The sequence below is a fragment of the Shewanella aquimarina genome (assembly GCF_023349185.1).
Taxonomy (GTDB): Bacteria; Pseudomonadota; Gammaproteobacteria; order Enterobacterales; family Shewanellaceae; genus Shewanella; species Shewanella aquimarina.
Map to the genome: position 1 here is coordinate 1 of NZ_JAKIKY010000019.1, position 56,427 is coordinate 56,427.

Annotated in this window: 53 protein-coding genes and 1 rRNA gene (1 of these 54 only partly in view); 33 read left to right on the top strand and 21 right to left on the bottom strand. The window is 55.4% G+C overall.

All coding sequences use genetic code 11. The features are described from left to right. Window positions 1-157 precede the first annotated feature (157 nt). The 3 genes from rrf (at window position 158) to L2731_RS18425 (ending at window position 1,551) form a co-directional block, all read left to right on the top strand. Window positions 158-273, top strand: a 5S ribosomal RNA gene (rrf, locus tag L2731_RS18415). Between the two features lie 560 nt (window positions 274-833). Then, the gene (locus L2731_RS18420; protein WP_249254790.1) at window positions 834-1,088 is read left to right on the top strand and encodes a YkgJ family cysteine cluster protein; all 255 of its coding nucleotides are present in this window, start codon (window positions 834-836) and stop codon (window positions 1,086-1,088) included. 10 nt (window positions 1,089-1,098) lie between these two features. After that, complete coding sequence (locus L2731_RS18425; RefSeq protein WP_041509744.1) at window positions 1,099-1,551, top strand: Rrf2 family transcriptional regulator; 453 nt, start codon at window positions 1,099-1,101, stop codon at window positions 1,549-1,551. A gap of 7 nt (window positions 1,552-1,558) precedes the next feature. Here the strand turns inward: L2731_RS18425 and L2731_RS18430 are convergent, their stop codons facing one another. Genes L2731_RS18430 through gpmM form a run of 4 tightly spaced genes read right to left on the bottom strand, consistent with a single transcriptional unit; the run spans window position 1,559 to window position 6,259 of the window. After that, window positions 1,559-2,314, bottom strand: coding sequence for a divergent polysaccharide deacetylase family protein (locus tag L2731_RS18430; protein WP_249254791.1), 756 nt, complete (start codon window positions 2,312-2,314; stop codon window positions 1,559-1,561). 15 nt (window positions 2,315-2,329) lie between these two features. Next, a complete protein-coding gene (locus L2731_RS18435; protein ID WP_249254792.1) occupies window positions 2,330-3,535 on the bottom strand; it encodes a S41 family peptidase in 1,206 nt (401 codons plus the stop codon). 35 nt (window positions 3,536-3,570) lie between these two features. After that, window positions 3,571-4,656 carry a murein hydrolase activator EnvC family protein gene (locus L2731_RS18440; RefSeq protein WP_249254823.1) on the bottom strand — a complete coding sequence of 362 codons (1,086 nt, stop codon included), beginning with the start codon at window positions 4,654-4,656 and terminating at the stop codon, window positions 3,571-3,573. A gap of 58 nt (window positions 4,657-4,714) precedes the next feature. After that, a complete protein-coding gene (gpmM, locus tag L2731_RS18445; protein ID WP_249254793.1) occupies window positions 4,715-6,259 on the bottom strand; it encodes a 2,3-bisphosphoglycerate-independent phosphoglycerate mutase in 1,545 nt (514 codons plus the stop codon). Window positions 6,260-6,500: 241 nt separating this feature from the next. On the opposite strand from gpmM, the gene L2731_RS18450 reads away from it, so the two are divergent. The 8 genes from L2731_RS18450 (at window position 6,501) to mog (ending at window position 16,266) form a co-directional block, all read left to right on the top strand. Next, window positions 6,501-6,935 (top strand): rhodanese-like domain-containing protein, encoded by a 435-nt coding sequence (locus L2731_RS18450; protein WP_041509749.1) that lies wholly within the window; start codon window positions 6,501-6,503, stop codon window positions 6,933-6,935. 207 nt (window positions 6,936-7,142) lie between these two features. Further along, complete coding sequence (gene secB, locus L2731_RS18455) at window positions 7,143-7,631, top strand: protein-export chaperone SecB (RefSeq protein WP_041509750.1); 489 nt, start codon at window positions 7,143-7,145, stop codon at window positions 7,629-7,631. A 6-nt stretch (window positions 7,632-7,637) separates the two neighbouring features. Continuing rightward, window positions 7,638-8,657: an NAD(P)H-dependent glycerol-3-phosphate dehydrogenase gene (gpsA, locus tag L2731_RS18460; RefSeq protein WP_249254794.1), complete on the top strand. Its 1,020-nt coding sequence runs from the start codon at window positions 7,638-7,640 to the stop codon at window positions 8,655-8,657. 435 nt (window positions 8,658-9,092) lie between these two features. Then, a complete protein-coding gene (locus L2731_RS18465) occupies window positions 9,093-10,277 on the top strand; it encodes a BaiN/RdsA family NAD(P)/FAD-dependent oxidoreductase (protein WP_249254795.1) in 1,185 nt (394 codons plus the stop codon). A 283-nt stretch (window positions 10,278-10,560) separates the two neighbouring features. Further along, the gene (locus L2731_RS18470) at window positions 10,561-11,463 is read left to right on the top strand and encodes a diguanylate cyclase (RefSeq protein ID WP_041509753.1); all 903 of its coding nucleotides are present in this window, start codon (window positions 10,561-10,563) and stop codon (window positions 11,461-11,463) included. Window positions 11,464-11,476: 13 nt separating this feature from the next. After that, a complete protein-coding gene (locus tag L2731_RS18475; RefSeq protein WP_249254796.1) occupies window positions 11,477-12,439 on the top strand; it encodes an ABC transporter substrate-binding protein in 963 nt (320 codons plus the stop codon). A gap of 3 nt (window positions 12,440-12,442) precedes the next feature. Beyond that, window positions 12,443-15,559, top strand: coding sequence for a hybrid sensor histidine kinase/response regulator (locus tag L2731_RS18480; RefSeq protein WP_249254797.1), 3,117 nt, complete (start codon window positions 12,443-12,445; stop codon window positions 15,557-15,559). 173 nt (window positions 15,560-15,732) lie between these two features. Continuing rightward, window positions 15,733-16,266 carry a molybdopterin adenylyltransferase gene (gene mog, locus L2731_RS18485; RefSeq protein ID WP_041509755.1) on the top strand — a complete coding sequence of 178 codons (534 nt, stop codon included), beginning with the start codon at window positions 15,733-15,735 and terminating at the stop codon, window positions 16,264-16,266. A 93-nt stretch (window positions 16,267-16,359) separates the two neighbouring features. On the opposite strand, the gene L2731_RS18490 is transcribed toward mog, so the two are convergent. Further along, window positions 16,360-16,539, bottom strand: a complete 180-nt coding sequence (locus L2731_RS18490; protein ID WP_239854121.1) for a hypothetical protein — start codon at window positions 16,537-16,539, stop codon at window positions 16,360-16,362. Window positions 16,540-16,653: 114 nt separating this feature from the next. Here L2731_RS18490 and L2731_RS18495 point away from each other — a divergent pair, with 114 nt between their 5' ends. Further along, window positions 16,654-17,661, top strand: a complete 1,008-nt coding sequence (locus L2731_RS18495) for a GlxA family transcriptional regulator (RefSeq protein WP_239854119.1) — start codon at window positions 16,654-16,656, stop codon at window positions 17,659-17,661. A 77-nt stretch (window positions 17,662-17,738) separates the two neighbouring features. Here the strand turns inward: L2731_RS18495 and L2731_RS18500 are convergent, their stop codons facing one another. The 5 genes from L2731_RS18500 to L2731_RS18520 form a co-directional block, all read right to left on the bottom strand. Further along, window positions 17,739-17,999 (bottom strand): hypothetical protein, encoded by a 261-nt coding sequence (locus L2731_RS18500; RefSeq protein ID WP_249254798.1) that lies wholly within the window; start codon window positions 17,997-17,999, stop codon window positions 17,739-17,741. A 149-nt stretch (window positions 18,000-18,148) separates the two neighbouring features. Next, window positions 18,149-18,397, bottom strand: coding sequence for a hypothetical protein (locus tag L2731_RS18505; RefSeq protein ID WP_249254799.1), 249 nt, complete (start codon window positions 18,395-18,397; stop codon window positions 18,149-18,151). Window positions 18,398-18,456: 59 nt separating this feature from the next. Beyond that, window positions 18,457-19,590, bottom strand: coding sequence for an ABC transporter permease (locus L2731_RS18510; protein WP_249254824.1), 1,134 nt, complete (start codon window positions 19,588-19,590; stop codon window positions 18,457-18,459). After that, on the bottom strand, window positions 19,590-20,324 hold the full coding sequence (locus L2731_RS18515) for an ABC transporter ATP-binding protein (protein ID WP_249254800.1): 735 nt from the start codon (window positions 20,322-20,324) through the stop codon (window positions 19,590-19,592). The genes L2731_RS18510 and L2731_RS18515 overlap by 1 nt, the downstream gene beginning before the upstream one ends. Then, window positions 20,317-21,900, bottom strand: coding sequence for an alpha/beta hydrolase (locus L2731_RS18520; RefSeq protein ID WP_415837084.1), 1,584 nt, complete (start codon window positions 21,898-21,900; stop codon window positions 20,317-20,319). The genes L2731_RS18515 and L2731_RS18520 overlap by 8 nt, the downstream gene beginning before the upstream one ends. Before the next feature lie 115 nt (window positions 21,901-22,015). On the opposite strand from L2731_RS18520, the gene L2731_RS18525 reads away from it, so the two are divergent. The 5 genes from L2731_RS18525 (at window position 22,016) to L2731_RS18545 (ending at window position 26,970) form a co-directional block, all read left to right on the top strand. Beyond that, complete coding sequence (locus tag L2731_RS18525) at window positions 22,016-22,396, top strand: GntR family transcriptional regulator (protein ID WP_239854111.1); 381 nt, start codon at window positions 22,016-22,018, stop codon at window positions 22,394-22,396. A 14-nt stretch (window positions 22,397-22,410) separates the two neighbouring features. Further along, a complete protein-coding gene (locus tag L2731_RS18530; protein WP_249254802.1) occupies window positions 22,411-23,256 on the top strand; it encodes an ABC transporter ATP-binding protein in 846 nt (281 codons plus the stop codon). Then, window positions 23,253-24,515: a hypothetical protein gene (locus tag L2731_RS18535; protein ID WP_239854108.1), complete on the top strand. Its 1,263-nt coding sequence runs from the start codon at window positions 23,253-23,255 to the stop codon at window positions 24,513-24,515. The genes L2731_RS18530 and L2731_RS18535 overlap by 4 nt, the downstream gene beginning before the upstream one ends. Window positions 24,516-24,642: 127 nt before the next feature. Further along, window positions 24,643-26,445 (top strand): AMP-dependent synthetase/ligase, encoded by a 1,803-nt coding sequence (locus L2731_RS18540; protein ID WP_249254803.1) that lies wholly within the window; start codon window positions 24,643-24,645, stop codon window positions 26,443-26,445. Window positions 26,446-26,565: 120 nt separating this feature from the next. Beyond that, the gene (locus L2731_RS18545; RefSeq protein ID WP_041509764.1) at window positions 26,566-26,970 is read left to right on the top strand and encodes an acyl-CoA thioesterase; all 405 of its coding nucleotides are present in this window, start codon (window positions 26,566-26,568) and stop codon (window positions 26,968-26,970) included. Window positions 26,971-26,975: 5 nt separating this feature from the next. Here the strand turns inward: L2731_RS18545 and L2731_RS18550 are convergent, their stop codons facing one another. Continuing rightward, window positions 26,976-27,221, bottom strand: a complete 246-nt coding sequence (locus tag L2731_RS18550; protein ID WP_160798213.1) for a GNAT family N-acetyltransferase — start codon at window positions 27,219-27,221, stop codon at window positions 26,976-26,978. Window positions 27,222-27,318: 97 nt separating this feature from the next. Between L2731_RS18550 and L2731_RS18555 the strand changes: the two genes are divergently transcribed. Beyond that, window positions 27,319-28,344 carry a Solitary outer membrane autotransporter beta-barrel domain gene (locus L2731_RS18555; protein WP_249254804.1) on the top strand — a complete coding sequence of 342 codons (1,026 nt, stop codon included), beginning with the start codon at window positions 27,319-27,321 and terminating at the stop codon, window positions 28,342-28,344. Window positions 28,345-28,361: 17 nt separating this feature from the next. Here the strand turns inward: L2731_RS18555 and L2731_RS18560 are convergent, their stop codons facing one another. Beyond that, window positions 28,362-28,790, bottom strand: a complete 429-nt coding sequence (locus L2731_RS18560; protein WP_249254805.1) for an acyl-CoA thioesterase — start codon at window positions 28,788-28,790, stop codon at window positions 28,362-28,364. A gap of 193 nt (window positions 28,791-28,983) precedes the next feature. Beyond that, window positions 28,984-29,661, bottom strand: coding sequence for an acireductone synthase (gene mtnC / locus L2731_RS18565; protein WP_220059459.1), 678 nt, complete (start codon window positions 29,659-29,661; stop codon window positions 28,984-28,986). 240 nt (window positions 29,662-29,901) lie between these two features. On the opposite strand from mtnC, the gene L2731_RS18570 reads away from it, so the two are divergent. The 4 genes from L2731_RS18570 to L2731_RS18585 all read left to right on the top strand — a co-directional run bounded on the left by L2731_RS18570 (window position 29,902) and on the right by L2731_RS18585 (window position 33,597). Continuing rightward, entirely contained in the window at window positions 29,902-30,708 is an 807-nt protein-coding gene (locus tag L2731_RS18570; RefSeq protein ID WP_249254806.1) for a tetratricopeptide repeat protein, read from the top strand. Between the two features lie 43 nt (window positions 30,709-30,751). Then, entirely contained in the window at window positions 30,752-31,906 is a 1,155-nt protein-coding gene (locus L2731_RS18575) for an alpha/beta hydrolase-fold protein (RefSeq protein WP_249254807.1), read from the top strand. 271 nt (window positions 31,907-32,177) lie between these two features. Beyond that, window positions 32,178-33,125 (top strand): PDC sensor domain-containing protein, encoded by a 948-nt coding sequence (locus L2731_RS18580; protein WP_011867562.1) that lies wholly within the window; start codon window positions 32,178-32,180, stop codon window positions 33,123-33,125. Between the two features lie 247 nt (window positions 33,126-33,372). Further along, window positions 33,373-33,597: a GDCCVxC domain-containing (seleno)protein gene (locus tag L2731_RS18585; protein WP_249254808.1), complete on the top strand. Its 225-nt coding sequence runs from the start codon at window positions 33,373-33,375 to the stop codon at window positions 33,595-33,597. A gap of 906 nt (window positions 33,598-34,503) precedes the next feature. Here the strand turns inward: L2731_RS18585 and hutI are convergent. Beyond that, the gene (gene hutI / locus L2731_RS18590; RefSeq protein WP_249254809.1) at window positions 34,504-35,730 is read right to left on the bottom strand and encodes an imidazolonepropionase; all 1,227 of its coding nucleotides are present in this window, start codon (window positions 35,728-35,730) and stop codon (window positions 34,504-34,506) included. 184 nt (window positions 35,731-35,914) lie between these two features. Here hutI and hutC point away from each other — a divergent pair, with 184 nt between their 5' ends. From hutC to L2731_RS18610, 4 genes are all read left to right on the top strand, one after another. After that, window positions 35,915-36,622 carry a histidine utilization transcriptional repressor HutC gene (gene hutC, locus L2731_RS18595; RefSeq protein ID WP_220079468.1) on the top strand — a complete coding sequence of 236 codons (708 nt, stop codon included), beginning with the start codon at window positions 35,915-35,917 and terminating at the stop codon, window positions 36,620-36,622. 123 nt (window positions 36,623-36,745) lie between these two features. Then, a complete protein-coding gene (gene hutU, locus L2731_RS18600; protein ID WP_249254810.1) occupies window positions 36,746-38,416 on the top strand; it encodes a urocanate hydratase in 1,671 nt (556 codons plus the stop codon). A 29-nt stretch (window positions 38,417-38,445) separates the two neighbouring features. Then, window positions 38,446-39,978, top strand: coding sequence for a histidine ammonia-lyase (hutH, locus tag L2731_RS18605; protein WP_249254811.1), 1,533 nt, complete (start codon window positions 38,446-38,448; stop codon window positions 39,976-39,978). Between the two features lie 148 nt (window positions 39,979-40,126). Then, window positions 40,127-40,606: a PaaI family thioesterase gene (locus L2731_RS18610; RefSeq protein ID WP_249254812.1), complete on the top strand. Its 480-nt coding sequence runs from the start codon at window positions 40,127-40,129 to the stop codon at window positions 40,604-40,606. Window positions 40,607-40,660: 54 nt separating this feature from the next. On the opposite strand, the gene L2731_RS18615 is transcribed toward L2731_RS18610, so the two are convergent. Both L2731_RS18615 and L2731_RS18620 read right to left on the bottom strand, forming a co-directional pair. Continuing rightward, window positions 40,661-41,365 carry a DUF3157 family protein gene (locus L2731_RS18615; RefSeq protein ID WP_249254813.1) on the bottom strand — a complete coding sequence of 235 codons (705 nt, stop codon included), beginning with the start codon at window positions 41,363-41,365 and terminating at the stop codon, window positions 40,661-40,663. A gap of 93 nt (window positions 41,366-41,458) precedes the next feature. Next, on the bottom strand, window positions 41,459-41,983 hold the full coding sequence (locus L2731_RS18620; protein ID WP_239854087.1) for a TonB-dependent receptor: 525 nt from the start codon (window positions 41,981-41,983) through the stop codon (window positions 41,459-41,461). Between the two features lie 183 nt (window positions 41,984-42,166). Between L2731_RS18620 and L2731_RS18625 the strand changes: the two genes are divergently transcribed. Beyond that, on the top strand, window positions 42,167-43,417 hold the full coding sequence (locus L2731_RS18625; protein WP_144204136.1) for a mechanosensitive ion channel family protein: 1,251 nt from the start codon (window positions 42,167-42,169) through the stop codon (window positions 43,415-43,417). On the opposite strand, the gene L2731_RS18630 is transcribed toward L2731_RS18625, so the two are convergent. Beyond that, window positions 43,414-44,037 carry a LysE family translocator gene (locus tag L2731_RS18630; RefSeq protein WP_144204137.1) on the bottom strand — a complete coding sequence of 208 codons (624 nt, stop codon included), beginning with the start codon at window positions 44,035-44,037 and terminating at the stop codon, window positions 43,414-43,416. The genes L2731_RS18625 and L2731_RS18630 overlap by 4 nt on opposite strands. Window positions 44,038-44,112: 75 nt before the next feature. After that, complete coding sequence (locus L2731_RS18635) at window positions 44,113-44,664, bottom strand: lysophospholipid acyltransferase family protein (protein WP_249254814.1); 552 nt, start codon at window positions 44,662-44,664, stop codon at window positions 44,113-44,115. 105 nt (window positions 44,665-44,769) lie between these two features. Here L2731_RS18635 and L2731_RS18640 point away from each other — a divergent pair, with 105 nt between their 5' ends. After that, on the top strand, window positions 44,770-45,192 hold the full coding sequence (locus L2731_RS18640; RefSeq protein ID WP_249254815.1) for a YybH family protein: 423 nt from the start codon (window positions 44,770-44,772) through the stop codon (window positions 45,190-45,192). Here the strand turns inward: L2731_RS18640 and L2731_RS18645 are convergent. Both L2731_RS18645 and L2731_RS18650 read right to left on the bottom strand, forming a co-directional pair. Beyond that, window positions 45,189-45,995, bottom strand: a complete 807-nt coding sequence (locus L2731_RS18645) for an NRDE family protein (RefSeq protein ID WP_249254816.1) — start codon at window positions 45,993-45,995, stop codon at window positions 45,189-45,191. The two genes, L2731_RS18640 and L2731_RS18645, sit on opposite strands and share 4 nt — an antisense overlap. 65 nt (window positions 45,996-46,060) lie before the next feature. Continuing rightward, window positions 46,061-47,701, bottom strand: coding sequence for a metal transporter (locus tag L2731_RS18650; RefSeq protein ID WP_249254817.1), 1,641 nt, complete (start codon window positions 47,699-47,701; stop codon window positions 46,061-46,063). Window positions 47,702-47,929: 228 nt separating this feature from the next. Between L2731_RS18650 and L2731_RS18655 the strand changes: the two genes are divergently transcribed. From L2731_RS18655 to L2731_RS18665, 3 genes are all read left to right on the top strand, one after another. Next, window positions 47,930-48,523, top strand: coding sequence for a YhgN family NAAT transporter (locus L2731_RS18655; protein WP_239884149.1), 594 nt, complete (start codon window positions 47,930-47,932; stop codon window positions 48,521-48,523). A gap of 177 nt (window positions 48,524-48,700) precedes the next feature. After that, window positions 48,701-50,932: an MGH1-like glycoside hydrolase domain-containing protein gene (locus tag L2731_RS18660; protein WP_249254818.1), complete on the top strand. Its 2,232-nt coding sequence runs from the start codon at window positions 48,701-48,703 to the stop codon at window positions 50,930-50,932. Window positions 50,933-51,321: 389 nt separating this feature from the next. Next, the gene (locus L2731_RS18665; RefSeq protein ID WP_249254819.1) at window positions 51,322-54,183 is read left to right on the top strand and encodes an immune inhibitor A domain-containing protein; all 2,862 of its coding nucleotides are present in this window, start codon (window positions 51,322-51,324) and stop codon (window positions 54,181-54,183) included. Window positions 54,184-54,214: 31 nt separating this feature from the next. Here L2731_RS18665 and L2731_RS18670 read toward each other — a convergent pair whose 3' ends face one another. Then, window positions 54,215-54,781, bottom strand: coding sequence for a chorismate--pyruvate lyase family protein (locus L2731_RS18670; protein ID WP_249254820.1), 567 nt, complete (start codon window positions 54,779-54,781; stop codon window positions 54,215-54,217). Window positions 54,782-54,955: 174 nt separating this feature from the next. Here L2731_RS18670 and L2731_RS18675 point away from each other — a divergent pair, with 174 nt between their 5' ends. After that, window positions 54,956-55,363 (top strand): flagellar basal body-associated protein FliL, encoded by a 408-nt coding sequence (locus tag L2731_RS18675; RefSeq protein ID WP_249254821.1) that lies wholly within the window; start codon window positions 54,956-54,958, stop codon window positions 55,361-55,363. Between the two features lie 45 nt (window positions 55,364-55,408). Next, window positions 55,409-56,427 carry the 5' portion of a 23S rRNA (adenine(1618)-N(6))-methyltransferase RlmF gene (gene rlmF, locus L2731_RS18680; RefSeq protein ID WP_239854065.1) on the top strand. 157 nt of this gene lie beyond the right edge of the window, so 1,019 of the gene's 1,176 nt are visible here — the first part of the coding sequence; it begins with the start codon at window positions 55,409-55,411; its stop codon lies off the right edge, out of view.

Here is a 56,427-nt window from a genome sequence, read left to right on the forward strand (position 1 = left end):
AGCTAACCTGTACTAATGACTCGTGAGGCTTAACCATACAACCCAAAAGGGTTTCGTAAGATGGTTACTGAATCAAAAGAATACAAAGTACTTGATTGAAGTGCGAACTCAGATTGACTCTTAGCTAAGAGTACAGCTTTTCGAATTTCCAATTTTGTCTGGAAACCATAGCATTGTGGTCCCACCTGATCCCATCCCGAACTCAGAAGTGAAACGCAATCGCGCCGATGGTAGTGTGGGGTCTCCCCATGTGAGAGTAGGTCATTTCCAGGCGCCTAATAAAGCAAAAAGCCCTAGCCTAAAACGCTAGGGCTTTTTGCTTTCTACGCTCCGCGAAAGCATCTACTTCACCTGCAGTCCAAAGCTGCTTACGCAGTGTGGGCCCCTCAGCTCGCAGCTTAGCTGCTTCGCGCTACAGCCATCCATCAAGCTTAGCTTGATAAGCGGATGTCTTACGCCCCCATGTGAGGAGAGTGTTGTAGCAGTATCTGATATTTTCCTCGAAGCTGGTCATGACAGGCGCCTAATTAAACTCTACATGCAGCCAAAAGCTATTCATGCAGTGTGGCAGTTTATTGTTCCATTCATAGACTGCATTTCCGCTATCCTTGGCGGTTAGGTCACTCAGCTCGCAGCCTATCTGGTTAGCGCTGCAGACATCCGTGTGAGAGCTGATTGATTGCCGAATTTAACTACACCTGCACAAGATTCTCACAGTGAAACCGAGGTTTTTATCTCTTTTACTATTAGGTGGGGCTAATCTTTATGAGATCTCAGAATAATGCTGTGATCTTAATGGCTAACAAGCTACACAAATATAGGTATAATGCCGTATGAATTGTCGTCTAGGATGTGGTGCTTGCTGTATAGCGCCATCGATCACCAGCCCTATCCCTGGCATGCCTGAAGGCAAGCCTGCCGGCGTGCGTTGCATCCAGTTAGATGAGCAGAATCTTTGTAAGATATTCGGTCATCCTGAGCGCCCTGCGCTGTGTGATCGTTTTATTGCCGAACCAGAGGTTTGCGGTTCGACGGCAGAAGAGGCACTTTGGTTGATTACATCTTTAGAAGCGGCGACGCAGTCTTAGAAGGTAGGTTATGCAGTTAACTCGTTATACAGATTTTGGTATTCGTACGTTAATGTACTTGGCCTTATCGCCAGAGAGAGAAACCCTGTTTAGAATCGCAGAGGTCACCGAGGTGTTCGATCTGTCGGCTAACCATGTGTCTAAGATAGTGCATCATCTTGGTAAGGAGGGTTATTTGCAGACGGTGCGTGGTAAGGCCGGTGGTTTTAAGTTAGGTAAGCCGGCGGACCAGATCAACATTGGCGTCCTGGTGCGTACGCTAGAAAATTCGCTGTCGCCTATCGATTGTAGCAAGCCCTATTGCCGCTTCTCGCCTGCCTGTCAGCTTAAGGGCGTGCTCGCCGAAGCGGTCGATGCCTATCTTGCCGTGTTAGACAAATATTCATTGGCCGATGTCGTCAGTAATCGTGATGAGTTAAAGGCCTTACTACCGGATCTTTCTATTCCGGTTTTAGAGCTTTAATCTCGCCTTATCTTAAATGCACCTTGTCGCTGGCCGCGGGTTCCTTCTGCGCGAGGCGATAAGGCAGCAGCCTGGAAGTATTCACTAAGGTGATCCCCTCCTCTGTAAGACGAGGCAGATTCGCCTTTAAGAAGCTGATGGTCTCGGGATAGGGGTGGGCTATCACTATGAGTTGCCCTTCCTTATGCGCCTTCTGAATCAACTGATTAAATTGTCTCTCCAGAGCCTGGGCTGATACATCGTTATCTAAGAAGAGTTGTCTTTTCAATAAGGGAATGCCCTGCTTGTTGGCTGCGGCACTCGCCTTGCTGTACCTGGTGGTCATGCTATCGACAAAATAGTTATCTTGCTGCTTAAGGCTTTCCATTAACCAGGTCATGGGGTCGTCGAGCTGTGTCAGTAGGCTGCCCATATGGTTATTGACGCCTTTGGCGTAGGGAACACTCTTAAAGGCGTCATCGACCGCCTGCTTGAGAGACTGTTCGCTCATCTGATTGGTCAGTCCGCCGGGGCCCATCTCCTTGCCATTCAAAGCCTGCATAGGCAGGTGCAGCATGATCTCGTGGCCTTTGTCGTGGGCGATGGCGGCAAGCCTTTCTCCCAGAGGAGTATGGGGCAGTACTGAGAGGGTGATATTGCTAGGCAATGCCAGCACCGCCTCGTCGGTCTGACGATAGCCTATGTCGTCAATGATAATGGAGACCTGGGCGGCGAAGCTATGTGGCGTGGTAAATAAGACAGCTAATAAGAGTAATAAGCGCACTATTTTTGTTATTCACTAACTATTTGTTTTTATCCATGAGATCGCCGATTCGATAACCCTATCGTGGGCGCTATCATCATGGGGTGATTGCTCCTCGATTATAGGCATACTTTGTCCGGCAGTCATAGTCTCGCCAGGGATATTTATATCCGGCTTTATGCCGATGGCATGTATGTCTCTGCCTTTTGGTGTGGTGTAGTGGGCTATGGTGAGCTTGATGGCATTGCCCTCGATAAGCGTGGGGATCAGGCTCTGCACCGTGCCTTTACCGAAGCTCTTTTCGCCGATTAGCGTGGCACGCTGATTTTCCTGCAGCGCCGCGGCTAGCACTTCTGAGGCCGAGGCCGACCCCTTATTGATCAATACCGTGAGAGGCAGCTTGGAGAACATAGTCTGCGGCGAGGCGAAGTAGTCTGAGTTGGCATCGAAGAAACGCCCCCGCGTGGAGACGATGCGTCCCTTGGCGAGGAAGATGTCGGCTATCTTGATCGCCTGATCCAGCAGGCCGCCTGGATTGTTGCGTAGATCCAGTATCAGGCCTGTGACAGGCTCATTTTGCCACAGGGTCAGTAGCTTAATGAGATCTTCGGTGGAGTCATCCTGAAAGCTGGAGAGCTTGATATAGCCGATACCGTTGTTGAGCAGCTCACCCTCCACCGAGTTGACATCGATAAGGCTCGGGGTGAGTGTCACGTCGAACAGGGCTTCCGAGTTGGCGCGGCTCAGCGACAGGTTGATGGCCAGATTATGCTTGCTATGGAACTTGATCTCCTCCAGCACATTGTCGAGCTGCTTGGCTGTTACCGTTTCATTGTTGACTTTGACGATGCGATCCCCGGGTTGAATCCCGGCGTTGGCGGCTGGCGAGTGGGGAAAGGGGCTGATGATGGTGACCTGGTTCTGCTCTGTGGCTATCTCTATGCCGAAACCAAAGTATTCGCCCTTGTTGGCGTCTTTGATGTCGGAGAAGGCCTGACTGTCGAGGAAGTTTGAATAGGGATCCAGCTTGCTGAATACCCCTTCTATGGCCGCCTGGATCAGATCTTCCTGAGAGATCTTGTCTACGTAGTAGGTCTCTACCGTGCTGATGATGTCGATAAGGAGTGGGTAATTGACCTTGGGCTGGTATTCTTTAGCATTCTCATGGCCAAACAGTGTGATTGAGAGGCCTAGGGTCAGCCCTAGGGCGACACAGGTGAAATAGCGGATCATTTGAGACATGGACAGGCCCCCCATTACTCGGGGTCGTTGTCGCGTTATCGTCTACAGTATCTCGCAGGATCGACCGCTTGCCCCTTATGCCTTACCTCAAAGTATAGGCCAGGTTCTGTTTGTCCACCCGAGCGTCCGACCAGCGCTATGGTTTCCCCTTTCTTCACGCTGTCGCCGGCGTCTTTGAGAAGGGTTTGTGCGTGGCCATAGAGGCTCATATAGCCCTTACCGTGATCGACGACCATCACCATACCAAAGCCTCTGAGCCAGTCGGCGTAGATCACCTTGCCCGAGGCGATGGCGTCGATCGATTGTCCTTCGGGGGCGGCCATCATCACGCCCTTCCATTTTACTTCGCCTGAGCGTCGACTACCGAACCCGACGCGGATGCGTCCCTTGGTCGGCCAGTTAAGCTTCTGGCGGCTGGAGAGGCCTTCCATGCTGGGATTGTCTTTCATGGCTCTCAGCGCCTGTTCGACGACCCGCTTCAAGCTGGCTTCCTCTATCTGCAGCTGTTCCAGCTTGGCACCGTGTGAGTTGAGGGTGCGCTCTATCTGTTTAAGGGTCTGCTGACGCTGATGTTGTTCTTGGGTGAGGGTCTTGGCCTGCTGTTGCTGATTGAGGATCAGCTCGTTGAGCTTGGTCTGCTGGGCCTTCTGCTCCGATTCGATGGCCGTTAACTCGGTCATCGTCTGTTGCAGCTGTTTGATGGCGTCCATTCTCGCCTTGTTGAGAAACTGATAGTAGGCGAGCAGCCTCTCTATGGTGGCTGGACTCTGCTGATTGAGCAGCATCTTAGTGTAATCGTGGTTGCCCGCCAGGTAGGCGCTGGCTAGCTGATTGGACAGTGTCTTCTGTTGCTTCTGCTTGAGGGTATCAAGCTCCGCCTTGCGGCCGTCTAACTCGGCCAGTTTCCTGTCGGTTTGTGCCAGAGATGCCCTGGTATTGGTCACCTTCTTTGCCGCCGCGGCGATCGCCTGCTCATCTTTTTTCAGCAGAGAGATGAGTTTCTCATGTTGGCGACTGGTGTCTTTCAGGGCCGACTGTTGGTTGCTTATCTGTTTCTGGATCGCTTCGAGTTCGGATTGACGCTGCTTCAGGTCGGATGCCTGCGCAGTACAAGAGAGCATGATAAAGCCAGCAAGTATGCTGGCTTTATAGAAACCGGAACGTTTAAGCAAAGAGTCGTTACTCGCTTAGGGTAATGATTGAGTGCCCTGTCATCTCTGATGGCACAGTTTGTCCCATCAAGGTTAACATGGTTGGCGCTAAATCACTTAATCTTCCGTTTGGCGAGATTTCACCCTTGCTTCCTACATAGATGAGAGGCACGAGTTCGCTGGTGTGGGCGGTATGGGCCTGGCCAGTTTGCTCGTCGGTCATCTGCTCGGCGTTACCATGATCGGCGGTGATAAGACACTCGCCATCTACCTTGGCCAAAGCCTCGACCACACGGCCGATACAGGCATCGACTGCCTCACAGGCCTTGACGGCGGCGTCGAAGTTGCCGGTATGACCTACCATGTCACCGTTAGGGTAGTTACAGATGATCACGTCATACTTGGTCGACTCGATGGCTTCTACCAGCTTGTCGGTCAGCTCGGTCGAGCTCATCTCTGGCTGTAGATCATAGGTGGCGACCTTAGGTGACTGAATAAGGATTCTGTCTTCACCCTCAAACGGCTCCTCTTTACCACCGTTGAAGAAGAAGGTGACGTGAGCGTATTTCTCGGTTTCCGAGATACGCAGCTGTGTCTTGCCGCTGTTTTGCAGCACTTCGCCCAGGGTGTTGACCAGATCCACCGATGGATAGGCGATCGGCGCCTTAATGTCGGCGGCGTATTCGGTCAGCATGACGAAGTTGATCTTTGGGCTTACCGCACGCTCGAAGCCGTCGAATGCTGGATCGACGAAGCTGCGAGTGATCTGGCGGGCGCGGTCGGCGCGGAAATTCATGAAGATCAGCGCGTCGTTGTCATTGAGCGTGGCGACATTTCCGTCGGCATCTGTGATGGCCGAGCTGGCAACGAACTCGTCGTTTTCATCACGGCCATAGGCGGCGTCGAGTGCCGCAACGGCATCTTGATACTGGTGCAGTGCCTTGCCCTGGGTGATCAGTTCATAGGCTTGAGAGACGCGATCCCAACGGTTGTCTCTGTCCATGGCGTAGTAGCGGCCGATCAAGGAGGCTATACGACCTGTGCCTAGCTCGGCAAACAGTTCGTTGAAGGCTTCCAGGCTGCCCTTGGCGCTTCTTGGTGGTGTGTCACGACCGTCGAGGAAGGCGTGCAGATAGACCTGCTTGGCGCCGCGCTCAACCGCCATCTTACACATGGCCTGGATATGGCTTTCATGGCTGTGTACGCCACCGGGTGATAGCAGACCCATGATGTGTACTGCACCATTGGCAGCGATGGCCTTGTCGACGGCTTCGACAAAGGCGGGGTTGGTGTCAAACTCGCCGTCTTCAATCGACTTACCGATACGGGTCAGCTCCTGGTAGACCACGCGGCCTGAGCCTATGTTGATGTGACCAACTTCTGAGTTACCCATCTGACCGTCGGGCAAACCGACATCCAGACCCGAGCCTGAGATCAGGCTGTTAGGGTATTCTTTGTTGAGGCGATCGAGGACGGGAGTGTTGGCGTGATATACCGCATTCATGTGGGTATTTTCACGGTAACCCCAGCCATCGAGGATCAGCAGTGCCAATGGGCGTTTGCGTGTCGTCATGGTGGTACCTATTAACGTTAAAAAGAAAACTAGAATTCTGAAATTGGATAAATATTACTACGTACAGGGACGATCAAAAAGTGATTTACACCGATAGCCCTCATCGAGCCCGTCACAATTTAAGGGATCTCTCAATATCGCCCCTCTGTAGGGGGTGAACAACATGCTGCAATCTGCCGGAACAATCGGTTATACTCTCTGCCCAAACAGTCTCTCAAGCCACAGAAGTAGGCCGAAAACTATGCAAGAATATATCGAATTTTTTAAAGCCAACCCCATGTTGAGTCTCGCCTGGGTGGGCTTGTTTGCAGCGCTTATTGTGAGCGTTTTTAAGTCTAGTATCTCAAAAGTGAAAACAGTAGATCATCAGCAGGCGACCTTGTTAATTAACAAGCAAGACGCCAAGGTGGTCGATGTGCGCTCTAAGGAAGAGTTTAAGAAAGGTCATATCGTCGACGCGATCAACATGCCTTTGGCTGAAATTAAAAATAATAAGACATCTGCCCTTGAAAAGTTTAAAGCCAGTCCCATTATAATGGTATGCAATGCAGGGATGACCTCGTCGCAAGCGGCTCAGTTGATGGTGAAAGAAGGCTTTGAGTCTGTCTATAACCTCAAGGGTGGGATGAGCGAATGGCAACAAAATAACTTACCGGTTGCCAAAACCAAAAGATAACCCACACAAGGATTGCTTTTATTAAGCTTCTTTGATTAGAGTGTCATCTCTTATAAAAAATGGCTTAAATCGCCCATCTGGTGAGATTTAAGGAAATACTAAAATCGGGATGGTGGCTGAGATCTAGATTAGGACTCGAGTAACAAAGGCCCTGAAGATGATTCTCCTCACGGAATGAATCGAACAAAATTGATTAGGTAGGAAATTATGGCTGAAGCAGTAAATAACGAACAACAGGGTCCACAGTTCAACATTCAACGTGTTTACACCAAGGACATCTCTTTCGAAACGCCAAACAGCCCAGCTGTTTTCCAGAAAGAGTGGAACCCTGAAGTTAAGCTAGACCTAGACACTCGCAGCGCTAAGCTGGCCGACGATGTGTATGAAGTTGTACTGTCGCTTACTGTGACGGCTAAAAACGGTGAAGAAACTGCTTTCCTATGTGAAGTTCAGCAAGCGGGTATCTTCGCTATCTCTGGTCTGACAGAGCAGCAATTGGCTCACTCTCTAGGTGCATACTGCCCTAACGTACTGTTCCCGTACGCTCGTGAAGCTGTGGGTAGCCTGGTTGCGCGTGGTACTTTCCCACAACTGAACCTAGCGCCAGTTAACTTCGACGCCCTGTTCGCTCAATATGTGCAACAGCGTCAGGCGCAGGCAGAAGCTGCCGGTGAAGCAGCAGAAGCGAACGCTTAATTACGCATGAACAACACTGCCGATATTACGGTACTGGGGGCGGGCTCTTATGGCACCGCCCTTGCTATTTCTTTAGCCAGTAACGGACACAAAACCCTTATTTGGGGCCATGAGCCTGAACATATCGAGAACCTCAAGCGTGATCGATCCAATGAGGCGTTTCTGCCCGGTATTCCACTGCCGGATCTTCTTATCCCCGAAGCCGACCTTGCTACCGCGTTAGCCGCCTCCAAGAATGTGTTGGTCGTGGTGCCTAGCCATGTATTTGGCTTGGTGCTCAAGCAGGCTAAGCCGTTGCTGCGTAAAGATGCTCGCATCGTCTGGGCCACCAAGGGTCTGGAGCCGGAGACGGGTCGTCTGCTGCAGGAAGTGGCGCGAGAAATCTTAGGTGAAGAGTATCCGCTGGCGGTCTTGTCAGGCCCGACCTTCGCCAAAGAGCTGGCGGCAGGCTTGCCTACCGCTATCTCGGTTGCCGGTACCGATGAGACCTTCACCAATGATCTGGTGGAGTTGCTACACAGCCCGAAACGCCTGCGTGTCTACGCCAACGACGACTTTATTGGCCTGCAACTTGGCGGCGCGGTGAAGAACGTTATCGCTATCAGCGCGGGCATGTCGGATGGCATCGGCTTTGGTGCCAACGCCCGTACCGCACTGATCACCCGTGGCTTGGTGGAGCTGTCTCGCCTTGGCGAGGCTATCGGCGCTCAACCTTCTACCTTTATGGGCATGGCGGGTCTTGGCGACCTGGTGTTGACCTGTACCGATAACCAGTCCCGCAACCGTCGTTTCGGTTTGGCACTGGGTCAGGGTAAGGATGTCGATACCGCTCAGGCCGAGATTGGCCAGGTGGTCGAAGGTTACCGTAATACCAAAGAGGTCTATACCCTGGCTAAGCGTCTGGGTGTCGAGATGCCGATCACCGAGCAGGTGTATAAGGTGCTCTACCAGGGCGGCACGCCACACGAGGCGGCTAAAGCCTTGTTGGCGAGACAGAAAAAGTCGGAGACCACTGACAGCGAATAGTGGCCATCGGCGACTCATGCGAAAAATAACAAAGGGTGCTAAAATAGCGCCCTTTTTTATACACGGATGTATTTATCCCCGGTGGCCAGGCCTTTGATGTTCCCTGCATCAAATGGCATTTCCTTCATCCATGAAGGTCAGCGGTGAATGAGGGGATTTATACATGGCCAAAAAATGTTCCTGACATTTTTAGGCATTTCCCCCATCCATGGGGGTCAGAGTTTTATCCCCGGGGGCCACGGCCTTTGATGTTCCCGACATCAAATGGCATTTCCTTCATCCGTGAAGGTCAACGGTGAATGAGGGGATTTATACACGGCCAAAAAATGTTCCTGACATTTTTAACCATTTCCCCCTCCATGGGGGTCAGAGTTTTATCCCCTGTGTTTTGGGGCTGCGTTCGGTAGCTATTAACTTGTTTGAGGTGGTATTTAAGTGAAACATCATGACGTGATCATTATCGGTGCGGGCGCGGCGGGCCTCATGTGCGCGGCGACGGCGGGCTATCGCGGACGAGACGTTCTGGTGTTAGATAACGGCAAACAGGCGGGGCGCAAGATCTTAATCAGTGGCGGTGGCCGCTGTAACTTCACTAATCAGAAAGTCGAACCGGCTAACTTTATCTGTACCAATCCCCACTTCGTCAAGTCGGCGCTGGCTCGCTACTCGTCGCAGGATTTTATCGAGTTGGTCGAACGCCACGGCATCGAGTATCACCAGCGCGATCATGGTCAGCTGTTCTGTAACGACTCGGCCAAAGAGATAGTCACCATGCTGCTGACCGAGTGCGAATGGGCCGGGGCTCAGGTGCAGTTGCGCACCGATATTCTCTCTATCAATAAGCAAGATGATGGACGCTTCATGCTGGAGACCAGCAAGGGGGAGTACAGCTGTGAATCCCTGGTGGTGGCAACCGGTGGGCTGTCTATGCCTAAGCTGGGCGCCTCACCTTTTGGCTATCAGATCGCCGAGCAGTTTGGCCTCAAGGTGTTGCCGACTCACGCCGGCCTGGTGCCCTTTACCTGGCACAGCGATCAGAAGCAGAAATTTGAGCCGCTCTCTGGTATTGCGGTGCCCAGTACCATTACCGCCAAAGATGGTACCCAGTTTAGCGAGGCGCTGCTGTTTACTCACAGAGGCCTGTCGGGACCGGCTATCTTGCAGATCTCCAACTACTGGCAGCCGGGGGAGAGCATCTCGATTAACCTTCTGCCCCAGCTCGACGCCGCCCAGGCCTTGAGCGAGGCACTCGACAAACATCCTAAGCAGAGCCTGCGCAATACCCTGTCGCAGTGGCTGCCTAAACGCCTGGTAGAGGTGCTGTTTGACGAGGTGCTGTTGAATCTGGCACTCAACCAACTGGTGCATGCTCAGCGTGATCTCATCGTCGATAGTCTTCATAACTGGCAGCTCTTGATGAACGGCACCGAAGGCTATCGCACCGCGGAAGTTACCCTGGGGGGAGTGGATACCAACGAGCTTTCGTCAAAAGATATGCAGAGCAAGAAGGTGCCAGGACTCTACTTTGCCGGCGAGGTGATGGATGTCAGCGGCTGGCTCGGGGGCTTCAACTTCCAGTGGGCCTGGGCATCTGGCGTCGCCGTCGGTCAGGCGGTGTAGCTAAGTAATTATGATACTAGCTACGAATAAGGCTATGACTGGGCCCAGCAGGGAACTGCGTCTGTCATCGATTTAACTTACCGCTGCTAATCGCTATTCGTTTCAAAAGGGCCTGTTGGCCCTTTTGTCTTTTCGCTTGCATTTTTTGGTTGTCAGTTTCGCCGACATCTGTGATGTTAATGGTGGGATTTAGGGACGAAAAAATCCTTTCTGCTACACTTAAAAATAGCTCTATCCAATTGAAACATTGCGGCTAATTGCTCTTGGTTGATTAGGGGATTGCATGGAAGAACAATCTGTAGTGCTGGTGGTTGATGATGTGAAGACGAATGTCCTGATCATGAGGCAGTGTCTCAAGGATATGTTTCAGGTCTGGACCGCCGACAGTGGAGAGGAATGCCTCAGGGTTGCTAGGCAGAAACCCGACATTATCTTGCTGGATGTCCTGATGCCCGGCATGGATGGCTACCAGGTATGTCGTCAATTGAAGGCCAACCCCGAGACGGCCGAGATCCCCATCATCTTCGTGACCGCTAAAGATTCGGATGAAGATGAGCAGAAGGGGTTAGAGATAGGGGCGGTGGACTATATCACCAAGCCGATCCGCCCGGCGATCGTACGCGCTCGCGTGAATACTCATATCCAACTCAAGCAGCACAGCGACAAGCTAAAATTTATGGCGCTGCACGACCAGCTTACCGGCCTCTACAATCGTCATTTCCTCGCCGAACGGGCTGCCCAAAGCCTCTCCAGCATGGTGCGACATCAGGGCGAGCTCTCCATCGTCATGCTGGATTTGGATCACTTCAAGAAGATCAATGACTTTAACGGACACCACATTGGCGATCTCGTGTTGCAGGCGGTTGCCAAGCTGTTGCAGGAGAGCTTTCGCAAGGAAGATGTGGTGGCGCGCATGGGCGGCGAGGAGTTTGTGATCTTGATGGAGTGCAACTTGGATATCGCCAGAGAGAAAACGGAAGATGTGCGTCGGCATTTGGCACATCTTAATCCCATGGGACTCGAGGTGACTGGCAGCTTCGGCGTGGTGACCGCTAATCCACAGAATGCCGATCTATCCCATCTGCTAATGTTGGTCGATGAGGCCGTATATAAGGCCAAGGCCGACGGGCGTAACTGCGTAGTCTGTTATCAGGACGGCGCCTACCTGACGGTAGAACATGACTAAGGAAGAATAAAAAATGATTAAGGGAATCATTTCGGGGCTATTACTGCCACTGCTCGCCATGCTCATGGTCGGCTGTGGGCCGAAAAAGGTCGAAGAGGCTGTCACTATCGCCATTAATCCCTGGCCCGGGTATGAACTTCTCTATCTGGCGAAACAGAAGGGTTTCTATCGTCAGGTGGGGGCAAACATTGAATTGGTACAGGTGTCGACCCTGTCAGATGCTCAGCGCGCCTACTTAACAGGCCATGTGGATGGTTTTGCCAGCACAATGATAGAGGCGATTCAGGTGGCGCCGCTGGGAGGCAAGCCGATAAAAATAGTGTTGTTGGCCGACTATTCGGATGGCGGCGATGTGATCATCGCGCCCACTTCGATAGAGAATATGCAGGCACTCAGGGGGCAGACTATAGGCTGTGAGGTCAGCTCCTTAGGCATCTTCGTGTTGGAGCGAGCCCTTCGCCAACATCAGATGCAGTTAGATGATGTGAATGTGATTAACGTCGAGCAGGGGGCAGCGGTAAGCGCCCTGGCCTTAGGCAAGATCGCGGCCATGGTGACCTATCCTCCCTATTCGGTGGAGATACAGTCGAGTGGCGCCTATCGTCAGCTGTTTTCCACCAAGGAGATCCCCGAGGAGGTGTTAGATACCCTGTCTATCTCCTCCAGCGTACTGGCGGAGCACCCACAGCTGGTGGATCAGATCCATCAGGCATGGCAACTGACCTTGGACTATATGCGCCAGCATCCCGAGGAGGCCATGGCCATCATGGCCAAGCGTGAAGGCCTTCAGGTCGCCGAGTTTAAAGAGGCACTGGCGGATCTCAAATTGCTCAGCAGTAAGGAGCAACATAAGCTGTTTGTCCAGAGAGATAAGTTGACCCAGCTTGGCTATAGTGTTTGCGAAACCTTAGTCAAGATAGGGGCGATCGAGTCCGACTGCCTCCACGTCGACAACCTCTTCTACCAGGTGCCTTAGTCTATGTGGCGTCATTATCGAGACAAGATAGCCCAGGGCATTGTCTACAAGCTAAATTTGGCCACCTTAGTGTGCGCCTTGATCATCTCTGGGCTGATCGCCCTCTATTACTATGACGAGATGACAGAGCGCACCGAGCATCAGGTCGATTATGAGATTGCCCAGGTATCCGTGTCGCTGCGACTTGCCCTAGAGGCGAGTACCGACTTTAGCAACATGCGCCGAGTGGTCAACGGCTTGGCCGCCCAGGGTAGCATCAAGCGTCTGGTGCTGTTCGATCCCCGTGAGGAGCAGATAGTAGCCGATAATTTGGGGCAGCATCTGGGAAGTCCGCTGTCAGGCAGTTTGGAGCCCGAGCTGGTGGAGATCATTCGGCGGGTCAGTGACAAGCTGAGTGCCAAAGAGGTTTGGCGTCAGGACAGCATAGTGCATCAGGTGCAGCAGGTGTACCTGATCTCCCCCGAGCTACAACGCCTCAGGGCCTATGTACTCTACGTCAGGTATGATGCCAGCGAGATTGAGGCCTATAGTTTCGAGGAGTTGATTCACTATGTGGGCATTCTCCTGCTGGGTTTTGCCCTGTTGTTGACGGTCAATCTCTATGTACAGCACAAGGTGTTGCTGGAGCCTATTCGACGCATTCAGCGCCAGATAGAGACCTTCGGCGGCCAGAAAACCATACGCCTGAATAGCGACGACGAGTTCGGCATGCTGGTGAACAGTTACAACGAAGCCGTCAGTGCGCGCAATCAGAAGCAACTCGAGTTACAAAAATCCCGGCGCTATATCGACAATATTACCAATGTGATCCCCATTCAGCTTGCCTATGTGGATGCCCAGAGTCGTTATCGTTTCATCAACCAACATTATCTGCAGTGGCTCGGCAAGACGGAGGCGGAGGTGCTGGAACAGACGGTGGAGGCGGTGCAGCCCGCCGATGTCTATCAGTTGGTGAGGCCCTATCAGCGCGGCGTGCTGGAAGGCAAGAAGCAAGTGTTCGAGGTGGAAACCTTAGATGCGGATCAGGCGCCCAGATTTTTTCATATTACCTATGTGCCAGACATGGGCGATGATGGCACGGTGGAAGGTTACTTCATCTGTGTGGAAGATCTGACCCGGATGAAGCTCAACGAACGCAAGATCGAATCCTATGCCCAGGAGATGGAGTTCAGCAACTGGGCCTTGTCTGAGGCGCGCGAGAAGGCCGAAGTCGCCGCCAAGACCAAGGAGGACTTCCTCGCCTGTATGAGCCATGAGATCCGCACCCCGATGAACGGCGTAATTGGTATCTTGGGCTTGTTGGGCGAGACTCAGCTGTCGCCGATGCAGCAACGTTACGTCGACGTGGCCTCGGTCAGTGCCGAATCCCTACTGTCTCTGCTCAACGACATCTTGGACTTCTCCAAGATAGAGTCGGGTAAATTTGAGATTGAGGCGATCGAGTTTGATTTGGTGGAGCTGGTGGATCTCTTTGTGCAGTCTGTGGCGCTCAAGCTGGAGGAGCGTAATCTGCCCCTGTTCGTGGATATCATCCAGCTGCAATACCGCTACGTGGTTGGCGATCCCAGTCGCTTGCGGCAGATCCTGGTGAACCTGGTGGGCAATGCCATAAAGTTCACCGAAGAGGGTTGGATCACCCTAAGGCTTGCCAACGCCTTGGATGAGTCGGGCGAGGTGAAGTTCTCCTGTGAGGTGGAAGATACCGGCATAGGCATAGCCAAAGAGAAGTTGGCTATGCTGTTTAACCCCTTCATTCAGGTCGACAGCTCGACTACCCGCATGTTTGGGGGAACTGGGCTCGGCCTCTCTATCGCCAAGCGTCTGTGTGAGCTGATGCGAGGGGATATTCAGGTCAGGAGCCAGCAGGAGGTGGGGAGCATTTTTAGCTTTACCCTGACGCAACAGTTGGCGGACCGACATGGGGCTAGCGATTGGCGTAACGGTTTGGCGCCAGAGCGGGTGACCCTTATGGGGCAGCAGGGTGCCTTTGAGCGCATGCTGGGAGAGCTGCTGAGTAGCTGGGGGGCCAAGGTGGGCTACCTCGAGCCCGACGAGGCGATTCCGCCATCGGATCTACTCATCTACAGTTTTACTCCTGCGCAAGAGGCCTTCGAGGATGAGTTAAATCGCTGGCGTCAACTGGATGAGCAGCAAGAGGCCAAGGTATTACCCCTGCTCTCCTATTGGCAGCAGATAGAGTTCGAGAAGCGTGATGCCAGGGTGCCCCATCTGGGTAAGCCGTTAAACATTCGCCAGTTGATCCGCGCCCTGTCGGATCAGCCCGATGACGAGGTGCCTGAGTCGGTCGTTGAGCCCATGGTCGAGATTTCCATGCCAGACAAGCCCAAAGTGCTGCTGGTGGAAGACAATAAGGTTAACCAGTTGGTGGCCCTGGGGATGCTGCAACAACTTGGGGTCGAGGCCGATGTCGCCGCCAATGGGCGCGAGGCCCTGGCAGTATTGTCGGCGCAGCAGGGGAATCCCTATCAGTTGATCTTGATGGATTGTCTCATGCCTGAGATGGATGGTTTTCAGGCGACGGCGGCGATTCGCGAGGGGCAAGGCGGCAGTCAGTTTTGCGCCCTGCCTATCATAGCGCTGACGGCCAACGCCATGAAGGGCGATAGGGAACACTGCCTGCGGGCGGGGATGGACGACTACCTGACTAAGCCGCTGGTGCTTGAGGGGCTGAAGAAGTGTCTCTATCGTTGGTTCTCTTTGAGCCAGCAAAACTATGAGGCGACATTGGGGCATGAGCCGGATAGCGAGCAGGCACATGTGCCCGTCGAGGTGGCCGATAGCCTGTTCGATCGCGAGAGTGTTCTGGCACTCATGTCGGGAGATGAGGCGCTGCTGGACGAGGTGTTACAGGTGTTTGATGATGAGATGCAGAAGTATCGCCAGGCATTTCTCGATGGCATAGAGGCCGCCGATTGTGACGCTATCCGTACCAGCCTTCACGCCGTAAAGGGGGCTGCCAGCAACCTGAGCATGACGGCGCTGGTGGAGCTTGCTCGCCAGTTGGAGGCCGATGCGCGCCGCGGCGATCTTCAGGTGATAAAGGCCAGTCGCGAGGCCTTTCTGGCATTACTCGAGGAGACCTTGGCCTGTTGCCGTTAGTCTAGCTAGGGTTTTCGCTCCCAGTTTACCTTAGCTTGCTAATATTCGACATCTGTCTCATTTTTATCTCTTTTGAGCCACTTTAGCGATAAGCAAAATATGTTATTTTAGGGCGCAACCCTGGCGGGGCGCTTTGCGCCGCGCATGACCCAACACCTAAAGGATAAAGTGGAATGGCAAAAGCAAAGATAGGCATAGTCACCGTTAGTGATCGCGCCAGCGCCGGCGTATACGAAGATATTTCCGGTAAGGCAATTATCGAGGTGTTGGGCGAATACCTCACCTCAGAGTGGGAGCCTGTCTACGAAGTCATTCCCGATGAGCAGCCAGTTATCGAACAGACCCTGATTAAGATGGCCGATCAGCAAGATTGCTGCCTCATAGTTACCACGGGAGGCACTGGGCCGGCCAAGCGCGACGTGACCCCAGAGGCGACCGAGGCGGTGTGCGATCGTATGATGCCGGGCTTTGGTGAGCTGATGCGCGCCGAGTCGCTTAAGTTTGTGCCGACCGCCATCCTGTCTCGTCAAACCGCTGGCCTGCGCGGCGACAGCCTGATCGTCAATCTACCCGGTAAGCCTAAGTCGATCCGCGAGTGCCTCGACGCCGTGTTCCCGGCAATTCCTTACTGCATCGATCTGATGGAAGGCCCCTATCTCGTGTGTGACGAGTCGGTGATCAAGCCCTTCAGACCAAAGGCGAAATAAGCCGATTTGTCGTCACAGAAAGGCCCGGCGTTTGCCGGGCTTTTTTATGCTTTCGCGTTATGCATCCGTGTGGTGCCCAATTGTGAAGATGAGTCACACGCCCCTGCGGATGATCTGGTGTGCGCTATAGGCGCTGAATAGCAGCAGGCTGGGGATGGCGATGAAATGGGCGAAGAGGTTGGGCTGAGTCGTAAAATGCAGCCACAACAGCAGGGTCCAGCTAACCCCTAAGTATCCCAGGCTCAGTATCAGGTGTAGTGTGCGTGTGTTCATTTGCCAGTTCCTTGTCTTTGCAATGTGCCCAGTATAAAAACTCGACAAACGGTCAAAAAGTGTCATTATTGACAAAGTTGAGGTGATAAGTGACATCTTGAGAGGGGGGACGCGATGAAGACAATCATGATTTTGGCGGCGGGCAATGTGGTGGCTGGCGGCATAGTGGGACTCATAGATGTGTTCAACTTTACCAATACCCTGTATCGCAGGCTGAACCCCGAGGTCAGCCAAGATCTGTTTCATTGCCACATCGTCTCTGGCGATAGCCAGGCGATCACCACCAACCAAGGATTTCAGCTGGCGGCGATGGAGCTGAAAGATGAGACCCAGTTGCTCGAGGCCGATGCCGTGATAGTGGCTTCCTCCTTAGTGACCAATAAGGCGGAATTTAAGCAATATGCTCAGGATTTCTCGCCGCTGCTTGGGCCGCTTAGTGCCTATGCCCAGACGGGCAAGCCCATCGCGGCCTATTGCTCTGGCACCCTGATGTTGGCGGCATCCGGGTTACTGGATAACAGACGGGCCACCACTGTCTGGTGGCTTTCGCAGATGTTCGAGCGTAACTTCGCCAGGGTCAATCTTTGTATGGACTCTCTTGTGGTGTCCGATGGTCAGTTTCATACAGCGGGGGCGACCACCTCGAATCTGAGTCTGGCCCTGCATCTGGTGGGGCTGCTGGCGGGTGAGGGGCTGGCGCAACAGATGGCCAAGATTTTGCTGATAGATCCTAACCGCAGTTCCCAGCAGCCCTTTATGACCATGGCGATCACGCCTCAGCAGCATCAAGATGAGCTGGTGGGCAAGATTCAGCAGTGGATGCAGTCCAATTTAGATAAAAACTGGTTGCTCGATGAGATAGCGCAGAAGTTTGCCCTGGGTAAGCGCACCCTCATTCGCCGTTTCAAGAAGGCGCTTAACGAGACGCCGGCCAGCTACATGCAGCGTTTGCGGGTCGATGAGGCCAAGCGGCTGCTGGAGACCACAGAGTTGGCCCTGGAGCAGATTGTCGAGCGGGTCGGTTATGAAGATGTCAGCTCCTTTAGAAAGCTGTTCATCCAGCTGACCAGCCTCTCCCCTAGGGCCTATCGGCAGAAATTTAATACTCACAGTTGCTGCTAAGGTTGGCTGCTTTAGACTGTTTGTTCAAGGCTGTTAGCTGTTAGCTGGAGGCGGGTGCTTAGGGCGTCCACCTTAAGTTAGTGGGTATCTTTGAGGTGTTTGTCCAGATAGGCCTTTAACTGAGCGTCACTCTCTTTCCTCTTCTTGCGTTCATGCTCGTCCATGGCGTTCATCACCTGACGCTGGCACTCCAGGCGGTTATTCTCCCGCTGCAGCGGATTGGTGGCGTGGTCGGTCTGGGCATCACATAGGGCGCTGGCGCAGCCAGATAGGTTGGTTAGGCTAAATAGTACAAACAGGCTAAGGAAAGTGTGTTTGATGGCGGTATTGGTGGTCATATCGTCTCTGAAGCAAGGTTTATATAGCGATTTGTCTTAGCTCGCCATTATAAAACCATTTGCCATCCTGAGTACAAGTAAAAACCTTATCGATTAAAGGGGCTTTGTTAGCCCCTTTAACTAAGGCCTATAGCTAAGACCTGTAGTAGTTAGGCATTGCGATTTAGCGCGACAAACTCCTGCCTAAGCTGATAATCGCTGTCGGTGACGATGCGCTCTAGAACGCTGACGCGTTCGGCTAATCTTTGATTTTCCTGTTTCAGGCGGTCCATCTCATCTGTGTTGCGAGGCGTCGATCTGCGTCTGTCTAGCCTGAGGCGATGTTTATACAGTTCGCTCAGATTGGTGGCGACCACCATTACCAACATGATGATCATGACGACTTGTTGCTTATCCATAGCATGCTCCTTAAGTGGGCCTCCTGACGAAGGCCCCTTCTAGTGAAGTTTCGTGCGGGTTAGAGTCCGAAAACGATTTTCTCGCTCTTCAGTGAGCGCTCCATGCCGAAGGCTAGGGCTAGAGCGATGACGAAGGTGATGGCGCTGGAGAGTGCCAGCTGCATCATGGGGATCTCCTTGCCCTTGATGAAGGCGATGAGCGCCTGCATCTGCCCCGAGATCGGCAGCCACTGTAGCGTGTCGGGCGCTATGTTGTAGCTCGCCGCCATCGACAGCATCATGGGCACGATCAGCACTATGGTGAGGTAGGACTGGGCCTCTTTGAACGACTTGGCCATGAAGGAGACAAACAGCTGCAGCGCCGCTGCCATCAGGGCGATGGGTAGGCCGATCGCCAGCATCAAGAGAATGAAGTCGATATTGATGTTGACCGAGAAGCCCAGCTCCTGCCAAGGCACGAAGCCGTAGGCGAGCTTAGAGATCACTAGGGTGAGGATCAGCCCCAACATGGCGAAGATGGTCACCGCGGCGACCTTGGCCAGCACGATATCCCGGGTGGATACCGGATGGCTGAGCAGCAGGGCCAGCGAGTTGCGTTCGCGCTCACCGGCGCTGGTGTCTATAGCCAGATTCATGCCTGAGATAAACACCGCATAGACCATCATGAAGATGGCGACGCCTAAGATCATCCCGCCCTTAGAATCTGAGGTGGCCTGATCTTCCACCTTGACCTTGATCGGCTGCATCACCTTAGGGTCTATGCCGCGGGCGATCAGTCGCAGGCTGCCCATCTCGGCGCTGTATTCTTGCAGTGCCTTCTCTAGGCGACGGATAGAAGACTGTAGCTTCTCGTTGGAGTTGTCGGCGATCAGCACTATCTCGGCGGCCTGACTCTTAGCCATGTTGGCGGCGTAGTCTGGGCTGATGACAAGCTCTATCTCCTTGCGATCGGCCTCATCGCCCTGACTGATCTCGTTGCTGGCGAGATACTTCACCAGATCCGGTGCGCGCTCGCCGTGGGTGATGGTGATGTTAAGCGCCTCTGGGCTGGTGATCTGGCCGATAAGGATCATAAACATGCCGCACATCATCAACGGCGCGCCGATGGCGTAGTAGAGGCCAGCCATCACAGAACGCTTGTCTCTGGCGGCATCGGTCAGCTCTTTTCTGACCATGGTAATGATTGAACTGATCATGCTGCGATTCCCTCGTCGGTACCGATTAGCTGAATGAAGGCGTCTTCCAGTGAAGCCTGGCCCGTCTGTTGGCAGAGTTCCTGTGGGCTGCCGACGGCGACCACGCGCCCCTCGGCCATGACGATGACGCGATCACACAGGGCGGCGACCTCCTGCATCACATGGCTGGAGAAGAGTACGCAGTGACCCGCCTGCTTGAGATCCTTCAGCAGGTCGCGCAGTACTCGGGTGCTCATCACGTCCAGGCCACGGGTGGGTTCGTCGAGTATGATGTTGGTGGGCTCATGCACTATGGCCTGGGCCAGCGCCGTCTTCATCCTTTGTCCCTGGGAGAAGCCCTTGCACTTGCGATCGGCAATGTCATTCATATGCAGCTTGCTGAGCACCTTGGCCGAGGCAGCCTTGGCCTGCTCGCGGGAGAGGCCGTTTAGCTCGGCGAAGAAGCGGATATATTCTCTCGGCGTCAGGCGTTCATACAGGCCGAAGGGGTCTGGGAACAGGCCCAGCTGCTGCTTGGCAGCCACCGGCTGTTTGGCGACGTCTATTCCGTCTATTTCGGCAATGCCCTGATCGGGCTTGAGCAGACCAAACACGGTGCGAAGGCAGGTGGTCTTGCCCGCGCCGTTGGGGCCCAGCAGGCCGGTGATCTGGCCGTCCAGGGCCTCGAAACTCAGATCATTCAGTGCCTGCACCTCACCGATCCGCTTAGATAAATTTGATACCTTAATCATGGTGTGCTCCTTGCTGCTTGGCGTCACCGAGAGAGGCCTGGCTAGTAGTGGCCTGGCTGAGATTGCTCTGACTGATTTTGTCCTGTGGGATGGCCTCAACCGTATTGGCGTTGAGGTAGAAGTTACGGCTGATATCTTTGCTCAGGCATTCCTGTGAGAGGCCGTCTACGCTGCCGCTGCCGATCAGCTCGGCGATTAGTGTGTTGGCGCATGACTGATAGGCCACGCCGTGGGTCGCATAGGGGGCGACGAAATGCTTGGCATTGGTCAGCTTGGCCATAGCAAGCTCGCCCCAGCTCGGTGGTGTCGCGGGGTCTATCTGTCCCGACAACACTAGCGTGGGTAGATTGCTGGCAATGGGCGCGGCAAAGCTGGTGTCGGCCGCCGGGATCTGCCAGATAGGGCAGCTCAGGTCGAAGGCCTTAATCATCTCCTGGCCGAAGTAGCTCTGGCTTAGGCGCTCACGCTCGGCCTGAGAGAAACGGTGCCAATCTTCGCCGCAGACCACGGCCGAGTGCATACCGGCGGCGATGCCCGTACTATTTACCGTGAGGGCATACAGCCCCATGATGGCCTGAAAGTTCCCCTCTGCCGCCTGGTGGATAGCATGGGGCAATAGGGCCCTGACATTGGGCATATAGAGCGCCATGCGGATGGCGCCCATAAACTTGGCGCGGGTCATGGTGAGTTGGGTCGGCGCATTGGTCAGGGGATCGCGGGTCTGGCTGATCTGCGGTCCCTGGCTGAGCAGTGCCTCTACCTGTTCGAGCTCCGCTTTGAGATTAGGGAACTCTTGATGACACAGGGCGTTGCCTTGGCAATCCTGGAGCAGCAGGTCAATGGCGCGGCTGATGGCATCGCCGATATTAAGCACGCTCTGCTGCATGGGCACCACACCGTCCAGGGTCACAGTGGTCAGGGCCTCTGGGTAGTGACGCATATAGAGCTGGGCCATGCGGGTGCCGTAGGAGATGCCGTACAGGTGCAGCTTCAGGTAACCCAGGGCTTGCCTGACCGCCTCGAAATCTTTTAGCGCTGTCTCGCTGCCATACTGACTGACATCGGCATCTATCTTGGCGAGGCAGTCCTTGGTCTCGGCGGCGATATCCAGCTCGTCGTCGTTGAAGGCCAAGCCTCCCTCGAAGCCTGCGCCCTCGCAGGTGAGTTGGTTGGAGAGGCCGGTACCGCGCTGGTCGATCAGCAGGATATCTCGCTGCTGGCGCACTTTGGTAAAGATCTTGTCGAAGCTGGCGGCGTTATCTATGGCTGATTGGCCCGGGCCGCCGGCGATGGCTAGCAGTGCTTCTTTCTCGAAACTGGGTTTGATGGCGGGCAGAACCAGATAGTGGATCTGTATCTGTTTGCCCTGGGGCTTAGCGTAGTTTTCCGGTACCCAGATGGCGCCGCAGCGCAGACGATCAGGCAGATCGTCTACATAACAAGATGTCGGCTGGCTATCTTGCAGATCTGCTTGTTGAGCGTCTGCCCAGGTGGGCTGAGATAACAGCAGTAGCGCCAAACAGGCGGGCAGGAGTAGCGCTACCAGCCGCTGCTGCCGGGTGAATCTATTGGCCATCAGTTTAACCTCTCCTTGAAGCATGATACCTATTCCTTAGTTGAAATTTACCGTATCTATGTTAATTTAGTACTGTATCGGTGTATCAATGTATTAATACAGTGAATAAAGGCTAATGCTAGATTTACTCAATGTCAACCCCAGTAATGGCGACCCCATCTACCGCCAGCTTAGCGATCAGATAGTACGTCTGATCGTCGGCGGCCAGCTGCAACCTCAGGAGGTATTGCCTTCGGTGCGGCAGATCGCCGAGCACCTGGCGGTCAACCCCATGACGGTCTCCCGCGCCATTCAGCAGTTGGTGGAGCAGGGTTGGCTCGAGCGTCGTCGCGGCCAACCGACCCGGGTGGCGCAGCGTGGCGATAGCCAGGGCACCTCAAGTTCAGACTTGATGGCGCCTCAGGTCAATTCACTCATCGATCAGGCAAAGCAGTTAGGGGTAAGCCTAGAAGAACTCAATGCCATCATCGCCAAGGCATGGCTACAGACGCAATAAAGGAACAGATGCAGATGCAAGAGAGCAATCAAGCCATATTGGCCTTCCATGGGATCAGCAAGGCGTTTGACGGCAAGCTAGCCATTGACGAGCTGTCGATGACCCTCTATCCCGGCATGGTGGTAGGCTTGCTGGGGCAAAATGGTGCGGGCAAGTCGACCCTGATGCGCTGCGCCCTGGGGATCCTCGAGGTTACCGAGGGGCAGATAGAGATCCTCGGCGGTACCAGCAACAACATCAGCTCGGCGCAGAAGGAGCTGATAGGTTATGTGCCTCAGCAACCCTTCGGCTATGAGGGCTTCACCGTCGGGCGCGCCCTCGCCCTGCATCGCAGCTTCTATCCCAACTGGGACAGGTCGCTGGAGCAGGAGTGGCTGAGTCGCTTCCAGCTCGATGGGACGCAGCAGGTGCAGCGTCTGTCGGTGGGACAGCGCCAGTCGCTGGCCTTGATCATGGCGATGGCCTATCGCCCCAAGTTGTTGATCCTCGATGAGCCGGTTGCCAGCCTGGACCCTATCGCTCGGCGCGAGTTTATGTCGGACCTATTCGATCTGGCGTTGGATGCCGGCTCGGCGGTGCTCTTCTCTTCACACATCACCTCAGATCTCGAGCGGGTCGCCAGTCACGTGGCCCTGATGCGCAAGGGTAAGCTGGTGTTGTTTAAAGAGATAGACGCCCTCAGGGAGAGCGTGCAGCTGGTGAGTCTCAAGCCGGGCGAGTCTCTGCCTGAGGGGCTTGTTGTGCTCAACCGTCAGCAGGATAAGCTGCTGGTGGATCACTATGAGGCCGCCATGGCACCAAGCTTCACCTCAGTGACGCCAATGAACCTGGAACAACTCTTCATGGAGCTGCACAGATGATGCCTAAAGCGCTGCGCGGTATGGCGCGCTTCTGGCTGTTCGATGTGGGCAGCGCCAGCTTTCTCGGCACCGGGCTATTGGCGCTGGTGATGATGCTGGTGCTGGCGTTCTCGGGCAAATACGACGCCATGCCTATCATGCTGGGGATGATGCAGGTCTCTACCTGCGCGGCGATCGCCTGGCAACTCAATCGCCTGTCGGCCACCGAGTGGGCCAGCCTGGTGCCCGGCTACGCCGAGAGCATTCAATGGCAGGCGCTCATCGTGGGCATTATCGCCACCTTGATCTCGCTAACTGCGGCGATACTATTGCCCCTCGAGGCGGCGGTTCAGCAGGTGCTGCTGGCGAGCCTGGCTGGGGTCGCCTTCATCTATTTCTGTCGCCGACACATCAAGGGGTTCTACTTTTCTTTCGCCCTGTTTCTGCTGCTGCCCTTTACACCTGAGATGACGGCGTTTCTGCCTAGCCTCAGCTTCTACCTGGTGCCGCTGGCCGTCGTGGGGCTTATCTATCTGATCCGTGCTGATCTCAGGGCCGAGGTTTGGCACCTGGAGGCCAGATCTGTCTACCTCAATGGCCTGGAGATGGGCTGGTTCTGGTTGCCGAACCTTGGTTCGAATAGCCTGATGAATCGTCTGGACAGGTGGCTGCACCCGGTGAACTTCTTCGTCGGCCCCATGCTCTCTATGATGCTGGTGTTACTGCCTGCGCTGGCGCTGCTGCTAGGGCTGGTAAATTATTTTGTCGGCATCGAGCTGCCCGTGCTCTTCATCATGGGTCAGTTCAGCGCCGTCGCCTGTACCTTAGTGCACTGGAGTCGTGTGCAGAGATGGCGGGCGACTGAGACCCTCTATATCTTGCCGGGCTTCGACGGTAAACAGGGGCTGATCGAGGCCTTCGCCAGCGCCCAGTATCGTCTGCTGGGGTATTTCACCGGCACCATGGCGCTGCTGGCGACCTGCACCCTGATACTCAATCCAGACTTTACCCTGCTCATCTGGAGCCATCTGGTACTCAGCACCTTCTGCGTCTGCGCCTTCTTGCTGGGCCTGGGCTGCGCCGCCCGCAGCGCCATGCATATCTCACTGAGTATGTTAGTGGTGATCTGCCATGCCATCTGGTTGTCCACCGCATTGGTAGCACTGCGCGAAGGCAGAGATCTCACCACCTATGTGACCCTGGATATTGGCCTGGTGGCTTTTTCTCTGCTAACGCTTTGGTGGGGCAAGCGAAAGTTGTGGCGTGACGCCTTGGCCTGATCCGACTAGTGCCTGGCTTTTGTGCTCCAATTAACATTATTGGAGCAAAAACTCTTATTTTTTGGCCGCCATTGCAGTAAAATGCGCCAAAACAGGTACAAGTGTACGCTAAAAGGGTCAGAAAATTATGTCGCTCCAACAGTATCATCCAATAAGCCTGATGCAGGCCCAGAGCCAGCAGCGTGGCGATGCCATCGCGCTGGAAGGCTATGGCTTAGCCGCTCCCTGGCAGCAGATCAGTTGGCGACGCTTCGATGAGATTGGCGACCAGGTTGCCAAGGCGCTGATCGCCTCTGACTTTGCCCCCCAGGACAAGGTGGTGATCCTGTCGCAGAACTGTCCCCAGTGGACCTGTGCCGATGTCGGTGCCCTCAAGGCCAAGGCCGTTGTGGTGCCCATCTACCCTACCAGTACCCTGGAACAGGCGCGCTACATCATAGACGATGCCCAGGCTAAGCTGATTTTCGTCGGCGACGCCGAGCAATATGGCATGGCCCGTGAACTGCTGACTATCTGCCCTAGCCTGACTCAGATAGTGGTGTTCGATGCCGAAGTCGTGTTGACCGAAACGGAAACAGCTGTTCATTTCGATAGTCTGCTTACCCAAACCTATTCGCCAGAGGTCGAGGTCGAGGCCGAGCTAGGGCGTCGTTTAGCTAACCTGGACCTGGACGATCTGCTGACCCTGATCTACACCTCGGGCACCACGGGTGACCCTAAGGGCGTGATGCTGGATTATCGTAACATCGCCTCTGTGGTGCGTCAGCACGATACGATTTTACCTTTTACGCCGGGCGATGTGTCGCTGGCCTTCCTGCCGCTGAGTCACGTGTTCGAGCGGGGCTGGAGCTTCTACGTGCTATGCCGCGGTGGCCACAACGTCTACCTTAACGATCCTATGACGGTGAAAGAGGCGATCGTCGATATTCGTCCCCATACCCTGTGTGTGGTGCCACGTTTCCTGGAGAAGGTCTACAGTGCGGTGCAGGACAAGGTGAATAAGGCGCCCGACACCCGCAAGAGGCTGTTTGCCTGGGCCATGTCGGTGGGCGAGCGTCAGTTCGAGGTCAGCCAGGGCAGGGCCAAGAGCTCCTGGTGGCTCAAGACCCAGTGGAAACTGGCTCATAAGCTGGTGTACAGCAAGCTGCAACAGGTATTGGGTGGCAGGCTTAAGTTTATGCCGTGCGGTGGTGCGGCGCTGGATCAGAATGTGGCCAGCTTCTTCCACGCCATCGATATTCCCGTGCTCTGCGGCTATGGCATGACGGAGACCACGGCGACCGTGACCTGTAATACCCTGGATAACCGGGTGGCTGGCTCTAACGGCAAGACCCTGCCGGAAGTCGAGATCAAGCTGGGTAAAGACAACGAGATCCTGGTGCGCGGTGATACCGTGATGCGCGGCTACTACAATCGTCCCCAGGAGACTGCCGATAGCTTCGAAGATGGTTGGCTGAAGACGGGGGATGCCGGTCAGCTAGACGCGCAGGGTAACCTGTTCATCACAGACCGCATCAAGGAGTTGATGAAGACCTCTAACGGTAAATATATCGCGCCCCAGAGGGTAGAGGGCAAGGTAGGCTGCTGTCCCTTCATCGAGCAGGTGGCGGTGATCGCCGATGCCAAAAACTATGTGACCGCGCTTATCGTGCCCGCTTTCGAGTCGTTAGAGGCCTGGGCCGAGGAGAAGGGCTTGCACTACGAGTCGCCCATTGAGCTGCTGCGTCACAGCCATGTGATCGAGCACTTCGAGCAGCGTCTCAAGCATCTGCAGCAGGAGCTGGCGGGTTTCGAGAAGATCAAGAAGTTTACCCTGTTACCCGAGGCCTTCTCTATGGAGGCCGGTCTGCTGACACCGACCATGAAGCTGAGGCGTAAGATGATCTATCACAAGTACGCCACCGAAATTAACGCCATGTATTTGAAGTAATTAGATCTTAAGGGCGTCTCGCAACGAGGCGCCCTTAGGTCGAAAGTCCATCTTGCATCCCAAGGGCTTCTCGGTTAGCGTATTCCCACAAAAATAACGACTTAGCCTTAGGAGCTCCCTGTGCCGTTACGCTCTTTCAGTTTAACCATTCAACCCAGATTCAATGAAACCGATGGCCTGGGCCATATCAACAATACCGTTATGCCCGTCTGGTTCGAGGCGGCGCGTGAGCCCATCTTCGCCATCTTCAATCCCTCGCTTAATCTGGCGGAGTGGAACCTGATCGTGGCGGGCTTTACCATCGCCTACACCTCGCCGACCCAATATGGTCTGCCGGTGGAGATCAAGACCTGGATCAGCCGTGTGGGTAATGCCAGTTTCGAGGTGGCGCAGCAGAGCTGGCAGGGGGGGAAGATGACCGCCGAGGCCAAGACCACCTTAGTGCATTACGACTATAGCGTCGACAAGAGCCAACCCATAGGGGAAGAGGTGAAGCAGGCGCTGCTGACCCTGACCGGCGAATAGGCGGGTTACAAAAACTTCTGCACGTACCAGCAGCTGGCTGTGATGGCGAGTTGCTGGGACTTGGCCCACGCTAAGCCATGGCGCACCAGGCGCCCGGCCACGCCTTGTCCCCTCAGTTCATCCGGCACGAAGGTGCGAACAAAATCCACCTTGTCGCCTTGTCGTTGATACTCTAATACCGCATCATGGCCTGCAATGGACAGGACAAATTTCTGCTGGTCGTCCTGGTGTCGAATCGTCTCTTGCGTCATAGTCTGCCTCTCGTTTGACGGGATGAAACTTAACGTTAGCACAGGGTGATAAAATTAGTAACAAGATGATTTTGTTAAAATTAGATGAGGCCTTCGCGTGAAAATCAAGGGCCATATACACCTTAAGAGCGCGCTGACCCGCTGGCTTGGGCTCTGTGTTGGGGTTTACTTTACTCAAGCATTGGCTGCTCCGGAGATTAACCTGCGCCCCGCCGTCGAGGCCAAACTCAAGGGGGACATCACCAGTGCCATGGTGCTCACCGATGCCAACCTGATCACCTTAGGGATAGTGGATTTTAATCCCAACACCATAGTGGATCTGAGCGAGATAGGCGATGTCGGTAGCGAGGAGTCGCTTGAGCGGCGCAGTCAGCTCACCTCCTATACCTTGCCCTGGGAGAGCGACACAGTGCCGCTCTCGCCCGAGTGGTCCCAAAGCATCCAGGTGCGCTTCTCCTACGTGCATGCCAGCGACAGCATACAGGGGCTGGAGGATGAGACCATCAGCAGTCCGATCAAGGATACCAGCTACCTGCTGGCGGGCGAGTATCGCTGGAAGTATCAGATAAATGAGCAGTGGCGGGCGGTCTTTGGCCTGGGGGCGCAATTTATCTGGCTGGAAAACCGCCTAACCTATAACGACCCCGTGCTGCGCAGCGTCAGTGGTGTCCTAGACGACAAGTTGGTGAACACCAGCTATGGCGCCATCATGTTCGATCCCAACGCCGAGCTGACCTATACGGGTGACCTCATGGGGAATAAGTGGGAATTTATCAGCACCCTCAGATATGGCATAGGCCGCAGCCTGCTGACCGACGATGGCATGCAGGCGGTGACGCCTCAGGTCGGGCGTCTGAGCAACGCCCTGGTATTTCATTATGGGTTGCCAGACTTCTTCGACCGTCAGAACGAGATGCGCCTGCTGGCCAAGCGGATCGATCTTAGCGGCGATGTTATCGACCCCATGGGGACGCGTCACTACTACGAGTTCGGTGCAGGCTGGGTGGTGCAGACCCCTTCGCTGTCAGCCTGGCTGCGCAACATAGGGATAGGCATCACACTCAACATCAACAGTGGCCTGAGTGGCGGCGGCATAGTGCTGCTGTTTAACGAAGAGATGTGAGCTCGGCACAATCGAGGCTAGTCGATGCAGTGCTCTCTGAGCACGGCCAGTAACTCGTCGGGCAGATCGGCCTTGGCTTGCTTGTTGAAGTCGAACATGACGGCGACCGAGGAGCCTTTGGTGGTGATCGCCTGTTGCTGCTCGCTGAACACCTGATAGTGCATGGTAAAGCGATCCTTGTGGATGTCGCTGATACTGACGCCGATCAATAGGGTGTCGGGGAAGGTGACCGGGCGCTTATAGCGAGCATGGTTGTCGCTGATCACCGGGCCCATGCCGTACTGGTAGAGCTTATCTAGCGGAAACAGCTGGTTAAAGAAGTCTATCCGCGCCGTCTCGAAGTAACGAAAATAGACCGCATTGTTGACGTGCTTCAGGGCATCCATCTCGCCCCAGGCGACTGGGATGCGGGTGTGAAAGGGAAATTGGCTAACGAACTGCTCCATATCTTAACCTTCAATTTTCAAACAAGCGTTTAGTTTTGGGTTAAGATATCAGCATCTCGCCACAATACCAATCCCTGAGGGCGTTCGAGTGGCTAATGAATTTCGATGAGGCTTTCTCTCGTTCTTCGATTTATTTGGCGAGCGAGTAACAAAAAAGGCACCCTAGGGTGCCTTTATTTTTCAAATCGACAGATTAGAAGCTTAATTCTTTAAAGTTGCTGATCTGTGGGTAGTCGCCGGTGCGCTGAGTGGTCTCGCGCACCATCTGCATTACACGCATGCCCGCCTGCTCGGCAGCTTTGAGCTCCTCGAGCACATCAGAGATAAACAGCACCTGCTTAGGCGCCAGGCTGATGGTGTTGATGATGTTAAGGTAGGCCTGTTTAAACAGCTTGTTACCGGTGCGGGTGTCGAAATGGCCATCGAAATATTCGGTCAGGTCACCGCCGTCGCTGTGGCTGAACAGCAGCTTCTGGGCATCCACAGAGCCGGAAGAGAAGCTGTAGAGACGCACGTTCTGCGCCTTAATCTCTTTCACGCTGTCGATGAAGTCAGGGTAGATGTGACCCTTAAATTCGCCTTGGGCGTAGCCCTGTTTCCAGATCAGGCCTTGCAGCGTCTTAAGCGGAGTGGCCTTGCGATCTTCGGCAATCCACTGCTGCAGAATCTCTACCACGCGCTCCAGTGAGGCGTCTGGCTCCAGCGCGATATCTTTTACGTCGCTGATGCAGTTGTCGACCAATACATTAGTTTGATTATCTTCTAAAAAGTCAGCGAGGGCCTTAGACGAATAGGGAAAAAGGGTGTCCTGAATAAAGTTCAGATCGGTTGTTGTACCTGCTGTATCTACAACTATGGCTCGAATACCCATAACGTTGGCTTACTCCACTATGCATTAATAGAAATGATTCGCTTAAATGACAGGCCAGATCCTAAGCTGAAAACGCCCCTTTGGCTAGTGAATTATCGCCCAAAGACGAGCGAAGACGCAGCGGATCACAAGGGGAAACAGGTCTGGCGTTTTCGGGTGGAGGTTTGACTTGCTTTTGCTTAAATATCATACTCATTCGCTTGGGGCGTAAAACATGGAAAGGGAAACAAGGAAGGGCGAATGACTGTTAAATACCTCAAATTTATTAGCTGCTTAGTCTTGATTGCTGGTAGCTACTGCCTGCCACTTGCGGCCAAGATCAAAGTAAAGCCGCTGCCGATTCAGCTGGAGAGCTGTGAGCGTGGCGAATGCGTCGATCATTTCAAGGAATACAAGACGCTGGCCCGTTATGGCCATTCTGATGCTATGTACACCCTGGCCGAGATGTACCGTCTGGGCTATGGCACAGAGAGCGATATGCGTTTATCCACTAAGTGGTATCGCCGCGCCGCCAAGTTAGGTAATCCTTTTGCCCAGTACAAGGTGGCCATCCTCTATCTACAGGATGGCGAGAATCAGGATATCGACAAGGCGATGCGCTACCTGCGAGACGCCAACCGCGCCGATCTTAACGAGGCGGCTCACCTCTTGGGAATGCTCTACGTAGAAGGCGAGTTGGTGGAGAAGGACAAGGTGAAAGCCAAGGACTACCTGACCAAGGCCTATGAGGCGGGTCATGAGCCGACACTTAACCTGCTGGCCGAAGTTAGTGAGGTGGCCCTCGAGGTCAAGCGCCAGGCTAAGGTGGCGCCGGTTACGCCCAAGAGTCAGGCCGCTCCGACAGATGAGATGGAGGTGATCGAGGTGCGTGCCCCTAGTCTGGAAGAGGTTTTTAGTTACCATATTGCTACTATGCGTGGCGGTGTGCCTGATGCGATCACTGGTACGGGCACCTCGCTGCGGGGTCGTACCTGTGGTGAAATGATCTCCTGTAATACTCAGGAAGACAGAGAGCGTATTCGCGATTTTCTTATGTCCACCTGGTAACGGCTCACGTTGCCCTATCACTTAACAATAACAAGGAATACACGTGATAAATAAATGGATTGCTGGTGTTATCTTACTGCTCGGTAGTGGCTTGAACCTGGTTCAGGCGGCTCCTACTACTAACCTTGAAACGCTGATGGTTAAGGCGCCGGGTGTCGACAAGCCCATGGCCTTCAAGGTCAATCTGCCCGCCAGTTATGGCGAGAACCTAGATAAGCGTTATGTGCTGCTGTTCGACTTTCATCCCCGCAGCCGCGGTTATCTCGAGGGGATGCATGACTGGATGAGCCATAATGGCGACTGGCCCTGGCTGGAGACCATAATCGTCACAGCGCCCGACGGTGACCAGGCGCTGGGCAAGTTGAAGAGTCAGGCGATAGAGCAGGAAGGTAGCGTCGCCCTGTTGGACTTCATGGAGCAGTCGCTGCTGCCCGCCATCGATGCCAAGTATCGCACCAATGGCTTTCGTATCATGAATGGCTTTACCGGCAACGCCGGCCTGGTGCTCTACACCTTGCTCAATCGCCCCGAGTTGTTCAACGCCTACCTGGCGGCGAGCCCGGTGCTGAGTGACGATTTTGCCTATGTGATCAAGTCGGCCACAGACAAGCTGGAGAAGCTCAAGGGCAAGCCGCGCTACCTGATGTTGACCACCAGCGACAGCGATTTCGAGCAGCGTCAGCTGGCGGATTTCGCCGCTTTGGAGGAGCTGCTCGAGACCACAAATCATCCGGCGCTGCACTATAAGGTGAAACGTTTCGACGGCACCTACTATATGACCCAGCCGATCCTGGCGACCGCCCACGGCATAGAGTGGCTGTTCGACGACTACCATAGGGTGCTCTCGCCAGACTCAGAGATCGCCAAAGGCGGCGTGAAGGCGATTCTCGACCACTATAGTTACCTGTCACAGCAGAAGTATGGCTTCCCCGTGCCCTCTACCGATTCGCTGATCGCCCTGGCGGACGCCGAGTTTGCCAAGGATAAAGACAAGGGGTTAGCTGTCTATCAGGCGGCGGTGGAGGCCAATCCTGACTCCCACAGCGCCCACGATGCTTTGGCCCGGGCCTATGGTGAGCTGAAGATGTATGACTTAGCCATAGCCCAGCAGAAGCAGGCGCTGGCCAAGACAGACCATCCCTTCTGGACACGCAAGTACAGCGAGAGCCTGGCGGCGTTAGAGGCGCAGCGGCACTAGTTGATTCTACGTAAGGCTCTTCGCCGTTTACCTTTATTGAAATACGCCGGCATCTGCCCTCTTTTGGTGCAGATGCCTATGCGTTTCGGCGCAGTCAGAGCGAATTGCACGCCCTGGCTCCGGCGATTCATCTCCTTATCAGTCCCTCCCAGCCTGGGTTTTCGCCCCATGGCGCGGCGTTTTCCTCTGCCTTAGCCGGGTTTCTGTGCCCGCGAGTGGGATTGGCGCCATAGTTGCAAAGCTTAGAGTCGTTATCTAAAGGGAGCAGTCTATGGCGGCAATGAGTTACTTGAGCGTGATCGAGCGGTACCATGAGCATGAGCAGCTGGTGAAGGAGCTGCTGGAGTCGATTCTGGTGGGGATAAGCGATCCCCTGATGTTGTCCGATCCAGGTTTTCGGGTGCGGGCCATGGCCGAGATCGCCAACAGCTATCCCTTTATCGAGCTGCTCTATGTGCTCGACGGCGATGGGGTGCAGATCAGCGACAACGTGGCCATAGTCAATCGTGTAGTGCAGGCGATCCCCGTGGGGCGCAACCTGAGTAGAAGCCACAGGCCTTACTTCTCCAAGGCGCAGGAGACGCAGTTGCTCAAGATCACCACTCCCTATCTCTCTAACGCCAGTGGCCAGCTCTGCCTGTCGGCCTCCTATCGTATCGAAGACGACTCGGGGCGGGGCTTTATCGTGGTGGATATCAATCTCACTCAATTGATCGAGTTTATGATGGGCGATCGGGCCAGACGGCGGGCGACGCCCCTGTTCAAGGGGGTCTATACCGCGCTGGTGGTCGGGCTGTTTATCATGGTGCTGGTGCTGATCAGCATGGCGACCGTGGACATCGCCGCCTTGCTCGCCGAGGGAGTTGTACCTAGCGGCTCCATCAAGCCCTTTAGCATCATCATCTTCATCACCCTGGCCCTGGCGGTGTTCGATCTGGGTAAGACGATCCTCGAAGAGGAGGTGTTGATGCACAAGGACATCTTTCGTCACAGCTCAACCCGGCGCACCATCACCCGCTTCATCTCCACTATCTTGATCGCCATCTCCATCGAGGCCCTGCTGACCATGTTTAAGGCCTCCCTGGGAGAGATGAAGTATGTGCAGCCCGCCATCGGCATGATGTTCGCCGTCGTCGGCCTGCTGGTGGGGCTGGGGATCTATGTGTTTCTCGGTGCCAAGGCCGAGCTGCTGCTCAAACAGGGCAATGGTAAGCCTTAGACTCTTAAACCTTTGGCCCTTAAACCTTAGACGACAGGTTACAGACCTGAGGCATCTGTCTGGTGAGCACAGGGACGTCTGTTGGATAACCCAATTCCTGAGCCAAAAACTCCTTCTCGGTGGAACCCTGCGCCTTAAGCTGTAGATCCTTTTCCTCAATAGATCGATGTGAGTTAACTGCTGTTTATTTGCGAACAATAGGCGTAGTTTAGGGTTAAGGTCTATTGCCTTTGAGGTTAAGCGAGCCATGGTTAGTGATCTGGTGTTAACGTCTGAAATCACCTGCCCCCATTGTGGGCATATTCGGCAGGAGATTATGCCCACCAATGCCTGCCAGTTCTTCTACGAGTGCCAGGGTTGCCATAAACTGCTCAAGCCCCTGCCCGGCGACTGCTGCGTATTCTGCTCCTACGGCACGGTGAAGTGTCCGCCAATACAACTTGGGCAGTGTTGTCAGGGTAGGTCTTCCTGAGACCCAGAATGGTGGGGATTAGCGCGGGCTCTCTTTAATAACGGTTTGGATCTGAACCTGTGAGGTAAAGAGCAAATTATTAACTTTGCGCTGAGTTGTCATTTGTATAGGTGATTGTAAATCTTACCATAATTGCTGTTAATCGCCTGCCGCGGGCTTATGTGCAGGTACGTCTTCGGGACGCTGTAAAGCCATCCCTGGCCGCTTAACGAAAACATCCCTGTTTTCGATACCCTCAGACATACCTACACACCTTATCCAACGTCTCTTCGATTAACCTGATTTTGTATCTGTTAGGTCAACAGAAGGAAAAGTCATAAGCGATAGAAGAACAAGGAAATATCCAAATTTGATCGCATTTCATAGATGAAATAGTTGAGGCCAAATCGAAGAGACAGATGACCGGGTGTAAGCACGCTTTTGGCCTTCGGTGGCAAGGATGCCACCGCAGAGCCCCCAGGGACGGGCTTGCTGCGTGCCAAAAGTGTGCTTGCACATGAGCCCACCGCAGGTGATAGGTTGCCATGGCGTCATGGCTTTCAATTACTTATTAAATATCAAAAGCTGAAGCGAAGAATTTACAGCTATATATTTGCTGACTAGGAAGTCATTTGGCATTTATGCCATTACAGTTCATGGAGGGATGGGCTTGAACAACGTCCCTGTTTAAAATCCAGTTCGGCATCCATGCCTCTCGTTCGTGAGCTAGAAGCTGCGCTTCACTCACCGTGCCAAAAGAGTGCTTGCACATGAGGTCGTTCTTTCACATCCATGTGATCACGACATTAGCATGTCCCTATGCTGCACCCACCGCAGGTGATAGATAACCATTAAATCATGGTTATCTCATTCACTGGCTAAATACCAAAACCCTGATGGGCACAAAACCAGAAGATCACTTCATCTTCACTGATGAACCAGGTTCCCGTTTTTCAACACTTCCTTACACACATCCACTCCATAGCTGTAGGCCAGCGCGGCGGGGGTGGTGATATCCCAAAGGCAGAAGTCGGCCTGCATGCCGACCTTGAGTACGCCGACAGAGGCCTCGACGCCCAGCGCCTTGGCGGCGTTGCGTGTCATGCCTGCGAGGGCTTCCTCTGGGGTGAGGCGGAACAGGGTGCAGCCCATGTTGAGCATCAGCAGGCTCGAGCAGAGTGGCGATGAGCCTGGGTTATAGTCGCTGGCCAGCACCATGGGCACCTCATATTGGCGCAGCAGGTCGATTGGCGGCATCTGGGTTTCCCTCAGGAAGTAGAAGGCGCCGGGAAGCAGGGTGGCACAGGTGCCGCTCTCGCTCAGGGCCTTCACGCCCGCCTCATCCAGATATTCGATATGGTCCACCGACTTGGCGCCGAGATTTGCCGCCATGGCCGACCCGCCCAGGTTAGAGAGTTGCTCGGCGTGCAGCTTGATATCCAGTCCGGCCGCTTTGGCGGCGCTCAGTACCCGCTCTGTCTGTTCCAGGCTGAAGGCGATATTTTCACAGAAGACATCCACGGCATCGGCCAGGTTTTCGTCAATTACCGCGGGTAGCATCTCGTCGATCACTAAGTCTACATAGGCGTCGCTGTTATCCTTGTACTCGGGCGGAATGGCGTGGGCGCCGAGGAAGGTGGTCTTCACATCCACATGGTGATGCTTGCCCAGCTCGCGGGCGACCCTGAGCAGCTTAAGTTCGGTTTCGGTATCCAGACCGTAGCCGGATTTTATCTCGACCGTGGTCACCCCTTCCTTGGCGAGGGCGTTGAGGCGTTGGCGTCCCAGTTCGAACAGCTCGGCCTCGCTGGCCTCGCGGCAGGCCTTGACCGTGCTGATGATGCCGCCGCCGGCGCGGGCGATCTCTTCATAGCTGGCACCTTGCAGGCGCAGCTCAAACTCGTTGGCACGATTACCGGCAAACACCAGATGGGTGTGGGCGTCGATAAGGCCTGGGGTGAGCCAGCCGCCCTTGCCCCTGTAAACCGGCGTTGACAACACATCGAACTCGGGTAGCTCGCTTCGGGGACCCATCCAGGCAATCTTACCCGCCTTGACGGCGATGGCGGCATCGGTGATCGCACCGTAAGGCGCTGAAATTTCAGGGTCCATAGTGGCGATGTTGACGTCAATCCAAACCTGATCCCAAGACATTATGTTTCCCTCAAGTGGCGCGCCCTAACGGTGGCGGCAATAAATTTGTGTGAGCTAGCTTGTATTTACTTGTATATACAAGCTAGGATTATAGCGGTAATTTTCAGCATTTGAAAAGTGTAATCGAGTTTGCGGCGATGCCTGGGAAGTATTAATCATCCGGATCGCCCATAGAGGAGCAGAGATGGCGACGCCCAAGTTTGCAGAGATCAAACAGTTTATCTTGACCAAGGTGGAATCTGGCGAGTGGCAGCAGCATAGCCGTGTGCCGTCGGAGAATCAGCTGGCCGAGCTGTTTACCTGTAGCCGCATGACGGCGCGGCGCGCCCTGACCGAGCTGACCGAATCCGGCGTGCTCGAGCGTTCTCAGGGCCTGGGCACCTTCGTGGCCGGGCTCAAGTCGCAATCCTCCATGATGGCGATCCGCAACATCGCCGACGAGATCAAGGACAGGGGACATGGCTATAGCGTGAAGCAGCTGGCACTGACCCAGACCCAGGCCACGGCGCAGATCGCCATCGCCTTGGGGCTCGAGGAGGGCAGTGAGGTGTTCTACTCGGTATTGGTGCACTGCGAGCAGGGGACGCCGCTGCAACTGGAGGAGCGTTTCGTTAATCCTCAGTTGGTGCCCGACTATCTGGCCCAGGATTTTAGCCTGCAGACGCCCCACGAATATCTCTCCTTCGTGGCGCCGCTCACCGAGGCCCGCCACACCATAGAGGCCGTGGTGGCCGACGATGTTCAGCGCGAGCGATTGCAGATAACCCAAAGCGAGCCTTGCCTGCAGATCCTGCGTCGCACCTGGTCCCGTCAGGGCGTGGTGAGTTTCGCTCGCCTGCTGCATCCGGGCAGCCGTTTCCGCCTCGGCGGACACCTGACCTTTAACCGGTAAGGCGATAAACCCATTTGGGAACGGCCTGTTTCCCTTAGCAGCATCTAGGCTGCAACAGGTAATAAGTTACTGAATAAAGATAAAAATAATGTCATTAAGACAGCACAATTGAGGTAAGCAAGAATGGATAAGAGACACGACCCAAGCCGTCGCATCATAGCGCCACATGGCACTACGCTGAGCTGTAAGAGCTGGCTCACCGAGGCGCCGATGCGCATGCTGATGAACAACCTGCACCCAGATGTGGCCGAGCGTCCGGAAGACCTGGTGGTCTACGGCGGTATCGGCCGTGCGGCCCGTGACTGGCAGTGCTATGACAAGATAGTAGAGGTGCTGCAGCGCCTAGAAGAAGACGAGACCCTGCTGGTACAGTCGGGCAAGCCTGTGGGTGTGTTCAAGACCCACAGCAACGCGCCTCGCGTCATCATCGCCAACTCTAACCTGGTGCCACATTGGGCCAACTGGGAACACTTCAACGAGCTGGATAAGAAGGGCCTGGCCATGTATGGCCAGATGACCGCGGGCTCTTGGATCTACATCGGCTCTCAGGGTATCGTCCAGGGCACCTACGAGACCTTTGTGGCCATGGCCACGCAACACTTTGGCGGCGACGCCAGCGGCAAGTGGATCCTCACCGGCGGCCTAGGCGGCATGGGTGGCGCTCAGCCACTGGCCGGCACCATGGCAGGCTACTCTGTACTGGCCTGTGAGGTGGACGAGACTCGCATCGACTTCCGTCTGCGTACCCGTTATGTGGATAAGAAGGCCACTAGCCTGGATGAGGCGCTGGCGATGATCGACGAAGCCAACAAGAGCGGCAAGCCTGTTTCTGTCGGCCTGCTGGCCAACGCCGCCGACGTTTTTGCCGAGCTGGTGGAACGCGGCATCACCCCAGATGTGGTAACCGACCAGACCTCGGCCCACGACCCACTAAACGGCTATCTGCCACAGGGTTGGACCCTAGAATACGCCGCCGAGATGCGCAAAAAAGATGAGGCGGCCGTGGTCAAGGCAGCCAAGCAGTCTATGGCGGTACAGGTAAAAGCCATGCTGGCCCTGCAGGCAGCAGGCGCGGCCACCACAGATTATGGTAACAACATTCGCCAGATGGCGTTCGAAGAGGGCGTGGAAAATGCCTTCGACTTCCCAGGCTTTGTGCCCGCCTATGTGCGTCCACTCTTCTGCGAAGGCATAGGTCCCTTCCGCTGGGCGGCGCTCTCTGGCGATCCGGAAGATATTTACAAGACAGATGCCAAGGTGAAGGAACTGATCCCAGACAACCCACACCTGCACAACTGGCTGGACATGGCGCGCGAGCGCATCGCCTTCCAGGGGCTACCGGCACGTATCTGCTGGGTCGGTCTGAAAGACAGGGCGCGTCTGGCTAAGGCCTTCAACGAGATGGTGAAAAACGGTGAGCTGTCGGCGCCAATCGTGATCGGTCGTGACCACCTGGATTCAGGCTCTGTGGCCAGCCCGAACCGCGAGACCGAATCTATGCTTGACGGCTCGGATGCGGTATCGGACTGGCCGCTGATGAACGCCCTGCTTAACACGGCAAGCGGCGCGACCTGGGTGTCTCTACACCATGGCGGCGGCGTCGGCATGGGCTTCAGCCAGCACTCGGGTGTGGTGATCGTTGCCGATGGTACCGATGAGGCCGAGGCGCGTCTGGGCCGTGTATTGTGGAACGACCCTGCCACCGGCGTGATGCGTCATGCGGATGCCGGCTATGAGATCGCCAAGCAGTGCGCCAAGGAGCAGGGTCTGGACCTGCCGATGCTTGACCTTTAAACAAATAATAAAAACAAGAGGTTGTAATAATGAGTCATTTAGTATTAAAGCCAGGCACCCTGAGCCTGGCACAGCTAAGAGCCATCAGCCGTGGCAAGGTGAGCCTGGAGCTGTGTGAAAGCGCGGTTGCCGACATCAACACCAGTGCCGGTCTGGTACAGAAGGTGCTTGATGAAGGTCGCACCGTCTACGGCATCAACACAGGTTTCGGTCTGCTGGCCAACACTAAGATTGGCGAGCAGGATCTGCAGCTGCTACAGCGCTCCATCGTGCTGTCACACGCCGCCGGTACCGGCCAGTATATGCAAGACGCGACCGTGCGCTTGATGATGGTGTTGAAGATCAACTCCCTGAGCCGTGGTTTCTCTGGCATTCGTCTCGAGGTGATCAACTTCCTGATCGCTCTGGTGAACGCCGAAGTTTACCCATGTGTGCCCGAGAAGGGCTCGGTAGGCGCCTCGGGTGACCTTGCACCGTTGTCACACATGTGTCTGCCGCTGCTGGGCGAAGGCGAGATGAGCTACAAGGGACAGATCATCTCGGCCGCCGAAGGTCTGGAGATTGCCGGCCTTAAGCCAATCGAACTGGCCGCCAAGGAAGGTCTGGCGCTGCTTAACGGCACCCAGGCTTCTACCGCACTGGCGCTGGAAGGCCTGTTTAACGCCGAAGATCTGTTTGCCGCCAGCTCTGTTATCGGCGCCATGAGCGTCGAGGCCGCCATGGGTAGCCGTAGTCCGTTCGACCCACGCATCCATGCGGCGCGTGGTCAGAAAGGACAGATCGACTCGGCCGCCGTGTTCCGCCACTTACTGGGTGAAGAGTCTGAGATCAGCCTAGATCACATCAACTGTGAGAAGGTTCAGGATCCCTACTCGCTGCGCTGCCAGCCACAGGTGCTGGGCGCCTGTCTGACCCAGATCCGTCACGCCGCCGAGGTGCTGGCCACAGAGGCCAACGGCGTAACCGATAACCCATTGGTATTCCAGGACACAGGTGACATCATCTCGGGCGGTAACTTCCACGCCGAGCCTGTCGCCATGGCGGCGGATAATCTGGCGATTGCTTTGGCCGAGCTGGGCTCCATCGCCGAGCGTCGTATCGCGCTGCTGATCGACTCTAACCTCTCTAAGCTGCCACCATTCCTAGTGGAAAACGGCGGGGTGAACTCAGGTTTCATGATCGCTCAGGTGACTGCGGCGGCCCTGGCCTCTGAGAACAAGACCTACGCCCATCCAGCCTCGGTCGACAGCCTGCCGACCTCGGCCAACCAGGAAGATCACGTCTCTATGGCAACCTTCGCGGCCCGTCGTCTGCGCGACATGTCGGAAAACACCCGTGGCGTACTGGCAGTCGAACTGCTGGCGGCGGCGCAGGGCCTGGATTTCCGCGATCCTCTGCAGCCAGCGACGGCCGTGGCCAAGGCTAAGGCCGAGCTGCGTGAGGTGGTGGCCTACTATGATAAGGACAGATTCTTCGGTCCGGATATCGAGGCGGCTACCGACCTGCTGCTGAGCGCCAGCTACAACCAGTATCTACCGGCAGGTGTGCTACCTAGCCTCTAGTGGTAATGCTGTGAGCGAAAGGGCCTTAGGGCCCTTTTTTATTGGCTGGCATATAGGCTCAACAGCGATAGACCTAGTCCATAAGTCTGTGTTGCCATGGGGGCGCTATCTCGTTAGCGTAGAAGGCCAATTTGTCGAGGAGTTTACTATGCAGGGAATCGCTTTTCAGGATGCCTACCCGGACGATCTGAGCCACTGCTACGGCTGTGGTCGCAACAACGAGCAGGGACACCAGCTCAAGAGTTACTGGCGCGGCGAGCAGACCATAGCCCACTTCATGCCCAAGCCCTTTCATACGGCGATCCCCGGCTTCATCTATGGTGGCCTGATCGCATCCTTGATCGACTGTCATGGCACGGGTAGTGCCAGCGCTGCCGCCCAGCGTGCGCTGGAACAGGCGGGCGAGCAGCTGGATGAGCCGCCTAGATTTGTCACCGCCGCCCTCAATATAGACTATCTGGCGCCGACCCCCATGGGCGTCGAGCTGGAGCTAATCGGTGAGATCAAAGAGGTGAAGCCCCGCAAGGTGGTGGTGGAAATTACCCTGTCGGCAGGCGGTAAGCTTTGTGCCCGCAGCCATATGGTGGCGGTCAAGATGCCTGAGACCATGGCCGCCGTGTCCGCATAACAAAACAGGCCACCAGGGCCTGTTTCTACTTTCTACTCGATACTCACGCCGTCGTTAGCGCGAGCTCATGTCGATGATCTTCAGCGTCATCAGCTCCTTGCTCCACTTAGCCTTGTCGATGCCTTCGATCCAGAAGGTCTCGCTGTCGCGGGTCTGTCCCTTACGCAGATAGGTCTCGGGCACGCGGAAGATTGCCTGCCAGACGTTGACCGTCTCTGTCTTGATCAGCTCGCCGGAGTCGGCGAACAGGCCTATCTCCATCTCGATGATCACATAATTTTCTTCGCTGTTGCTGCTGAGCTCGAAGTTGAGTCCCAGACGTCCCTTGTTGTCCCACTGACTCTTGAGGTAGCTCACCTTGGCGCCGCCCTTGGCTGTGGCTCTGAGCAGGTTGGCGTGATCCATGGCCGATGCCGTCATGGCACCGCCCACTACCGGGCCGCTGGCTATCACCACGGGTTGTAACTTGGCAGCCTGAGCGACGGCCTGGCTGGCTTGTTCTGCCTCTGTACTCGTTTGAGTCTGGACTGTCTCTGTCGTCGCCTGGCTTTCTGTGCTTGCCTGGGGCTCGATCGTTGCCGCGTTAGCCTGCGGTGTCAGGAACACATATTCCCAGGTAAAGTCGGCGTTGAGTCTGACGGTGGCGCCATTCTCTAGGGTGATCAGGGCGACGGCATCGTCAGCCTTATCGGCTGCAAAGGCGGGAGCCACCAGGAGGAAGAGTGCCATGATGGCGCAGCTTTGTAGTGCTTTATACATTGAATTTAACCAGTTTTAGCGGTTTGTCTGTGGTCACTAGCATAGTCAAACTCGGTGGAAATTCCTATATGCCGAGATCGCGAATAGGGGATTTTAGTTGCTGTAGCCCAGGCTGAAGAGCGCCGACTGGCTGGCGGAGTCATAGCCTAGGCCCAATACCAGATGACGACCGACCCGGTAGCGTACACCGAGTTCGCCGCCCCAGCGGGTCTCCCGCTCCGTTTCCCAGGTGGGTTTGCCGTCGACGATGCGCGGCGAGATATTATTGGTGTAGGAGTATTCCTGGGTGTAGGCGCTGGCGCCGCCATAGAGACTGAGATGGTCTGTGAGTCCATAGCTGAGGCCGAACCGCCACAGCTTGTCCTGGGCATAAGCCTCGCTGGGTGCCTCGACTTCTATGTCCCGTTTCTGGCTCTGGGCATAGCCGAGATAGTAGCCCCAGTTGGCATAATTCCTGTCATAATGGCTGGGTGCCAGGGTGATACCATAGAGCGCCGACTCGGCCGGAATATAATCCAGGGTGATGGCCGTCTTGGGGCTTGGCCCCTGGGTTTGGTCTGCCGCCAACAGGGGGCTGGCGCCGACGAGCAAGACGGCGCCGAGTAGAGGCTTTAGCATAATTTTCTCCATCATCACGGGACAATGGATTGTTGAGAATCTCTGTATTACAGTCAATTGGATAGGCTAAAATAGCTTTTAAAATAGGTAGTTGTATCGCTTTTGTTGGTGTGCTGAAATGGCCTTGTTGCATGGTCTTTAGCGGTTTTGTCACCTAAGGTGAATTTGCAAGGAGAGAGAATTTTGGATCAAGAATTACGCTCACAGGTGTCGCTCTGGTTGACCCACTTCGGCATAGATAGTCCATCGGACGGGGTATCTACCGGCGTCATGGTCTTTGCTTGTCTGTTGATCGCCTTCATCGGCTATGTGGTGGTGAAACGCGGCGTGGTGAGCACCATGAACATAGTGATCCAGCGCTCTAAGGTGCGTTGGGACGACATCTTCATGCAGCACAGGGTGCTGGAGAAGCTGGCCAAGTTGGTGCCCGCCTTGATCCTCAACATCTTGCTGCCGTTGGCCTTGGTGGAGCATCCGCTGCTCAGCAGCCTGGCGGACAGACTGCTGGATGTGGCGATAGTGATCCTCTTCGTGCGCGCCGTCTACAGCGTGCTGGACGCGGGTAACGAGATCGCCGACGTCAACATGATCAGCCGTCGCCTGCCGATCAAGAGTTTCGTGCAGCTGCTCAAGCTGTTTATGTTCTTCGTCGCCATCATCATCTCGATCTCCGTGCTGGCGGAGCAGTCGCCGGTCTATTTCCTCAGCGGACTGGGTGTCGCCACGGGTCTGGTGATGTTGGTGTTTAAAGATACTATCTTGGGGTTCGTGGCCGGTATTCAGCTGGCGGCCAACCGCATGGTCAGCCCAGGTGACTGGATCCAGATGGATAAGTACGGCGCCGACGGTGCGGTGGAGGAGGTCTCGCTGACCACGGTCAAGGTGCAGAACTGGGATAAGACAATCACTATGATCCCCGCCTACGCCCTTGTGTCCGACGCCTTCAAGAACTGGCGCGGCATGTCAGAGTCGGGCGGCAGGCGTATCAAGCGAGCGGTGAATATCGATATCGACTCCATCGCCTTTCTCAGTGATGAACAGCTTAAACGCCTGGGTAAAATCAACCTGCTCAAGGACTACCTGGCCCGCAAAGAGGCGGAGATCGCCGAGTTCAACGCCAAGATTCAGGATGGTGACATGCCGGTGAATAGCCGTAACCTCACCAATGTCGGCACCTTTAGGGCCTATCTGTTGGAATATATGCGTAAGCACCCTAAGGTGCATCAGGAGATGACACTACTGGTGCGTCAGCTGGCGCCGACCACCGAGGGGTTACCCATAGAGATCTATATCTTCACCAACGATACCCGCTGGGCGTTTTACGAGGATATTCAGGCGGATATCTTCGATCATATCTATGCGATTCTGCCTCAGTTTAACCTGCGAGCCTTCCAGGCACCTACCGGCGCCGATGTGCGTAGCCTTAAGGGTTAGTCTCGGGTGACGAGTATGGCGGCCAGGGTGAGAAACACGCCGCCGCTGGTGCGGTCGAACCAATGCAGACGGTTGCTGGCCCTGAGTTTTGGGGCCAACACGTTTGCCATGCTGGCGTAGATCATCACGAAGCTGAAATCCACCAGGGCCCAGGTGAGCGCCAGTATGGCGAGCTGTGGCCCCTGGGGCGCCGTGATATCGATAAACTGCGGAAACAGGGCGCCGAAGAAGAGCAGATCCTTTGGATTGCTTATCCCCACCAGAAAGGCCTCTTTAAACATCTGTTTAGGTGTGCCCTTACCCTTGATGTGTTGCAGGTCCAGCCCCTGGGCACTGGCCTTGGTCAGTATTAGTTTGATCCCCAGATAGATAAGGTAGGCCGCGCCGCAATACTTAAGCAGGGTAAAGCCATACTCTGTGGCGCTCAGCAGTGCGCCCAGGCCGGCGGCTGAGGCAAACATCAGCAAGAGGGCCGAGCTGACGCTACCCAGGGCGGTGGCCAGGCTGCGCACCTTGCCGAAATGGATCCCATGACTCATGGACAGCACCGCCATGGTGCCGGGGGAGATGGCGATGAGCAGGATCGCCGCCAGGTAGAGTAGCCAGGTATCTAAGTTCATCTAAAAATTGTATACAAAATGCCGGTAGCCGCACTATAACCAGTGCGACCCGATTTGGCAATCTGTTAGGCTGTCTTAGGCGTGGTAGTCGGGGATGGCTTTGGCGTGGCGCCCCTTGATGGTGCGGTAGAAGTCGAGGATCTGCGGCATCTGCTTGTCGATATCGCCGGTGACGCTTATTGCCTCGGGGATCACCACTCGCTTACCGGCAAAATCCAGCGCTACCGTGACTATGGGCACCTGTGCCTTGGTGGCAATATGGTAGAAGCCTGTCTTCCAGCGTTTCACCGGGCTGCGGGTACCTTCCGGTGCCAGGGCCAGCTTGAAATTAGGGTCTTGCTGAAACAGTTGCGCCGCGGCGTCTACCAGGTTGTTGTTCTTGCGGCGATCCACCGGGGTGCCGCCTATGGCGCGGAACAACCAGCCCCAGGGAGGGATAAACAGCTGATGCTTGCCGAGGAAGTGGATCTTCTGCCCCAGGGCTCCCCTGGCCAATACGCCGACGATGAAGTCCCAGTTGCTGGTGTGGGGGCCGACGATGGCGATATATTGAGGCGCCTCGGGGAGGCGACCGTCTATGGTCCAGCCGCTGAGTTTGAGAATTGCTTTACACAAAGATTGAAACATAAATTAGGCTCTACTGAATCGGTCTAACGAGGCATTTTTATAGGGAAGATAATGCCTTACCATTATTATATACTATACCCTAATGCCTCCCATCTGGAGATGATGATGCTTAAAAATGGATGGATTTTACTGATCTTGCTGCTGGGACTCCCGGTGCAGGCGGTGCCGACGGACGATATTGCCAATATTCTGCGCCAGCAGGAAGCCGCCTGGAATCGCGGCGATCTGGATGCCTACATGCAAGGCTACTGGCAGAGCGACAAGATGCGCTTCGTCTCAGGCAATAAATTCCGCTATGGCTGGGCCGAGACACTAGCGGCCTACAAGAAGAACTATCCGGATAAGGCTACCCTTGGCCAGCTCAAGTTCACCATAGAAGAGACCAAGATGCTCAGCAACTATGCCGCCATCGTCGTTGGTCGCTGGCAGCTGACTCGGGTCAAAGACAAGCCTAACGGCGTGTTTACCCTCTTGGTGGAGAAGATAGATGACAAGTGGGTGATCACTCATGATCACTCTTCGAATTAGGCAAATTCCGGCGATTCATTATCCGTGGCGGCCTCATTCTCGGGGCCGGCTGCAAACTTAAATACCTGTTTGCCTAGGTTTCTTCCCTTACCGTCATACCTGACCTCGACAAACTCACACCTGCCCTGTCTGTCTCGCAGCAGTATGGAGGTCGAGCGGGTGCCATATTCCGGATGCTTGATATAGATGGAGGAGAGTAGCCGCTCCCACTCTAAGGCGACGCCGGTCTGCGGCAGATCCGCATCGGGTGCCTGTCGCTCGTCGGTCATTATGGTTAGCAGAGCCTGAATATCTATCTCCTCACTTTGGGTGATCTCCCGTTCCAGGGCCTGGGTCCCCTTGGCCATCTTGGGCCAGATATCGTCGAGGGCGCCGTTGCTGATGGCATGAAAGCCAGGTGACAGCGGCTTCACCGTCTTGCTGACGCTGTGGTAGCAGTAGAGTTCTAACTCCTTGCCGAACAGCAGGTTGAAGGGGTTGTAGTGTTGGCTGTGCTCCCTGAGCCATCCCGTGGACATGCTCTGGGATTTTGTCAGCGCCCTGATCACCAGATCGCCCCGGCTATGGCGGTTGGCCTCGTGCAGCTCTGGGGCACGAATATTGGTGAGCGCGGCGATTTCGCCTTGCCGATTCACCCCGAGCCAGCTGCCTCCGGCCTCGAGATCTTTGCCTGCCAGCAGCCGATTGTCAGGGGGCCAGAAATGGGCCGGTTCCGTGGGTCTGTGATGAAACTCGTCCCGATTGGCACAGAGGATCAGTGGATACTGGGGATGTACGTCCAGGGCGACGAAGAGAATACACATGGATGGCTCCAGAGGGGGCGTTTGTCTTAACTTAGCCCCCCGCGGCGAGAAAAGCTATCCCTTAGTTAATGCTGACCGTGCTCGTGCTCGTGTTCGTGGTGATGTGTGTGCTTGTGCGTATGCCCGTGTTGATGCTCATGGCTGTGATTATGCTCATGGCTGTGATTATGCTCATGGCTGTGATTATGCTCATGGCTGTGAGCATGGGCCTTAGGTTTCCAAAGCATGATGCGAGCCATAAACTTACGCGGACCCAGCCGTAGCAGGCTGGCGGCAAACAGTATGGCGACCAGGGCCAGACTCAGCTGGTTGACCGTCTCAGGCAGGCTGAGTAGTAGGCTCCACTCAGGGATTAACCAGTGAGTGCCCAGCAGGCAGAGGCCGATCACGCCGGTGAGTGCTAGGCGTTGTGTCCAGTCCATCAGCTTGAGCTGCGACAGGTTAAACACGGGGGCCGCCAGCAGCACCAACATCACAGCCTCCATGGTCCAGCCACTGTAGGCCAACGCCAGGGCCAGCACCGCGCCGCCTAGGTTACAGAAACGCATCGGCAGAAGCAGCAGGAGCAATACGCCCACCTGCACCAGAGGTGAGGTGAGGGGCACAGACGGATGGCCGATCAGATTCGCCAGTATCAGGCTGAGGATGATCCAGGGGGCGCTGCGGTCCACCAGGTGGGCGAAGCCGAAGCGCCAGGCCGAACCCGGTAGCCCCTGATGGGGATCTGTCGGTTCGACTCGGGTCATGGTGAGTAAGATCCCCACGAGTGTCAGGCCGATCAACTGGATCAGTGCCAGGCTAGGCCCCAGCAGCAAGAGGGTGATCACCAGGGCTTCTGGTCCCGCCAGGCGTTGCAGCCAGCGCTGGCTCAGGCGCTCATGGTGAGGCGATAGGCCAAACAGATAGCGCATCGCCGCCAGGCTATAGCTCAGCAGTAACACGGGAGCCAGGGTCAGCATCCAGTCGAGCAATTGTTCGCTGCTGTGGCTATGCTCGTGATGGTCATGGCCGCCGGAGTCGAACGCCAGCAGCACAAACAGCAGGGCGATACCCAGCAGGCTGCCGATGCCGGCCTGATACTCATACTTGCCTTGTTTGTCGTCAACGATGTGGCCATGGGGCTGATGCAGCACCACGTGCAGAATCGAGCCGGTGACGAAGGCCTGCAGATAGACAGTGTTGTCCAAGCTCAGCTGTGCCAGCAGCTGTTCGCCGGCAAAATAGCCCACACCGGTCAGCAACATCATGCCGCCCAGTACTATGGAGGCCCAGCGACTGCCAACCTGAGGCTTGAGCAGCCACCAGATCGCCAGCCCTACGGGCAGACGATGCAAGATAACCCCCAGGGCCAGCAGGCTGGAGTTGCCGTCCTGTTGGGCCAGCACCATGGCGCCGCCATCCGTGAGGGTATGCAGCAGCAGGCCACCAATGCCCAGGGTGAGGGTCAGGTTGTGGGTGACCTCAGAGTAGCGGTGAAACAGGCGCTCGCTCAGGGTGGGTCCCCAGAGGCCAACGACTACAAATAGCAGGGAGAGAAAGCCACCGTGTTCCAATAGCTCGGGCAGAATATGGATCAGTACCAGGCCGCCCAGGGAGACGAAGATGAAGCCATCCAAGCCTTTATGCAGACCTGTCCCCGTCGTAAAGAAACGATAGAAGAGTGGGCCTAGCAGGAGTGCAATACAACTGGCGACAAGATAGTACATATACGTGTTAACAAGGGAGCCTAGAAAGCCAGCTAGTATACCAGTCTTATGTCTGCCAATCGAACAAATAACCCGAGTGGCAAAAGAATTTACATGGTGTGTTTTGGACGGCGTGCCCGGTGATGGCTGAAAATCCTTGGCCTAGTGTCGATTTTGTTATCTTAGCTACTGATTAATATTGTCATTAAGTTATACAATATAGATTCAACTTTTGACGAATATTGAGTTATGGATATCTTTTCTGCCGCGGTAATGTTGTTTTTGATCATGGATCCCCTGGGGAACTTACCCATTTTCGCCTCGATTCTTCGTCATATCGAACCTAAGAAGCGGCGCAAGGTGTTGGTACGTGAACTGCTTTTCGCGTTGATCATCATGATGCTCTTCCTGTTCGCCGGTGAGGCGATTCTCAGCTTCCTAAACCTGAGATCCGAGTCGGTCAGCATAGCCGGCGGCATCATACTCTTCCTGATCGCCATTAGGATGATCTTCCCACAGCCCGGCGGCGTGGTGGGGTTGGCGGCGGGTGAAGAACCCTTCATCGTGCCCATGGCGATTCCCCTGATGGCGGGTCCGTCCGTGTTGGCGGCGCTTATCCTGCTGGCCCATACCGACAGCTCGCGGATGATGGACTGGACCATAGCCCTGTTTGCTGCCTGGGCGGCCAGCGCCGTGATTCTGCTCTTCTATAAGCTGTTTACCAAACTCCTGGGCGAGAAGGGGCTGACCGCGGTGGAACGCTTGATGGGCATGGTACTGGTGATGATCTCAGTGCAGATGTTCCTCGACGGCGTGGCCAAGTATATCGCCCACGCGGCATAAATCGACTCGAGGATTAGGCGGCGCCGAAATCGTCGCCGCTCACCTCAGTCCTGTGCTCCTCTCAGCCCTGTGCTTAGTCGTGGCCCTAGGGTCTGAGGCGCGATGGTTCTGCTTGCATCTGTGAGTCGACTCTGGGAATATTTGGATATTGTATTCAATTCATCCTTGAGTGATCTCATGACGCGTATGCTTGCACTATTTTTTCGCCGCTCCCTTCTGTTTTCCCTGTCATTGCTCTTTGTGTCACCGCTTGTCACCGTACCTTGTGTCTCTATGGTGCAGGCCAGCGAATCTAGCGAAGCATTTAATTATCGCGATCTGCTCAATTATCGGGGAACGCCCAGCACCATGGAGCAGCGTGACCAGCAGGGTAACCTGACAATTCCCGCCGTCTACATGGATCTGGGGGCCTGGCATGGCTTTCATCTGCCCGATACGCCGACTCACTATGGCAGTTTTACAGGCCCGTTGTTTATCGCCCAGGAGTACAGCCTGCACCTGAGCGATAGCCTGCAGCGGCTGCAGCTGATCTCGGGGGAGACGGGTCAGGGTGTGGAGCTGGCCAAGGCTGAAAGAGTGGAGATCTACAGCGAGCCCTGGGAACTGGTGCAGCGCTTTCGCTTCAAGGATCTTGAGCTCACCACCACCCTGGAATATAGCGACAATCGCACCGCCATCGTCTCGACCAAGTTACTTAACCTGACTGACAAGCCAAGTTCCTGGCGCCTGAGCTGGTCGGGCAGCCCCTTCGTCACTCATCCCAAACTGAAGCAGTATCGCTTGGTCGATAAACGGCTGCTGAGCGAAGACGCTGTCACCTGGCTGTTTACCCCCATAGATCAGACCTGGCAGATGCAGCTCGATGATGCCAGCTATCGGCTGCAGTTTGAGCAGGCGATAACCATATCGACCCAGGGATCTCAAGGCTATCGCGCCGACAGTGGGCTGTTGACCCTGGCGGCGGGAGAGACTGTGACTCTGCGCGCCGCCCAGCGTTATTTTCATACTCAGGCTGAGGCCAAACGCGCCGACGAGCTGGACTGGGCTCGGGTGACCGAGCAGCTCGCGGTCAATCAGGCTCGTTGGCACAATCGTCTCGATAATTTGATTCGCGGCGGCGGCCTTAAAACCAGGCGCCTGGCCGCCAAGGCCATGGTGACCCTGCTGCACAACTGGCGTAGCCCGGCGGGCGCCCTGTTGCATGACGCCGTTACCCCATCTGTGACCTATAAGTGGTTCAACGGTGTCTGGGCCTGGGACAGCTGGAAACAGGCGGTGGCGCTGGCGCAGTTCGATGTGGCGCTGGCCGAGTCGAACGTGCTGGCGATGTTTGACTATCAGTTTGACGCCAAGGACCCGCTGCGCCCCGAGGATGCGGGTAACCTGCCCGACGCCATCTTCTATAACCCCGATGCCAGCCGCGGCGGCAAGGGGGGCAACTGGAATGAGCGTAACGGCAAGCCACCATTGGCGGCCTGGGCCGTATGGCAGATCTACCAGCAGAGCCAGGATAAGGCGTTGATTACCAGGCTCTACCCTAAGCTGGTCGCCTACCATGAATGGTGGTATCGCAACCGGGACTATAACCGAAATGGGCTGGCGGAATATGGCGCCAATCGACATCCTCGCCATGGTGAGCCGGGTAAGCCGGACAGGGAGGCGGTGATTGAGGCGGCAGCCTGGGAGTCGGGCATGGATAATGCGCCGCGCTTCGACATGAATGACCAGCTCCAGGTGCTGGAAAATTATGATGCAAAGGGGCGACTGCTGGGTTACTCCATCTCTCAGGAGTCGGTGGATCTCAACAGCTATCTGTATGCGGAGAAGGGCTATCTGGCGCAGATGGCCGAGGTGCTGGGGCTGGAGAGCGAGGCGGCCGTCTGGCGGGAGCAGGCCGCGCGACTGGGGGAGCGGATCCGCAGCGAGTTCTTCGATGCGCAGAGCGGCTTCTTCTACGACAGACGCTTAGTGGGTGAGCGCTCACGTTTGATGATCGCCGAGGGTAAGGGGGTCGAGGGCTGGTTGCCACTGTGGGCCGGCGCCGCCAGTCAGGCTCAGGCGGAGCGGATGATCGCCACTCAGCTTAACGCTTCGAACTTCGGGACCAAGCTGCCCTTTCCCACTGTGAGCGCCGACAATTCGGCCTTTGCTCCGCGGCGCTACTGGCGCGGTCCCGTCTGGCTGGATCAGGCGCTGTTTGGCCTGCAGGGAGTCTCCCGTTATGGCCACGACGAGCTGGCGCGGCATCTCGCCACTCGGCTGGTGAATGAAGCCCAAGGTGTACTGGGTGATGGGCCCATACGGGAAAACTATGATCCTCTGACCGGAGACGGGCTGCACTGCACCAACTTTAGCTGGTCCGCCTCTGTGCTGCTGCTCATCTATCGCAGCTGGCTCAGTACTGATTGAGGCAGAGATAAGAGATAAGAGAGAAGAGTGGCGTGGCGATTCGCCGCGCTTCTCGCTTTTTAGCCGCTGACCTATACCTCTTTAGTGAAAAATAGCACTTTTACTCTACTCTACAGGGAAAAATACTGTTAATGTCTTGTAGTGGACCTTGGGTGTTGTTGTTACGTTTGCCGCTAAGTGGGCGTTAACACCCGTCTGGCCGAGTCACCGGCCGCTTAACTCAGCGTGTTTTTTGTGTCGATTTATATTGGCAATGTAAATGCCTATAGCGATGAGTTAGCCCCCTTCCCAAGTCCCCACTAAAATTATCTAAGTTAGGCAGCCTTAGGGTCACCCAGCGGGGAAGGCGTTCCGTTTGGGGATAAATACAGGCACAAGGAATTTTTAGCATGAAGAGACAGTATTATGCCGGTGCGTTGTCCGCATTGAGCTTCTCCCTCCTGCTGATTGGCGCGCCGGCAAATGCCGCCCCGATCACCATGAAGGAAGTGACTGGCGTGGCCGACGCCGGGGTGATTAACGAGCAGCAGATCCTTTATTGGCTGGTGAAGCGTGGTGAGTTGGCCAGTGATGCCAGCGAGGCGGAGAAGCGCGCCGCGATTAAGGCCTACACCCAGAGAGCCAAGGGCTATCAGGAAAAAGGTGGCCAGGTTCAGGCCAAGCTGGAATCTCAGCAGAGTATGCGTCAGAAGGCCCAGCAGAAGGCGCGGGTGATGTCCTTCGTGACGCCCCAGGCCGACGCAGATGTGACTAAGACGGTGAAGGTACTGGGTGTACTGATCGACTTTCCCGATCTGCCCCATGACAACAACCGCCTGACAGCCGCCGATACGCCCATGTATTACTCGAGCTACCCTGTCGCCCACTATCAGGATCTCATGTTCTCGACGACCGGCTTTGCCGGCCCACAGGGGCAGAACCTGTTGACCGGATATCAATACTATCAGGCGGAGTCCGGCGGAAGCTTCTATTTCACCGGTAAGGTCTATGGCTGGTATACCGCCAACCAAAACGCGGCCTATTACGGGCAGAATGACCCCAACAACGACGATGACGACAAGGCGGTTCCCGAGTTGGTGAAAGAGGCGGTGACCCAGGCACTGGCCAGCATGACGCCCAGCGAAATCGCCTCGTTCGACGTGGAAGACCCTTATGATCTCGACGGCGATGGCAATCTCAATGAGGCCGACGGCGACATAGACCATGTGATGCTGTTTCACTCCAGCATAGGCGAAGAGGCCGGTGGTGGCGTCTTGGGTGATGATGCCATCTGGTCGCACCGCTACTTTGTTTATGAGGGTAACTCGCCTGGCTATGAGATCCCCGGCACAGGCAAGAAGGTGTTTGGCTACACGGTTCAGCCCATAGATGCGGCCGCCGGTGTGGTTGTTCATGAGTTTGGCCACGATCTCGGCCTGCCCGATGAGTACGACACCAGCAACAGCGGCGACGGTTCGCCCGTGGGCTCCTGGTCTATCATGTCTGGCGGTAGCTGGACCGGGGATATCCCTGGCAGCCAGCCAACAGGCTTTAGTCCCTATGCCCGCTCTTACCTGCAAAACAAGTATAAGGGCAAGTGGATCAACGAGACTCAGGTGGATCTGGCCGCTATCCCAACGGGTGGCCAGGAGGTACAGCTGGCCGAGGCCGTCAATGCCAACCTGGTGAACCAGATCTCCATTCCTCTGCCTTCGGACAATATTCCCTTCAAGCAGCCCTATGCCGGCAGCTATCAGTACTATTCGGGTCAGGGTAATCTGCTGAGCACTGCGGCCTCCTTTAGCCTGGATTTCCCGGCGAGCAGCAGTCTAACCCTGAAGATGAAGGCACACTGGAGCATAGAGACAGATTATGATTATGTGCAGGTGAAGGTGGGCGATGTGGCCTTAGCCGGTAATCACACCAAGGCCAGCAACATCATCAATAACGCTAAGAACATCATCACGGGTAAGTCTTCTGATGTGGCGGGTGCCGAAGGCGCCGATTCCTGGGTGGAGCTAAGCTTCGACCTCAGTGCCTATGCTGGCAGCAGCGATCGTCAGATCAGCATCGTCTACTTCACCGATGAGGCGGTGGGCGACTATGGTTTCGTATTCGATGAGCTTAAGGTGCTCGACGGTGAGTCGGTTATCTACAGCGACGGCGCCGAGGAGCCAAATACCATGGCGCTCAACGGTGGCTTTGCCAGAATCGATAACACCCGTCCGGGCAAGCCGCGTCGCTACCTGGTGCAGCTGCGCAGCTACAACGGCGTCGATGCCGGATTGAAGAGTCATGCCTACGAGCCGGGTGTCTTGCTCTGGTTGGAGAACTTCAACGAGTCCGACAACAACTCCAGCAAGCACCCAGGCAGTGGCCTGATCGGCGTAGTCGATGCCGATCAGGACTTGATCGGCACCAATGGCACGGCGACTCAGATCCGCGATGCCACCTTTAGCCTGTATAACCAATCCACCTATTTTGGTGACAATCATCTGGCGGGCAACAGCCTGTTTGATGACAGCCAGGACTATAGTGCGCCACTCAAGCCGCAGGCGGGCATCATACTGCCTGAGCTGGGCCTGACTATGGAGGTCGTGACTCAGAGCCAGGATTCCAGCAGCGCCAAGGTACGCTTCGAGTATTCGGGCACTGTGACGCCTCCGCCAGCGCCAGAGGCATTGAGTGCTTCGATAGCTAAGACACAAGAGGGTGCGAGCGTTAGCTTCAGTGCCAATGTGAGCGGTGGTGATGGTAACTATCAGTATGCCTGGGCCTTCGGTGTCAGCGGTGCAGGGAGTACCTTAGCGGCGCCTACTTATGTGTATCAGGCATCGGGCACCTATCAGGTAACCCTGACGGTGACAGATGGCGCGGGTGAGTCGGTGACGGCCAATACTCAGGTGGCTGTGGTGATCAAGCCTGTGGCCGACTTTAGCTATAAGGCCAGCGACTTGACCGTGACCTTCAGCAACCTGTCGAGTCAGGGGGGAGGTACCCTGAGTTATGCCTGGAACTTCGGTGATGGGCAGACGAGCACGGCCGCCTCGCCGACACATACCTATGGCGCGGCGGGTAGCTATACAGTGACTTTGACGGTAACCGATGAGGCCAATAATCAGGCGAGTAAGTGCCTGACGCTGACGGTGACTGCTCCCGTGGTGCAGCCGCCAGTTGTTCAGCCGGAGACCAAGCAGGATTCGGGTGGTGGTAGTCTGGGTTGGATCAGCCTGTCATTGCTGATGCTGCTGGGACTGCGCCGCAGAAGCTAAACAAAAAAACGCCTCTTTAAGAGGCGTTTTTTTATGCCAGCTTGTCGATAAGCTCGCGAGCCTGAGGCAGGAAGATCTCGCTGACGATCAGCTGCTGATCCCCATGGCTGAAGTAGCGTCTGCGGCCCCACAAGGGATGGTGACTCTCCTGTTCCAGCGAATCGATCAGTTTGGCGAGGGAGTCGCAGGCGGTAAACTCGCCGACCTCTATCTTGCCCGGAGTAAAGTCGCCACTGGTAAACAGCAGCTCGCCAAGTGGGCGGGTGCCAAGGGAGAGGAAGTTATCCTGGGCGCTGTCCATCATGGCGCCAGGCACTAAGGTACGGGCGAAAACCCAGGGAATGCCGTCGAGACAGAGGAGCACTTCTCTAATCCAGGCTTGCCCTTGGTGGGGCAATTCGCCCGGGAAGGGAGGCAGCATGGCTTCGCCTAACACCTTGACCTCAAATTGGGTGCAGTGAGACTTGAGTTTTTGGGTTAAACTACCGGAAGCTAATAGCCACTCCCTAAAAGGGCTGGGTGGCAGCTGGGGAATTTGATCCGGTGAATGCCATTGAATGGATTCACCATAGGGGAAGCTTAACCTGGTCACACTCATTAAATTCTCGGTACAATACTCAAAAACGTCAGCAGTTTATCATGACGAGGCTTTGATGTCGGTAATTAAAGCCTTGAGTACTAAAGCATCTAAGTATTGGTGCCGTTAATAAGGTATCGCCTGGCTGAAAAACGAGTGTTGACCATTAAATCATGAACGGAGTATTCGTCTAATATGAAAAACTTTGCGCTGCTGTGCCTCATGCTAGTGACCAGTGTACTGAGCCTGGGGGCATTTGCCGAAGAGGAAGAGGTGGTCGACACCTACGCCTATTACGGTTTCGAGCCCGATATTGTGACTAATTATATCTCCAATCGTAAGAAGCTGGGGTTTGTGAAGATCAGTGTCGAACTCATGGTCAAGGTGCCGGAAGATCTGATTGTGCTTGAACATCACGACCCGCTGCTGCGCGCCGCCATCATAGAGATCCTTGGAGCGCAGACGGAAGATAAGGTGAAATCTCTGACCGGTAAGGAGGAGATCCGCCGCGAGTGCTATGACACCCTGAATCGACTGCTGGAGCTGGAGATTGGCAAGCCGCTGATCGTCAACCTGCTGTTTACTAAATACCTGTACGATTAATGCTTTATGGGCTGCATGCTATTGCGTGCAGCCGGGATCCCCTTCATGACCCAGTCTCCCAAGCCCCCGCGCCCCGGTGCAAGAAAGTCTGCCTCTCAAGCGTCACCATCTAGGCCTGCTAAGGCATCAAAGGCAGCTAAGCCGTCTAACTCAGTTAAGGCATCAAAGCCAAAGCAAAAAACAAAGCCCACATCAGGTAAGACGCCTCGTCAGCCCAAGGGGCTACATGAGCGAAACCTACACGCCGAGGGTTATGACTTTAACGCGCTGATGAAAGCCACGCCGGCGCTTAAGCCCTATGTGCGCCCTAACCCCTATGGCAACCTGTCGATTGACTTTGCCGACCCCAAGGCGGTGAAACAGCTCAACCTGGCGCTGCTCAGGTTGCATTATGGGCTGAGCTATTGGGATATACCCGAGGGGTTTCTCTGCCCGCCGATTCCGGGCCGTGTGGACTATCTGCACTATCTAGCGGATCTGCTGGCCGAGTCCGTCCCTGCGCGTAAAGGCGCTAAGCCTAACGAGGCTAAGATGGCTAACGTGGCTAATGCGACGAAAGTGCCCAAGGGAGAGCGGGTGGTCGCCCTGGACATAGGCACAGGTGCCAATGGCATCTATCCCCTGCTGGGGCATCAGGTCTATGGCTGGCGTTTCGTGGCCAGTGATATCGACCCAGTGTCTCTTGCGAACGTTGGTGAAATCATCGCAAATAATCCGCAACTGGCGGGCAAGTTGAGCCTGCGCCGGCAGTCAGACCCAAAACAGATTTTTACCGGTATCATCACGGCCGAGGACAGGTTCGATCTGACCCTATGTAATCCCCCCTTTCATGCCTCTTTGGCGGAGGCGAGCAGAGGCAGCGAGCGCAAGCTGAAGAACCTGGCAGCCAACAAGCGAGCCAAGGGACATGAGGTCGCGAAGGGGCAGGAGAAGCTCAACTTCGGCGGTCAGAAGGCGGAGCTCTGGTGCGAAGGTGGCGAACTCGCTTTTCTTAGCCAGATGATCCGCGAGAGCCGGGAGTTCGGCTCGCAGTGCCTCTGGTTTACTTCCTTGGTGTCGAAGAA

What these genes read in the sequence shown, in the direction of transcription:
- hutU (WP_249254810.1), top strand. Translation starts at nt 36,746, where the DNA reads ATGGATAAGAGACACGACCCAAGCCGTCGCATCATAGCGCCACATGGC.
- mog (WP_041509755.1), top strand. Translation starts at nt 15,733, where the DNA reads ATGGCAAAAGCAAAGATAGGCATAGTCACCGTTAGTGATCGCGCCAGC.
- L2731_RS18490 (WP_239854121.1), bottom strand. Translation starts at nt 16,539, where the DNA reads ATGAACACACGCACACTACACCTGATACTGAGCCTGGGATACTTAGGG.
- L2731_RS18500 (WP_249254798.1), bottom strand. Translation starts at nt 17,999, where the DNA reads ATGACCACCAATACCGCCATCAAACACACTTTCCTTAGCCTGTTTGTA.
- L2731_RS18495 (WP_239854119.1), top strand. Translation starts at nt 16,654, where the DNA reads ATGAAGACAATCATGATTTTGGCGGCGGGCAATGTGGTGGCTGGCGGC.
- hutI (WP_249254809.1), bottom strand. Translation starts at nt 35,730, where the DNA reads ATGTCTTGGGATCAGGTTTGGATTGACGTCAACATCGCCACTATGGAC.
- L2731_RS18550 (WP_160798213.1), bottom strand. Translation starts at nt 27,221, where the DNA reads ATGACGCAAGAGACGATTCGACACCAGGACGACCAGCAGAAATTTGTC.
- L2731_RS18475 (WP_249254796.1), top strand. Translation starts at nt 11,477, where the DNA reads ATGATTAAGGGAATCATTTCGGGGCTATTACTGCCACTGCTCGCCATG.
- L2731_RS18620 (WP_239854087.1), bottom strand. Translation starts at nt 41,983, where the DNA reads ATGCTAAAGCCTCTACTCGGCGCCGTCTTGCTCGTCGGCGCCAGCCCC.
- L2731_RS18420 (WP_249254790.1), top strand. Translation starts at nt 834, where the DNA reads ATGAATTGTCGTCTAGGATGTGGTGCTTGCTGTATAGCGCCATCGATC.
- L2731_RS18540 (WP_249254803.1), top strand. Translation starts at nt 24,643, where the DNA reads ATGTCGCTCCAACAGTATCATCCAATAAGCCTGATGCAGGCCCAGAGC.
- hutH (WP_249254811.1), top strand. Translation starts at nt 38,446, where the DNA reads ATGAGTCATTTAGTATTAAAGCCAGGCACCCTGAGCCTGGCACAGCTA.
- L2731_RS18645 (WP_249254816.1), bottom strand. Translation starts at nt 45,995, where the DNA reads ATGTGTATTCTCTTCGTCGCCCTGGACGTACATCCCCAGTATCCACTG.
- L2731_RS18665 (WP_249254819.1), top strand. Translation starts at nt 51,322, where the DNA reads ATGAAGAGACAGTATTATGCCGGTGCGTTGTCCGCATTGAGCTTCTCC.
- gpsA (WP_249254794.1), top strand. Translation starts at nt 7,638, where the DNA reads ATGAACAACACTGCCGATATTACGGTACTGGGGGCGGGCTCTTATGGC.
- L2731_RS18655 (WP_239884149.1), top strand. Translation starts at nt 47,930, where the DNA reads ATGGATATCTTTTCTGCCGCGGTAATGTTGTTTTTGATCATGGATCCC.
- L2731_RS18525 (WP_239854111.1), top strand. Translation starts at nt 22,016, where the DNA reads ATGCTAGATTTACTCAATGTCAACCCCAGTAATGGCGACCCCATCTAC.
- L2731_RS18675 (WP_249254821.1), top strand. Translation starts at nt 54,956, where the DNA reads ATGAAAAACTTTGCGCTGCTGTGCCTCATGCTAGTGACCAGTGTACTG.
- L2731_RS18530 (WP_249254802.1), top strand. Translation starts at nt 22,411, where the DNA reads ATGCAAGAGAGCAATCAAGCCATATTGGCCTTCCATGGGATCAGCAAG.
- L2731_RS18610 (WP_249254812.1), top strand. Translation starts at nt 40,127, where the DNA reads ATGCAGGGAATCGCTTTTCAGGATGCCTACCCGGACGATCTGAGCCAC.
- secB (WP_041509750.1), top strand. Translation starts at nt 7,143, where the DNA reads ATGGCTGAAGCAGTAAATAACGAACAACAGGGTCCACAGTTCAACATT.
- L2731_RS18450 (WP_041509749.1), top strand. Translation starts at nt 6,501, where the DNA reads ATGCAAGAATATATCGAATTTTTTAAAGCCAACCCCATGTTGAGTCTC.
- L2731_RS18505 (WP_249254799.1), bottom strand. Translation starts at nt 18,397, where the DNA reads ATGGATAAGCAACAAGTCGTCATGATCATCATGTTGGTAATGGTGGTC.
- mtnC (WP_220059459.1), bottom strand. Translation starts at nt 29,661, where the DNA reads ATGGGTATTCGAGCCATAGTTGTAGATACAGCAGGTACAACAACCGAT.
- L2731_RS18630 (WP_144204137.1), bottom strand. Translation starts at nt 44,037, where the DNA reads ATGAACTTAGATACCTGGCTACTCTACCTGGCGGCGATCCTGCTCATC.
- gpmM (WP_249254793.1), bottom strand. Translation starts at nt 6,259, where the DNA reads ATGACGACACGCAAACGCCCATTGGCACTGCTGATCCTCGATGGCTGG.
- L2731_RS18535 (WP_239854108.1), top strand. Translation starts at nt 23,253, where the DNA reads ATGATGCCTAAAGCGCTGCGCGGTATGGCGCGCTTCTGGCTGTTCGAT.
- L2731_RS18515 (WP_249254800.1), bottom strand. Translation starts at nt 20,324, where the DNA reads ATGATTAAGGTATCAAATTTATCTAAGCGGATCGGTGAGGTGCAGGCA.
- L2731_RS18580 (WP_011867562.1), top strand. Translation starts at nt 32,178, where the DNA reads ATGGCGGCAATGAGTTACTTGAGCGTGATCGAGCGGTACCATGAGCAT.
- L2731_RS18435 (WP_249254792.1), bottom strand. Translation starts at nt 3,535, where the DNA reads ATGTCTCAAATGATCCGCTATTTCACCTGTGTCGCCCTAGGGCTGACC.
- L2731_RS18520 (WP_415837084.1), bottom strand. Translation starts at nt 21,900, where the DNA reads ATGGCCAATAGATTCACCCGGCAGCAGCGGCTGGTAGCGCTACTCCTG.
- L2731_RS18670 (WP_249254820.1), bottom strand. Translation starts at nt 54,781, where the DNA reads ATGAGTGTGACCAGGTTAAGCTTCCCCTATGGTGAATCCATTCAATGG.
- L2731_RS18640 (WP_249254815.1), top strand. Translation starts at nt 44,770, where the DNA reads ATGCTTAAAAATGGATGGATTTTACTGATCTTGCTGCTGGGACTCCCG.
- L2731_RS18570 (WP_249254806.1), top strand. Translation starts at nt 29,902, where the DNA reads ATGACTGTTAAATACCTCAAATTTATTAGCTGCTTAGTCTTGATTGCT.
- L2731_RS18650 (WP_249254817.1), bottom strand. Translation starts at nt 47,701, where the DNA reads ATGTACTATCTTGTCGCCAGTTGTATTGCACTCCTGCTAGGCCCACTC.
- L2731_RS18470 (WP_041509753.1), top strand. Translation starts at nt 10,561, where the DNA reads ATGGAAGAACAATCTGTAGTGCTGGTGGTTGATGATGTGAAGACGAAT.
- L2731_RS18560 (WP_249254805.1), bottom strand. Translation starts at nt 28,790, where the DNA reads ATGGAGCAGTTCGTTAGCCAATTTCCCTTTCACACCCGCATCCCAGTC.
- L2731_RS18585 (WP_249254808.1), top strand. Translation starts at nt 33,373, where the DNA reads ATGGTTAGTGATCTGGTGTTAACGTCTGAAATCACCTGCCCCCATTGT.
- L2731_RS18635 (WP_249254814.1), bottom strand. Translation starts at nt 44,664, where the DNA reads ATGTTTCAATCTTTGTGTAAAGCAATTCTCAAACTCAGCGGCTGGACC.
- hutC (WP_220079468.1), top strand. Translation starts at nt 35,915, where the DNA reads ATGGCGACGCCCAAGTTTGCAGAGATCAAACAGTTTATCTTGACCAAG.
- L2731_RS18480 (WP_249254797.1), top strand. Translation starts at nt 12,443, where the DNA reads ATGTGGCGTCATTATCGAGACAAGATAGCCCAGGGCATTGTCTACAAG.
- L2731_RS18615 (WP_249254813.1), bottom strand. Translation starts at nt 41,365, where the DNA reads ATGTATAAAGCACTACAAAGCTGCGCCATCATGGCACTCTTCCTCCTG.
- L2731_RS18440 (WP_249254823.1), bottom strand. Translation starts at nt 4,656, where the DNA reads ATGCTCTCTTGTACTGCGCAGGCATCCGACCTGAAGCAGCGTCAATCC.
- L2731_RS18660 (WP_249254818.1), top strand. Translation starts at nt 48,701, where the DNA reads ATGACGCGTATGCTTGCACTATTTTTTCGCCGCTCCCTTCTGTTTTCC.
- L2731_RS18425 (WP_041509744.1), top strand. Translation starts at nt 1,099, where the DNA reads ATGCAGTTAACTCGTTATACAGATTTTGGTATTCGTACGTTAATGTAC.